This window comes from Neobacillus cucumis (assembly GCF_023715505.1).
Window position 1 is genome coordinate 1 of record NZ_JAMBOH010000009.1, and the last position, 57,671, is coordinate 57,671.

Annotated in this window: 53 protein-coding genes, 3 pseudogenes and 2 riboswitches (1 of these 58 running past the window's edge); of the genes and pseudogenes, 41 read left to right on the forward strand and 15 right to left on the reverse strand. The window is 40.0% G+C overall.

The window, feature by feature from the left end:
* Positions 1-284: 284 nt before the first annotated feature.
* Both corA and M3226_RS14385 read right to left on the reverse strand, forming a co-directional pair.
* Complete coding sequence (gene corA, locus M3226_RS14380; protein ID WP_251566417.1) at positions 285-1,235, reverse strand: magnesium/cobalt transporter CorA; 951 nt, start codon at positions 1,233-1,235, stop codon at positions 285-287.
* 77 nt (positions 1,236-1,312) lie between these two features.
* A complete protein-coding gene (locus M3226_RS14385) occupies positions 1,313-2,566 on the reverse strand; it encodes a hypothetical protein (protein WP_251566418.1) in 1,254 nt (417 codons plus the stop codon).
* A 352-nt stretch (positions 2,567-2,918) separates the two neighbouring features.
* On the opposite strand from M3226_RS14385, the gene M3226_RS14390 reads away from it, so the two are divergent.
* The 3 genes and pseudogenes from M3226_RS14390 to M3226_RS14400 all read left to right on the forward strand — a co-directional run bounded on the left by M3226_RS14390 (position 2,919) and on the right by M3226_RS14400 (position 4,258).
* Positions 2,919-3,161, forward strand: a complete 243-nt coding sequence (locus M3226_RS14390) for a hypothetical protein (RefSeq protein ID WP_251566419.1) — start codon at positions 2,919-2,921, stop codon at positions 3,159-3,161.
* Positions 3,158-3,373, forward strand: coding sequence for a hypothetical protein (locus M3226_RS14395; RefSeq protein WP_251566420.1), 216 nt, complete (start codon positions 3,158-3,160; stop codon positions 3,371-3,373). The genes M3226_RS14390 and M3226_RS14395 overlap by 4 nt, the downstream gene beginning before the upstream one ends.
* A 357-nt stretch (positions 3,374-3,730) precedes the next feature.
* Positions 3,731-4,258, forward strand: a pseudogene (locus M3226_RS14400) (Ger(x)C family spore germination C-terminal domain-containing protein).
* Positions 4,259-4,299: 41 nt separating this feature from the next.
* On the opposite strand, the gene M3226_RS14405 reads toward M3226_RS14400, so the two are convergent.
* Entirely contained in the window at positions 4,300-5,481 is a 1,182-nt protein-coding gene (locus M3226_RS14405; protein ID WP_251566620.1) for a TIGR04053 family radical SAM/SPASM domain-containing protein, read from the reverse strand.
* 363 nt (positions 5,482-5,844) lie between these two features.
* Here M3226_RS14405 and M3226_RS14410 point away from each other — a divergent pair, with 363 nt between their 5' ends.
* The 3 genes from M3226_RS14410 (at position 5,845) to M3226_RS14420 (ending at position 8,947) form a co-directional block, all read left to right on the forward strand.
* Positions 5,845-6,612 (forward strand): C40 family peptidase, encoded by a 768-nt coding sequence (locus M3226_RS14410; RefSeq protein WP_251566421.1) that lies wholly within the window; start codon positions 5,845-5,847, stop codon positions 6,610-6,612.
* Between the two features lie 188 nt (positions 6,613-6,800).
* Positions 6,801-8,246 carry a PAS domain S-box protein gene (locus tag M3226_RS14415; protein ID WP_251566422.1) on the forward strand — a complete coding sequence of 482 codons (1,446 nt, stop codon included), beginning with the start codon at positions 6,801-6,803 and terminating at the stop codon, positions 8,244-8,246.
* A 68-nt stretch (positions 8,247-8,314) separates the two neighbouring features.
* Positions 8,315-8,947, forward strand: a complete 633-nt coding sequence (locus tag M3226_RS14420) for a TVP38/TMEM64 family protein (protein ID WP_251566423.1) — start codon at positions 8,315-8,317, stop codon at positions 8,945-8,947.
* Here the strand turns inward: M3226_RS14420 and M3226_RS14425 are convergent.
* Complete coding sequence (locus M3226_RS14425) at positions 8,944-9,294, reverse strand: hypothetical protein (RefSeq protein WP_251566424.1); 351 nt, start codon at positions 9,292-9,294, stop codon at positions 8,944-8,946. The genes M3226_RS14420 and M3226_RS14425 overlap by 4 nt on opposite strands.
* A gap of 812 nt (positions 9,295-10,106) precedes the next feature.
* Between M3226_RS14425 and M3226_RS14435 the strand changes: the two genes are divergently transcribed.
* The 5 genes from M3226_RS14435 to M3226_RS14455 all read left to right on the forward strand — a co-directional run bounded on the left by M3226_RS14435 (position 10,107) and on the right by M3226_RS14455 (position 15,503).
* A complete protein-coding gene (locus M3226_RS14435) occupies positions 10,107-10,469 on the forward strand; it encodes a hypothetical protein (protein ID WP_251566425.1) in 363 nt (120 codons plus the stop codon).
* Positions 10,470-10,835: 366 nt separating this feature from the next.
* Positions 10,836-11,852, forward strand: coding sequence for an XdhC family protein (locus M3226_RS14440; RefSeq protein ID WP_251566426.1), 1,017 nt, complete (start codon positions 10,836-10,838; stop codon positions 11,850-11,852).
* A 22-nt stretch (positions 11,853-11,874) separates the two neighbouring features.
* The gene (locus tag M3226_RS14445) at positions 11,875-14,205 is read left to right on the forward strand and encodes a xanthine dehydrogenase family protein molybdopterin-binding subunit (protein WP_251566427.1); all 2,331 of its coding nucleotides are present in this window, start codon (positions 11,875-11,877) and stop codon (positions 14,203-14,205) included.
* Positions 14,192-15,028, forward strand: coding sequence for an FAD binding domain-containing protein (locus M3226_RS14450; protein WP_251566428.1), 837 nt, complete (start codon positions 14,192-14,194; stop codon positions 15,026-15,028). The genes M3226_RS14445 and M3226_RS14450 overlap by 14 nt, the downstream gene beginning before the upstream one ends.
* Before the next feature lie 19 nt (positions 15,029-15,047).
* Complete coding sequence (locus M3226_RS14455) at positions 15,048-15,503, forward strand: (2Fe-2S)-binding protein (RefSeq protein WP_144562062.1); 456 nt, start codon at positions 15,048-15,050, stop codon at positions 15,501-15,503.
* A 61-nt stretch (positions 15,504-15,564) separates the two neighbouring features.
* On the opposite strand, the gene M3226_RS14460 is transcribed toward M3226_RS14455, so the two are convergent.
* The gene (locus M3226_RS14460) at positions 15,565-17,634 is read right to left on the reverse strand and encodes a peptidoglycan D,D-transpeptidase FtsI family protein (RefSeq protein WP_251566429.1); all 2,070 of its coding nucleotides are present in this window, start codon (positions 17,632-17,634) and stop codon (positions 15,565-15,567) included.
* A gap of 171 nt (positions 17,635-17,805) precedes the next feature.
* On the opposite strand from M3226_RS14460, the gene M3226_RS14465 reads away from it, so the two are divergent.
* The 3 genes from M3226_RS14465 (at position 17,806) to pssA (ending at position 21,312) form a co-directional block, all read left to right on the forward strand.
* Entirely contained in the window at positions 17,806-19,341 is a 1,536-nt protein-coding gene (locus tag M3226_RS14465; protein ID WP_251566430.1) for a carboxypeptidase M32, read from the forward strand.
* A 266-nt stretch (positions 19,342-19,607) separates the two neighbouring features.
* Positions 19,608-20,381: a TerC family protein gene (locus M3226_RS14470; RefSeq protein WP_251566431.1), complete on the forward strand. Its 774-nt coding sequence runs from the start codon at positions 19,608-19,610 to the stop codon at positions 20,379-20,381.
* A 304-nt stretch (positions 20,382-20,685) separates the two neighbouring features.
* Positions 20,686-21,312 carry a CDP-diacylglycerol--serine O-phosphatidyltransferase gene (gene pssA / locus M3226_RS14475; protein WP_251566432.1) on the forward strand — a complete coding sequence of 209 codons (627 nt, stop codon included), beginning with the start codon at positions 20,686-20,688 and terminating at the stop codon, positions 21,310-21,312.
* A 75-nt stretch (positions 21,313-21,387) separates the two neighbouring features.
* On the opposite strand, the gene qoxD is transcribed toward pssA, so the two are convergent.
* From qoxD to qoxA, 4 genes are read right to left on the reverse strand one after another with little or no spacing between them, the layout of a single operon-like run.
* Entirely contained in the window at positions 21,388-21,681 is a 294-nt protein-coding gene (gene qoxD / locus M3226_RS14480) for a cytochrome aa3 quinol oxidase subunit IV (RefSeq protein WP_251566433.1), read from the reverse strand.
* 1 nt (position 21,682) lies between these two features.
* Positions 21,683-22,288 carry a cytochrome aa3 quinol oxidase subunit III gene (gene qoxC, locus M3226_RS14485; protein WP_251566434.1) on the reverse strand — a complete coding sequence of 202 codons (606 nt, stop codon included), beginning with the start codon at positions 22,286-22,288 and terminating at the stop codon, positions 21,683-21,685.
* On the reverse strand, positions 22,278-24,254 hold the full coding sequence (gene qoxB, locus M3226_RS14490) for a cytochrome aa3 quinol oxidase subunit I (RefSeq protein WP_251566435.1): 1,977 nt from the start codon (positions 24,252-24,254) through the stop codon (positions 22,278-22,280). Before qoxB ends, qoxC begins: the two co-directional genes overlap by 11 nt.
* A complete protein-coding gene (gene qoxA / locus M3226_RS14495; protein ID WP_251566436.1) occupies positions 24,254-25,222 on the reverse strand; it encodes a cytochrome aa3 quinol oxidase subunit II in 969 nt (322 codons plus the stop codon). Before qoxA ends, qoxB begins: the two co-directional genes overlap by 1 nt.
* Positions 25,223-25,600: 378 nt before the next feature.
* Here qoxA and M3226_RS14500 point away from each other — a divergent pair, with 378 nt between their 5' ends.
* The 13 genes and pseudogenes from M3226_RS14500 (at position 25,601) to M3226_RS14560 (ending at position 38,137) form a co-directional block, all read left to right on the forward strand.
* Complete coding sequence (locus tag M3226_RS14500) at positions 25,601-25,906, forward strand: iron-sulfur cluster assembly accessory protein (RefSeq protein WP_251566437.1); 306 nt, start codon at positions 25,601-25,603, stop codon at positions 25,904-25,906.
* A 145-nt stretch (positions 25,907-26,051) separates the two neighbouring features.
* A complete protein-coding gene (locus M3226_RS14505) occupies positions 26,052-26,807 on the forward strand; it encodes a Cof-type HAD-IIB family hydrolase (RefSeq protein ID WP_251566621.1) in 756 nt (251 codons plus the stop codon).
* Positions 26,808-26,910: 103 nt separating this feature from the next.
* Entirely contained in the window at positions 26,911-27,111 is a 201-nt protein-coding gene (locus M3226_RS14510; protein ID WP_098531632.1) for a cold-shock protein, read from the forward strand.
* A gap of 270 nt (positions 27,112-27,381) precedes the next feature.
* A complete protein-coding gene (gene katA, locus M3226_RS14515) occupies positions 27,382-28,842 on the forward strand; it encodes a catalase KatA (RefSeq protein WP_251566438.1) in 1,461 nt (486 codons plus the stop codon).
* A 204-nt stretch (positions 28,843-29,046) separates the two neighbouring features.
* Positions 29,047-29,517 (forward strand): GyrI-like domain-containing protein, encoded by a 471-nt coding sequence (locus tag M3226_RS14520; protein WP_251566439.1) that lies wholly within the window; start codon positions 29,047-29,049, stop codon positions 29,515-29,517.
* Positions 29,518-29,638: 121 nt separating this feature from the next.
* A riboswitch (FMN riboswitch) is annotated at positions 29,639-29,786 on the forward strand.
* 180 nt (positions 29,787-29,966) lie between these two features.
* A complete protein-coding gene (ribE, locus tag M3226_RS14525; protein ID WP_251566440.1) occupies positions 29,967-30,626 on the forward strand; it encodes a riboflavin synthase in 660 nt (219 codons plus the stop codon).
* 30 nt (positions 30,627-30,656) lie between these two features.
* Positions 30,657-31,283: pseudogene (ribB, locus tag M3226_RS14530) on the forward strand (3,4-dihydroxy-2-butanone-4-phosphate synthase); the annotation flags it as partial.
* A 26-nt stretch (positions 31,284-31,309) separates the two neighbouring features.
* Positions 31,310-31,780: a 6,7-dimethyl-8-ribityllumazine synthase gene (gene ribH / locus M3226_RS14535; RefSeq protein ID WP_098531626.1), complete on the forward strand. Its 471-nt coding sequence runs from the start codon at positions 31,310-31,312 to the stop codon at positions 31,778-31,780.
* A gap of 130 nt (positions 31,781-31,910) precedes the next feature.
* Positions 31,911-32,098: riboswitch (cobalamin riboswitch) on the forward strand.
* A 131-nt stretch (positions 32,099-32,229) separates the two neighbouring features.
* A complete protein-coding gene (locus M3226_RS14540) occupies positions 32,230-34,056 on the forward strand; it encodes a DUF4430 domain-containing protein (protein WP_251566441.1) in 1,827 nt (608 codons plus the stop codon).
* Between the two features lie 51 nt (positions 34,057-34,107).
* On the forward strand, positions 34,108-34,944 hold the full coding sequence (locus tag M3226_RS14545) for a DUF4430 domain-containing protein (protein ID WP_251566442.1): 837 nt from the start codon (positions 34,108-34,110) through the stop codon (positions 34,942-34,944).
* A gap of 18 nt (positions 34,945-34,962) precedes the next feature.
* Entirely contained in the window at positions 34,963-35,841 is an 879-nt protein-coding gene (locus tag M3226_RS14550) for an energy-coupling factor transporter transmembrane component T (protein WP_251566443.1), read from the forward strand.
* Positions 35,823-37,445 (forward strand): ABC transporter ATP-binding protein, encoded by a 1,623-nt coding sequence (locus M3226_RS14555; RefSeq protein ID WP_251566444.1) that lies wholly within the window; start codon positions 35,823-35,825, stop codon positions 37,443-37,445. The genes M3226_RS14550 and M3226_RS14555 overlap by 19 nt, the downstream gene beginning before the upstream one ends.
* The gene (locus tag M3226_RS14560; RefSeq protein ID WP_251566445.1) at positions 37,445-38,137 is read left to right on the forward strand and encodes an ECF transporter S component; all 693 of its coding nucleotides are present in this window, start codon (positions 37,445-37,447) and stop codon (positions 38,135-38,137) included. Before M3226_RS14555 ends, M3226_RS14560 begins: the two co-directional genes overlap by 1 nt.
* Positions 38,138-38,170: 33 nt before the next feature.
* Here the strand turns inward: M3226_RS14560 and M3226_RS14565 are convergent, their stop codons facing one another.
* A complete protein-coding gene (locus tag M3226_RS14565) occupies positions 38,171-40,273 on the reverse strand; it encodes a transglycosylase domain-containing protein (protein WP_251566446.1) in 2,103 nt (700 codons plus the stop codon).
* Positions 40,274-40,431: 158 nt separating this feature from the next.
* Between M3226_RS14565 and M3226_RS14570 the strand changes: the two genes are divergently transcribed.
* Complete coding sequence (locus tag M3226_RS14570; protein WP_251566447.1) at positions 40,432-40,707, forward strand: phage holin; 276 nt, start codon at positions 40,432-40,434, stop codon at positions 40,705-40,707.
* 137 nt (positions 40,708-40,844) lie between these two features.
* The gene (locus tag M3226_RS14575) at positions 40,845-41,057 is read left to right on the forward strand and encodes a hypothetical protein (RefSeq protein ID WP_251566448.1); all 213 of its coding nucleotides are present in this window, start codon (positions 40,845-40,847) and stop codon (positions 41,055-41,057) included.
* A 48-nt stretch (positions 41,058-41,105) separates the two neighbouring features.
* Here the strand turns inward: M3226_RS14575 and M3226_RS14580 are convergent, their stop codons facing one another.
* A complete protein-coding gene (locus tag M3226_RS14580; RefSeq protein ID WP_251566449.1) occupies positions 41,106-41,345 on the reverse strand; it encodes a hypothetical protein in 240 nt (79 codons plus the stop codon).
* A gap of 156 nt (positions 41,346-41,501) precedes the next feature.
* Between M3226_RS14580 and M3226_RS14585 the strand changes: the two genes are divergently transcribed.
* Genes M3226_RS14585 through M3226_RS14595 form a run of 3 tightly spaced genes read left to right on the forward strand, consistent with a single transcriptional unit; the run spans position 41,502 to position 45,437 of the window.
* Positions 41,502-43,103 carry a spore germination protein gene (locus M3226_RS14585; protein WP_374110609.1) on the forward strand — a complete coding sequence of 534 codons (1,602 nt, stop codon included), beginning with the start codon at positions 41,502-41,504 and terminating at the stop codon, positions 43,101-43,103.
* Positions 43,100-44,308: a Ger(x)C family spore germination protein gene (locus M3226_RS14590; RefSeq protein ID WP_251566451.1), complete on the forward strand. Its 1,209-nt coding sequence runs from the start codon at positions 43,100-43,102 to the stop codon at positions 44,306-44,308. The genes M3226_RS14585 and M3226_RS14590 overlap by 4 nt, the downstream gene beginning before the upstream one ends.
* Before the next feature lie 22 nt (positions 44,309-44,330).
* Entirely contained in the window at positions 44,331-45,437 is a 1,107-nt protein-coding gene (locus M3226_RS14595; protein WP_251566452.1) for a GerAB/ArcD/ProY family transporter, read from the forward strand.
* Positions 45,438-45,482: 45 nt separating this feature from the next.
* Here M3226_RS14595 and M3226_RS14600 read toward each other — a convergent pair whose 3' ends face one another.
* From M3226_RS14600 to M3226_RS14615, 4 genes are all read right to left on the reverse strand, one after another.
* On the reverse strand, positions 45,483-47,141 hold the full coding sequence (locus M3226_RS14600) for a PAS domain-containing sensor histidine kinase (protein WP_251566453.1): 1,659 nt from the start codon (positions 47,139-47,141) through the stop codon (positions 45,483-45,485).
* Positions 47,142-47,265: 124 nt separating this feature from the next.
* Positions 47,266-47,523, reverse strand: a complete 258-nt coding sequence (locus M3226_RS14605; protein ID WP_251566454.1) for a YpbS family protein — start codon at positions 47,521-47,523, stop codon at positions 47,266-47,268.
* Positions 47,524-47,550: 27 nt separating this feature from the next.
* Positions 47,551-48,054 carry a GNAT family N-acetyltransferase gene (locus tag M3226_RS14610; protein WP_251566455.1) on the reverse strand — a complete coding sequence of 168 codons (504 nt, stop codon included), beginning with the start codon at positions 48,052-48,054 and terminating at the stop codon, positions 47,551-47,553.
* A 192-nt stretch (positions 48,055-48,246) separates the two neighbouring features.
* The gene (locus M3226_RS14615; RefSeq protein WP_098531610.1) at positions 48,247-48,399 is read right to left on the reverse strand and encodes a YpzG family protein; all 153 of its coding nucleotides are present in this window, start codon (positions 48,397-48,399) and stop codon (positions 48,247-48,249) included.
* 166 nt (positions 48,400-48,565) lie between these two features.
* On the opposite strand from M3226_RS14615, the gene M3226_RS14620 reads away from it, so the two are divergent.
* From M3226_RS14620 to M3226_RS14660, 9 genes and pseudogenes are all read left to right on the forward strand, one after another.
* Positions 48,566-49,333, forward strand: coding sequence for an SDR family oxidoreductase (locus M3226_RS14620; RefSeq protein WP_251566456.1), 768 nt, complete (start codon positions 48,566-48,568; stop codon positions 49,331-49,333).
* 314 nt (positions 49,334-49,647) lie between these two features.
* Positions 49,648-50,826 (forward strand): acyl-CoA dehydrogenase family protein, encoded by a 1,179-nt coding sequence (locus tag M3226_RS14625; protein WP_251566457.1) that lies wholly within the window; start codon positions 49,648-49,650, stop codon positions 50,824-50,826.
* A gap of 235 nt (positions 50,827-51,061) precedes the next feature.
* Entirely contained in the window at positions 51,062-51,826 is a 765-nt protein-coding gene (locus M3226_RS14630) for a beta-ketoacyl-ACP reductase (RefSeq protein WP_251566458.1), read from the forward strand.
* Positions 51,827-51,846: 20 nt separating this feature from the next.
* Entirely contained in the window at positions 51,847-52,296 is a 450-nt protein-coding gene (locus M3226_RS14635) for a MaoC family dehydratase N-terminal domain-containing protein (RefSeq protein ID WP_251566459.1), read from the forward strand.
* Positions 52,293-52,694 carry a MaoC family dehydratase gene (locus M3226_RS14640; RefSeq protein WP_251566460.1) on the forward strand — a complete coding sequence of 134 codons (402 nt, stop codon included), beginning with the start codon at positions 52,293-52,295 and terminating at the stop codon, positions 52,692-52,694. The genes M3226_RS14635 and M3226_RS14640 overlap by 4 nt, the downstream gene beginning before the upstream one ends.
* A 222-nt stretch (positions 52,695-52,916) precedes the next feature.
* Positions 52,917-54,122 carry an acyl-CoA dehydrogenase family protein gene (locus M3226_RS14645; protein WP_251566461.1) on the forward strand — a complete coding sequence of 402 codons (1,206 nt, stop codon included), beginning with the start codon at positions 52,917-52,919 and terminating at the stop codon, positions 54,120-54,122.
* A gap of 14 nt (positions 54,123-54,136) precedes the next feature.
* Positions 54,137-54,910: an SDR family oxidoreductase gene (locus M3226_RS14650; protein ID WP_251566462.1), complete on the forward strand. Its 774-nt coding sequence runs from the start codon at positions 54,137-54,139 to the stop codon at positions 54,908-54,910.
* A 191-nt stretch (positions 54,911-55,101) separates the two neighbouring features.
* Positions 55,102-56,279 (forward strand): annotated as a pseudogene (locus M3226_RS14655) (thiolase family protein).
* A 153-nt stretch (positions 56,280-56,432) separates the two neighbouring features.
* A protein-coding gene (locus M3226_RS14660) for a long-chain fatty acid--CoA ligase (RefSeq protein ID WP_251566463.1) crosses the window boundary here: on the forward strand, positions 56,433-57,671 show its 5' portion. Its footprint extends 429 nt past the window's final position; only the first 1,239 of its 1,668 coding nucleotides appear in the window; the start codon lies at positions 56,433-56,435; its stop codon lies off the right edge, out of view.

Consider the following 57,671-nt stretch of genomic DNA (forward strand, 5'->3'; position numbering starts at 1 on the left):
ATGCCCGCAGAGGCTCCATGTCAAGCAACTTGGCCTTCTGAAAAAACAACGAAAGAAATCAAAAAATAAAAAACTACGAAAATGATAGATTAAGAGAGTAATTGTCCAAAATTCGGGGGTTAATCCGTACACATATGATAATTTTGTCGTTCAAAAGGATGGAAAGACTTATTATAAAGGGGAACGGAATACCATTGATTTAACGGGTGGGAAGGTTTCATATGAAGATTGGAAGTAAGTTGAATAACAAGAGCGCAAGTGTTTAAGGACACTTGCGCTCTATTTTATTTGAACCAGCCTTTCTTTTTAAACCATAATGACATCCCAATTGTAATAAGTGCCATGATAATTAGCGCCCAGGGATAACCGTATTTCCAAGTCAGCTCCGGCATATAGCGGAAATTCATCCCATATAAGCCTGCGATAAAGGTGATTGGCATGAAAATCGTGGTGATGACGGTTAACACCTTCATCACGTGATTGGTTTGATGGGAATTTAATGAAATATAGCTGTCACGTATATCGGTGGTTAATTCCCGATTAGCTTCAATCATTTCTGTTAATTTAAGTAAATGGTCATGAATGTCTGAAAAGTATTCTGTTTTTCCTTTTATGTATGTTTCTCTTTGAGAGTTAAGAATCCTATATAAAAGATCTCGCATCGGTGTAACGGTATGCCTTAAGGACAAAAGACTGTGCCGCGTTTCAAATAAGTCCTCAAGCAATTCTTCCATTGATCTTCTTTTCGAATTATCATCAATTTCATTTAGCATATCCTCAATTTGGTAAACAAGCGGAAAATAATTATCAACCATATTATCCAAGACAGAGTAAAATACATGGGATGCATCCCATTTCTCGAAGTTTTCACTAAGAACTAATCGCTTCCATACTTCATCAATTTCCGAACTAGGCTGATGGTGAAAGGTAATGATAAAGTTCTTACCTAGAAAAAAGTCTACTTCTTCTTTCCTTGTTGGTATGGAATTCAAGGTCTGGGTGACGAAAAAAGTATAGCCGTCATAGTAGTCGAGTTTGGGACGCTGCAGGTGATGCATACAATCCTCAATTGCTAAAGGATGAAAAGAAAAGGGAGTTCGCAAATAATTGCTCTCTTCTTCGGTAGGCTGGTGAAAATCAACCCAGTACCAGCGATACTCTCCGTTTACTAGTTTTTCAATTTCTATATCTTTGATCAGTTGGTTTTGCTGATCAATCGCCATTGTTCTTAACATAAGATCAGTGTATCTCCTTTTAAACATCAATACCTTCACTATATAGGATTGCCAAAAAAAGAAAAGGCCATTTTTTCCTAATTCTTCTTTTTCGAGGACCAAACCGTATTCCGGACCCATTTTTTTCGATTCGTAATGTTTTGATACCATTGAATGATTCCTTTAATGGCTAGTGTACCTACCACGACTATTCCGCTAAAGACGATAAAAACCGCAAAATATTCGAAGGGATTATAGGTTTTAAAATGATCCCACTTTAAATTTCCTTGTAAATCATGGGTGAACAGATTCATACTAAAAATTCCGCAAATAACCGTATATAAAGTTAACACTAACAATAACATACTGTCATTTTTCGCGACATTATTATCTTCATACTTAACCAAGCTAAATAAAATGTCCTTGGTATTTGCATACAATTGATCAATACGAAAGCTTTTTCTTATTAGTTTAAAAATTTCTTGTCCTTCGGAAGTAAGCGGGTAAACCGTATAAATGTAATTAGACGTAAAGGAGTTTAATTGATAAAGCAGGCTCTCTATCTTTTGTTTATCCTGCTCAATATGGATGGCGGAATAGCTATTTGCTATTTTTAATAACACCAATTTATGAAAAAGGCTAAGCAGCAACGCATAATAATAAAATCCGTGAAAACGTTGGGTCTGAAAACATGAATGAGCCGTTATTTCTGATGTTGTCAAACCAATTAGACAGTTTTGTTGAAAAAGATAATTTGATGTTGGTGCAAATCGGTCGTACGTATATCCGTGAAGACAGTGGGAGATAAACTCTAAGTTATTGGCATTTACATAAGGTTTCCCAGTTGAATCATAGCTGCAAAATGTGCCAAATCGATAAAGATCAACTAGGTCAATTGATGCTGTGCTTTCAATTTTCAACAAGGATTGAACAAACATTTTTTCTTTTTCCAAGAAAAGGACATCGTCATTGTTAATAAAGTTAGGAAGCTGTGGGCATAAACGACTAACTATGAAATTGATGATAGTCGGATATGTACATCCATCAATATCAATCTCAAAATTATTAGTCTCATCCTTAATTTTTCTCAGACATTCGGCGAATTCAATTGATTGTGTGAAAGAATTAGTTTGTATTTCCATACGTAAAGTTAAAAAACCCAGGCCAAATGGGCAAGTAATGATGTCGATTGAATGGATTTTAAAAGGAATAGTGGAGTGTTCAGTATTTAACTGACCATCAACATTAAATTTTTTAGAATATCGTTGAAAGCCCTTCTCCAGTTGTGTAATGGGAAAGAGAATATTAGCTGTTAAAGGGAGAAAATAATTCTCAATTTCTTTATGGTTCAAACGGAATCCTCCATAATAGGCATTTTCCGAGTCCAGATCATCTAAGCGAAAAGGGGTAAAATTTAATTCCTGTAAATAATCTATTACTGGGCGGGAAGCGTTGGCTTTCAAAGAAAAAGGGAAAATAAATTGAAAAAGACCTTTAGAAACATGTTTTTCTTTCAAATTGATGGGCTGCATCTAGTAAATTTCCCTTCCTATAATATTTCTAAAAACAACATTCCCCAAATCGAGGAAACTTAACCAAGGATTATGGGATTATAGCTGCCAAATGATGAGGGGGTTGTTTTTTGGAATAAAATAGCAATAACGGTGGGGAATTATGAAGAAAGAAGCCCGGTGAGGTAGAAAAATGCCATCTAGTAAATCCATCAAAGAAAGCCTTAAGCAAAGCTTGTTATTTTCAGAGGATGTAATTCAAAAAGAACTTCATTCAAAGAAAAAAAGGATTGAAGTACTATATATTAAAACCATTTGTGATGAAAAAGTCTTTCAGCAAAAGTTAATAATCCCATTTTATGAAATAGAAGATTCTATCTTAGAAATACTGGTCGTAATTACTTTCTTTATTTGGGCTAGGAGGAGAATAGCGTGAAAACCCAAACCAAATGGAGAAACGCAATCCTTTTTCTGCTGATGAGCTTCGTTTTAGGTGGTTGTGGGTTCAAGGACATTGATAAGCGATTTTTTGTTGTTAGTATTGGGGTGGATGCAGCAAAGGCTAGTTCGAAAAAGTATTTAGTCAGCTTAAAGTTTGCCGTTCCTGGTGCCTCAAAAGAGAGTCCAAGTCAATATCAAATTGTTTAGCAAAATGCTAATTCCAAGTCTGAAGCAGTACGAATTATTAAAACAAAGGTGGATAAAGAAATTGATTTCAGCCATGCCTAAGTGATCGTGTTCAGTGAGGAAATAGTAAAAAAGAGAGAAAATGCTGGCATGTATTATTGGTTTACGCGGCGCAGGGACATACAAAAAATTGCTTGGGTTACTATTGCTAAGCCTACAGCATTGGATGTATGAAAAGTAAAACCAAAATCAGAGCATATCCCTTCCAATGCCCTATTTCTAGCATTAGGGAAGGAGGGGTCTGAGACTCCCTATATAGCCTCAGAATATTTATTTGATTTTAAGTTCAGGTTAATTGAAAGAGGAATAGACCCCATCATGCCAATTGTGAAGGCGAAAAATGACTTCTTCCAAATAAATAGTGTTGGGCTATTTAATAAAAGCACATTGAAACTGACCCTTAAACCAGAGGAAACCAAAATGTTTAATTTTCTAAGGAATCGTGAACAAAAGAGTGCCATTAAAGTCAAGAAGGGGGATACAACCATTGTTATCGATACACATAAAGTGAAAACAAACTATAAGCTCTTAACACCAAAAGATAGAACTCCCTATGTGAAAATAAATGTGTCGATGGAGGGCAATTTGGAAGAAGCATCAAATCGGGTACCTATTGGGAATTTATCAGACTTTGAAAAAGCCGCACAAAAGTTTATAAATAAGCGGATTGAAAATCTTCTTGTCTAGATGCAAAAGTCTAATATCGATCCGATTGGATTCGGGCTGCGCTATCGTTCACGGCATTTTAATGATAATGATTGGGAACAATGGAAAGGCTTATATCCAAACGTTGTATTTAAGGTTAAATCAAAAGTAAAAATTGAGGATACGGGACTAATTGAATAGAAAAGGCATTCCGCAATGCCGGAATGCCTTTTCTATTCAAATTAGACAGTAGGTGCTGTTTCTTTATTTCGTAATGCTTCCGGAATGTAAACGCAGAATGGTTCGCTTTCTAAATAATTACCAGTTACCGCATAGGTCCTTGAGCGGGAGCCGCCGCAAATTTTGTTGTATTCACAAACGCCGCATTTTCCCTTGTAGTTATCTGGCTGACGAAGTTCCTTAAATACTTTTGATTCACGATAAATCTCAGCAAGTGGAGTCTCACGTATATTACCTGCAACAATTGGCAGCAAGCCACTAGGTACAACATCACCAATATGTGTTACAAATGCAAAGCCATTGCCATCATTAACGCCTTTTGGTGCACGCTTTAAGCCATCATGCATGGAAGCAAAGTCTGTTGTAATTGAATCTTCGTAGTGGATTTCACCTTTTTCAATTAGGTGATCTCGAGTTTTTTGCTGCAGTACAACACGGCGGTAATGCTGTGCCGCCGTAGTTTTAATATCGTATGGTGCTGTTTTGCTTAATTCATAAAGCCAACGGAATACTTTTTCATGTTCAGCTGGAGAGATACATGCTTCTATTTGGCCTCTTCCTGTAGGAACAAGCAGGAAAATATACCACATTACTGCCCCTAGCTCGGCCACTAATTTTGACATTTCTTCAAGAGAATCATAATTATAGCGAGAGATGACCGTGTTTATTTGTAACGGCATCCCGAGTTCATTTAAGTATTTAATTTTCTCAACGGTTAAATCAAATGATCCAGGTGTTCCACGAAAATGGTCATGGATTTTCGGTGTAGGTCCGTCTAAGCTAAATCCCCACCGTGATAGACCAACCTCCTTAAACTGTTTCATTTTTTTCTTTGTGACATTACTTGTCGCACTAGGTGTCATTGAGACACGCATTCCTTTTTTGATTGCATAATCAGCAATCTCATATAGATCTTCTCTTAACATGCAATCCCCGCCCGTGAAAACCAGCATAGGATTATCCATTTCGTAGATTTGATCAATTAAATTGATTCCTTCTTCATGTGAAAGTTCTCGAGGATCTTTAGTTAGCAGAGCATCGGCCCGACAGTGAACACATTTAAGTTCACAAGCTCTTGTTACTTCCCAAATGACAATAAATGGGTTAAGATCATAATCTAATTTCTTTCCTGCTCCATGTGGATGTCCTATTGTATGAGGATGTCCTTTACCAATGCCTTGCATCTTCATCACCAAAATTCATTTATTTTTTTACCATTAATGGTGTTTCTATAGGTTAATTATAAATAAGCGATTCTGACATGGATGAAGGATTTGTTACAATATTTCTACATTCATATAATGACCGCAAAAATGTTACAAGAATGTTACATTTTGATGAAGAAAAAATAATAGATTTTAAGAGATTGAGGTTATAATCCTTACTATATTAGGATTTGGCTATAATAGTGGCTGTCACATAATGTGCAGTTTTTTTCATTTCTGGGAATATATCCATTGAAAACCATATCTTTGGTATTTTAACCATATCCAGCTCTCGCTTAGTATAAAAGTAACAATAAACGAAATAAAGGAGAGCTAACATCTATGAAAAAACAGCTTTTGACAGCTGCCGCAACTGCAGGCATTTTATTTGCATCATTTACTGGTACCGCAAGTGCCCATGAACTTATTTACACTGTACAATCAGGAGACACCCTCTGGAAAATCTCCCAGGCTAACAAAATATCAATAGCGGATTTAAAAACTTGGAATAACCTAATAAGCGATACCCTCTATGTAAATCAAAAACTATCATTATTAGCACCGCATAGCCATGATACCACCTATACTGTTCAAAGCGGTGACACACTTTGGAAAATTAGTTCTCGCTTTAACATTTCCGTTACGCAGCTTAAAACTATGAATAACTTAGCAACAGATACAATTCAAGTAGGACAAGTCTTGATGGTATCTGCCACTACTTCTAGTACAACAGCACCTGAAACCACGGTTTCAAAGGTGCAAATGGTCATTAATGAGGCAAATAAATATATTGGCACTCCATACTTATGGGGAGGAAACACGCCTGCAGGATTTGATTGCAGCGGCTATACGAGCTATGTATTTGCTAAAGTAGGAATTACCATTCCAAGGACAGCAGCAACACAATGGTCTGGATTAACACCGGTAAGTAACCCAAATCCAGGAGATCTTGTTTTTTTTGAAACCTACGCCCCAGGTCCTACACATGTAGGTATTTATTTAGGCAATAATAAATTTATACAAGCTGGATCTTCTGGCGTTTCGATTGCAGATTTGACTAACATTTACTGGAAACCTAGATATTTGGGTGCTAGAACGGTTATAAATTAATAATTTAAAAAAGGATGTCTTAAAGCGTTATTACCGCCGGCGACATCCTTTTTAGTTTTCTAAAAATTAAAAAATTAGTACTTTATGAATTTCCCGTTTCGCTATATACTTATAAAGTGTCTTTTTTTTCTAAATGACAGATACCTCAAAATATTGAAAAAAATGGAATGGAATGGTTGGAGGTTTAGATGTTTAATTTAACATTGTTTCGAGCGGTTTTTTATCAATCCCGGATTCCGCAATTAATAAGTTCAATAGATTTAACCATGGTTCAATTTAATCCAGCTTTTTGCGAGTTTGTTGGTTATTCGCCCGATGAGCTGGAAAAATTGTCAATGGAGGCGATTTCTCACCCTGATGATATGGCAGCCGACGCACAATTATTTAAAGAATTATTAGAGCGAAAAAGGGATGAATATCAGCTGGAAAAGAGGTATATCCACAAGTCCGGTGAAATTAAAACAGGAGTATTAACAGTATCGAAAATACATGAACAATTGACGGGTGAAGAATATTTACTTGGTCAAGTTCTCGACATTACAGAAAAAAAGCATATGGAGAACGCATTAAAATATAGAGAGAAGAAATACCGACTCCTTGCCGAGCATTCTTCTGATATCATCATGTTACATAAAGTTGATTTTTCCTGCCTTTATATTTCTCCTTCAGTTAAAACCGTACTGGGTTATCAACCAGAAGAAATGATTGAAAAAAGTCCTCTAGAATTGATCCATCCTGATGACCTAATCGAATTAAGAAAACAGCAAATTTGTGACCATATTGAAGAAACGAAACTTATTACGTACCGTTGCCGCAAGAAGGACGGTTCTTTTATTTGGATTGAATCAACGGTAAAGGCGCTAGTGTGTACAGAAACAGGAGAAGTGAAGGAGATTGTTACGGTTTCACGGGATATTGAACAGCGGATGGCAACGCAGAATCGATTGCGAAAGTCCGAAAAATTAGCAGTGGTTGGACAGATGGCCGCCGCTGTTGCCCATGAGATTCGTAATCCGCTTACACCGATTAAGGGATTTATGCAGCTCTTAAATACGGAACAAGAAATGAATCCAGTTTATTTAAAAATTGTTTTGGATGAATTACAGCGAGTGGAGGCAATTATTTCTGAATTTTTAACAATGGCTAAACCACATACAAAAAAATTAAGAATTGTTTTTGTTGACCAGTTAGTTAAACAAGTTATACAACTATTACAGCCAGAAGCAAAACTCGAGCAAAAAGGCTTGTATTTAGTAGTTGACCAACCCATCCTTTCGATCATGGGTGATTCGAATTCCTTAACACAGGTTTTCCTTAATATCATCCAAAATGCCCTTGAGTCACTTTCTAAATGGGGACAGGTTCAAATAAGGGTCTCAGCTGACAGCACGGGTGTAACAGTGGAAATTGAAGACAACGGCTGTGGCATCCCCAAAGATCGATTATCGAAGCTGGGGGAGCCGTTTTACTCGACAAAGGAGAGAGGGACTGGCCTTGGTTTAATGACCTGCTATAGGATTATAGAAGCCCATCAAGGACGAATCGATATTGATAGTGAAGAAGGGGATGGGACAACTGTGACCATATGGCTTCCTTATAAGACGGAAAAAGTGAATAACCCCACTTGTTTGTGAAATCCCTCTTAGGGGTGCGATTATTGAGATTAAATGATGGGTAATAATGTGAACTTGGAGGGGAATCCTTGCAAAAAAGAATTATCAGCATTTGTATTTTGCTCGTAATTATCGCGATTGGTTTCTTTCAGAAAGATGTGTTATTAGAAGTTGTTAAGCATGGTGGCAGCTGGTCGATTATCGTCAGCATGATATTAGTTGCTATTTGTGTTTTCTTTCCTATTGTCCCTTTTCCTGTTTTGGCAGGTATTATTGGTGCAGTATTTGGGATTACGCAAGGTGTATTTATATCTTTAACAGGGGCTATGGCCGGCACAATGGGTTTCTTTTATTTGAGCCGTTATGGTTTCAGAGATTGGGCTGAAAGAAAGCTGGCTTATCATTCAAAAATAAAAGAATATGAAGAGTTGCTAAACCGAAATTCGTTTATAGCGATTCTTACCTGTCGTCTTATCCCTGTTATTCCCGCACCAATAGTAAATATAATCTGCGGATTAAGTAGAGTAAAAACGATTATTTTCTTTACAGCTTCACTAGTGGGAAAAATTCCAAATATTCTGATATTGTCCTATGCCGGCGCGCTTTTTAACAATAACAAGCTTTATTCCTTTGGCATTTATGGCTGTTATGTATTAATCATATTTTTTATAAATTTTGCGATTTTTTATCTCCGGTCTGCCAAAAAATCTTCTCTTGATTAAATCGCTTGTTGCCGATTCAAGTCATTTTGTTTATCAATCATGATGAATTCGTTAAAATAGCTTTTTAATATAAGCCATTTTGCTGGATAGGTATAAATAAAATCTTCAACAGCCTGCAAGGAATAATAGATAAAATAGTCGAACGAAATATTCTCTTTGCGCAAATCGTACAGCAGGGCATGGGGAACGGAGTAATACTCCTTTAACTGATAAGGGTTGAGAGTAACCGCCTGGATATTTTGATCCGAAAGATATTTTTTTATGGATTGTTCTTGTAAACTAATGCTTTCTTCCCTGGTTCGACCATCGATGCTTATGCGATCATTTATAAAATAAATACCATTCATACTAGCCACCCTCTCAAAATTCATTGGTATTGTTATTGACAGGGATAGATAGAAGTATACGTAATAGATAGAAAATCATTGAGGAGATCAGGATAAGTGCTGCAGGACTCCCTTAGTCGTCCAAAATGTGTTTGTATTTAATAAGGGAGCATTAACAAACTAGCCTGGGTCCGGGCACTTCCACCGGTCCTAACGGCGTCTATTTGTGATATACCCTGTTGATTTCCTTAGCTGTTCGGTGTTTCTGCTATTGTGTTTAAGTGACTTGGATCAGGTCAGCACTCCTTGTGGCAGGGGTGCTTCTTTTAGTTTATATGGGGTATGCCACATGGCAAAGCAAGCCTAATCGAAATGAGCATCTGCGGTTTCATTTACGCCTAGGAAGCAGATTGCATTTGCTGCATCCGTGTCATTATTAAATCCACATGCGTCATGGATACGATTGGTATGATTGGAGCAAGTTCGTAATCTTATACTGGTACTGCGAAAATAATCATTATGCTTTCCTATATTCTTGTATTGTGGTTTGGTTTTTTAGTTTGGCATTAGGAGGTATAATGATCGGTAAGCTTGACTCCTCTGGGCAATTCCTTCTTATGTTAAATAAGGTGTCCGCCATCATTAATGTGGGGTACAGCTATTTTTCTTATTTTTTCACCAAAATATCATGCTAACTCTACACATTTATTGGCAGTTTCGTTAAGAATGAAAATCTCTAAAAGTGCGAAATATAATCTTGGGTTGAAGGTTCAACCCGTTGATTCGAAAGGGTTTGTATTGCATCTGATATCCAAAAAATTGGAGGTAAATACATGAACACTCAACATACGATTACACACGTTAATCAATGCCGTCAACTCTCTCAGCAGCTTATCCAGCAAACGCAGTTAAGTAATCAGCAATACCAGCAAATGCTGCAAAATGAGCAGCAAAATGTTCGTATGCTCGAGCAAATGCTGCAAAAAGAAAGAATGGCGGTTCAAACGATCCAACAAAGCTTACAAGGGCATGAGATGGCGATTCAACGCTGCCATGAAGTTATTGCACAGTGTAATCAATTGGAGAGAGAATTAGCGGGACAAGTGGGGACGTTTGGATATCAATCCGGTACAAATGTAAATCCTGCTTTCCAAACCCAATCGTTCCAACAATACCAGCCCCAATCGTTCCGATAATTACAACGAAGGCTAAAAGTGCTTATAAAGCGCTGCAGCTAGATGTCAAAAGCGTGCACATATGTGCACGCTTTTTCTACGGAAAAAAAATAACCCGGCAAATGCCGGGCAGGTTAACACCTAATCTATATTAAGGGGGGCGGAGGTTATAAGGTTCATTAAGAGAACCTATTTATATCTTAATAGATAAATATGAACAAATTATGAAGGATTAATTAATAGTTTAAGAAGGTTATTAATAGAAAATTTAAAGGCCTATTCCGGAGTATTTCCTCATTAATAAATAAAGATTTCATTCTAGGAATAGCTCACTGCTTAATATAAATTACAATAGGGAATTTATAAATCTAAAAGTGGGGGGAACGTGTGGACGACTTTTATCAAATTTTAGATGTTCTTGATTACCCTAAGGAAAAAGTCATAGCAACAATCATCGGTGTCGAAGGTTCTGCATACAAAAAGGAAGGCTCCTCAATGCTATTTTTTTCAGATGGAACACAATTAGGAATGTTAACAGCCGGCTGCTTGGAAGAGGACCTAGCCTTAAAAGTGAGGGAGGTTTTTAAGAAACAAGAGGCGATCATTCTCCAATACGATATGTATATGGAGGATGATTTGGATTGGGGGCAAGGAGCTGGCTGCAATGGCACGATTGATATATTAATCGAACCGGTCACCGAGCAATTAACAGAGGATCTTCTTATGGTTAAAGAACTTCTAAGCCAGCATAAGCCTGTTATTGCTTTAAAAAAGCTGGATGACCTCGGGGAATATGTATTTATCGAGGAGGATGGGGAGCCATTTGGAAACTGGTCGGGTCCGCTCCCGACAATCGAGTTTACTTCTAAAAGCGGCAGCATCACACGGGATGGCTCGCCAGTCTTTCAACAAACGTTTTATCCTAAGCCGCGCTTAATTATCTTCGGTGCAGGACCAGATGCAAGACCACTTGCCTCATTAGCGGCTGAAACCGGTTTTTCAGTAGTGGTTTGTGATTGGCGGGAAACATTTTGTCAGAAAGAACATTTTCCTTCGGCAGACAAAATTCTGCAAGGGTTTCCGATCGATCTGCTTCAACAGATTTCTTTTTCACCCTATGATTTTGTGGTCATAATGACCCATCAATTCAAAAGAGACCAAGAATTGTTGACGAATATTCTCAATAAAAATATTCGATACTTAGGTGTTTTGGGACCAAAAGAACGAACAAGGAGATTGCTAAATAACGAGGGAATTCCGAGTGGAATATTTTCACCAATGGGTGTGGCAATAGGGGCTAAGGGTCCTGCTGAAATAGCGGTCAGTGTCATGGCTCAAATGATTGAAGTGTGGAGAAAACCGTTGCACGAACGAATAGAATTGCTTTGGACCATTCCAGATTAGCAAAGTGTTAGGAGGTTGAACTGTGGAGGTTATTGGGAAAAGTGTCATCCGCAAAGATGCACTTGAAAAGGTGACGGGTCGAGCAAAGTATACGAACGATTATTATACAAATCCAATGCTGTCCGGAAAAATGGTCATCAGTCCCTATGGTCATGCAAAAATCGTCGATATTAACACAAAAGAGGCATCCCAAGTCCCCGGTGTCAGAGCGATCCTTGCTGGCCAGCATTTCCCATTAACAGGTGAGGCTATCAGGGATCGACCGCCAATAGCCGTTGATAAGGTTCGGTACCATGGTGAACCTGTGGCACTTGTTGTCGCAGATACCCCTGCCCAGGCAAAAAAGGCCGCAGACTTGATAAAGGTTCAATATGAACTACTTCCGGTCGTCAATTCGCCAACCCAGGCATTTAAAGAAGGGGCACCGCTGGTCCATGAAGGGCTTGGAAACTATGAGAAGGATGAAGATTCCCACCCTGTTCCGGGGACAAATATCGCCACCCTTATTAAAATACGTAAAGGGAATATCGAAGCCGGATGGGCAGCGAGTGAAATCGTAGTCCAAGAAAGCTTTTCCTTTGCACCTTCCGATCATGCCGCCATGGAAACAAGATGTGCAACCGCCGAAATCAAGCCGGATGGAACAATCATGATTATGACCTCATCACAGGCTCCATTTATGGTCAAACAGCTTATCGCCAATTACTTTAAGGAGGATATTGGCAAGATTGTAGTCCATACACCATTGGTTGGCGGAGCCTATGGGGGGAAAGCGGCTGTACAGCTTGAGGTCCTTGCATACCTTGCTTCTAAGGCGGTCGGAGGAAAGCCAGTCAAAATATTAAATGATCGGGAACAAGATATCATCACTTCTCCGTGTCATATCGGACTAGATGCCACTATTAAACTAGGGGCAGACAGGAAGGGGAAAATAACAGCAGCTGAAATTCAATATTTATGGGATGGCGGTGCTTATTCAGATAAGGCAATCGATGTAACGCGGTCAGGAGCCGCGGATTGCACAGGGCCTTATAATATTGAAAATGTGTGGTGTAATTCCTACTGCATGTATACCAATCATCCGTATGCCTCTCCATTTCGGGGATTCAGCCATTCGGAGTTGTCATTTTGCATTGAACGGACAATGGATATCCTTGCTCAAAGATTAAATATGGACCCGTATGATCTTAGATATATCAATGCGATCATGCCAGGCCATACCACCCCCACTAGGGTTAAGCTGAATAAAAGCAATGTTGGTAACCTGCAAAAATGCATTCAGAAGGCCCGAGAGTTAATTAAATGGGATGAAGGAGCCATAAAGGAAATAGATGAACGATTTGTTCGAGTAAAGGGAGTAAGCTGCAGCTGGAAAACCACAACCATAGATCCTAACGCTCCATCAGGGGCAATCATTACCTTCAACCGCGATGGAAGTTTAAATTTAATGTCTGGCGTTATTGAGATAGGGACAGGGACAAAGACTATCCTTGCTCAAATCCTCGCCGAAAGGCTAAAAATGGACATAGATAAAATCCATGTCCGAATGGAGGTAGATACGCAAACCACACCAGAACACTGGAAGACCGTTGCCAGCCGCGGGACTTACATGGGTGGAAGAGCGGTCCTAAATGCAGCGGAGGATGTGATTAATCAGTTAAAAGAGGTCGCCTCTTGTGTCCTTCGAGCCCCAAAAGAGGATATTGAAGTTGCTAACAGCCGTGTCTTTTTGCGGGATGACCCTACCATCGGTCTCGATTTTAAAGATGTCGGCTACGGTTATCAATATCCAAACGGAAATGCTATCGGAGGGCAGATCATTGGCAGAGGAAAATTTATTTTACGACACCTGACACATTTGGACCCCGAAACAGGAGAAGGAAAGCCCGGTCCAGAATGGACTGTTGCGGCATATGGGGTTGAAATTGAATTAGATAAAAGGGACTATACGTACCGGCTGTTGAAAGCATGTACCGTGGTGGATCTTGGCAGAGTAATGAACGAAAAAGCCGCCCTTGGTCAGGTAATGGGGGCGATGAGCATGGGATTGGCCTTTGCCGGCCGTGAAACCTTTTATTTTGATGAGTTAGGAAGGGTCTTGAATCCTCAGCTCAGAACCTATAGGCCGCTAAGATACGGAGAGCATCCTGAATACCTTGTCGGTTTTGTTGAAACTCCACAGCTAGACGGCCCATATGGAGCCCGCGGTGTCGGAGAGCATGGACTACTGGGGATGCCAGGGGCGCTGGGGAACGCATTATCACTCGCTGCAGGTGTATCGCTTCGGAATCTTCCGCTCCTTCCGGAATTAATCTGGAGGGCAAAGGAGGCATCCCATCATGCTCCCCTTTGATTTTGAATATTATCGTCCAGAAACATTAAAGGAGGCTGTTGATTTATATCAAAAATTAGATCAACAGGGGAAGCAGCCGTTTTATTTTTCTGGAGGGACTGAATTAATAACACTTGGAAGAATTGACTTAGCATACACGGAGGCTGTTATTGATATCAAAGGAATTCCTGAATGTAATATTATGCAGGTTTCTGGAGACCATTTATTGCTCGGCAGTTCACTCACTTTAACGGGTTTAGAAGAAGCAGGTCTCTTCCCGCTATTAACAAAGACATCCAGTGAAATCGCAGATCATTCAGCTCGCGGGAAAATTACTTTGGGCGGCAATATTTGCGCGCGGATTTTTTACCGGGAAGCGGTTCTACCCTTTTTATTAGCCGAAAGCATGGTCTTGATAATTGGAACTGAGGGAAAAAAAATGGTGCCAATTAATGATGTGTTTCAAGGTCATTTACGTTTGAATAAGGGAGAAATTTTAGTTCAAACGGCTACGGAAAATCGTTATATACAGGCCCCGTACTTTACGGTTAAACGAAGGCAGCAATGGGAAACTGGTTACCCGTTGATTACGCTAGCAGCCTTAAAAATCAATCAAAAAATTCGGGTAGCGGTCAGCGGTTTATGCCCATTTCCGTTCCGGTCGCCCGCTGTGGAGGAATCGATCAATGCACGGGGGAATTCGATTGAAACAAGGGTAGAAGGAGCCCTTAATGCATTGCCTCAGCCTATTTTAGATGATATAGAGGGTTCCAGTGAATATCGTTTATTTGTCCTGCGGAATTTGCTGTTGGATGCGTTAGCAAACCTAGATAGGGAACAGTAATAATAGGGAGGAGAGGGCCCTGAGATCCTATTCCATAACATTAGATGTGAATGGTGAAAGTCATACTTTGTTGGTGAGTCCAGCTGATACTCTTTTGTATGCCCTACGAAGCTATCTCGGCCTGACTGGTGCAAAGCCAGGCTGTTTAAATGGGGACTGCGGTGCCTGTACAATTAATATTGACGGATGGCCGATGAAGTCCTGCTTGATGCTGGCTGTCGAAGCGGCTGGGAAAAAAGTGACGACAATTGAAGGGCTTCATGAAACAGCAATACAAAAAGCGTTTATTGAAAATTTTGCGTTTCAATGCGGCTATTGTACGCCAGGCTTTATAATGAATTGTCACTCGTTAATCGAGCAGCATCCCGATGCTGATGATGAAACGATAAAGGAATGGCTGGAATCAAATATTTGCCGATGCACAAGCTACGCTGAGATAGAAAAAGCTGTCAAAACAGTGTTGCGGAAGAGGTAAGCATTGGTTAGTTTGTCTAACCGATTGGTGCTTTTCCAAAATAGGGTGCGATGAATGCACCCTATTTGCCTTTCATTCGAAAATACGTATCCAATACACGACGGCCTATTTTAAGATTTGCTCGATTATCCTCTTTGCCGTCATATGCCCATGGAACTAAAACGGCCATCGCCACCTCTGGATTAGAACTTGGAGCATAACTCACAAGGCTTAAATTCATAACAGGCGGTGGTTCTTTGCCAAAACGACTACGCATTGGCCCATCATAAAAGGCCTGAGCGGTTCCTGTTTTTCCGGCAGGAGAGTATCGGGCACCTTCGAAAAACTTGTAAGCAGTTCCGCCAGGTTCTTGCATTACTTTTTTAAAGCCTATTTGCACGCGTCTAAGCCATTCTTTTTTTACATCAATCGTATTAAGGACGGTAGGGTTAATATCTTTCCATACAGGCCCCAGCGTCTCTCCATCACGCGCAGGTTCTCTGATTTGTTTAACGATATGCGGCTGCATTCGGCAGCCCCCATTGGCAATCGTTGAAACATATTGGGCTAGCTGCATGGCTGAATAGGTATCATATTGTCCAATTACGAGGTCAAGTAAATATCCCGGCAGCTTACTTTCACCCTTAAAACCTGTCTGCTCATTCGGTAAATCAATTCCAGTCCTTGTTCCTAAACCGAATGAGGCAAAAGAACTCCTTATCGTTTCAAAAGCCCTTTTATTGGTAAAATTCAGGGGTTTGTCATATTCATAATGCCCTTTGCCAATCCTTATAGCGGTATGGAACATATATACGTTAGACGACTTTTTTAAGGCATTAATTTCATTTAACCGACCTAAATAAGTATAGGATTTTTTAATAGGCGTACCTTTGATTTTGATCCCTCTATCATCAAAATAAGTATTAGGTGAAATGGCTCCTGTCTTATAGCCGGTTAATATGGTAGCTCCTTTTACAGCTGACCCTACGCTATAGGTTGTCGTAAAGGTTCCCAGGGCATCATCCATCATTTCGGTTCTTCCAGTTTTTGAGTCTTTTACGATTTTCCTTCCTGACATTGCCAGTACATCACCAGTTTTAGGATCCATTAATACCACATAAGCTCGGTCGGTTAAACGTGTACCAGGCCATCTTTTCGCTGCCCAAAGCTCTTCGTCAATAATTTTATTAACGGCTATCTGCAAATCCATATCGATGGACAAAACAAGGTCTTTTCCTTTATTACCCGGTAACACTGTTTCGGTTTCAATCACATTGCCCTCTTTATCGGTAATGTTTTTCACCTTTGATTTATTACCTTGCAGGACATCCTCATATTGCGCCTCTAACTGGCTTTTCCCAACCCTGTCATTACGGCTATAACCTCTAGCAAGAAAATAATCTAATTGGTCAGCGGGGAGTCCATCCCCTGATTTGGTCACGTTACCTAAAACAGACCTTAACGTATTTTCAAAGGCATAGGAACGGTCCCAATCAGTTGTAGTTTCAACACCTGGGAGGGATTGGAGATTCTCACTTACAACGGCAAATTCCTTCTCAGAGACGCCTTCGTTTTTAACTATTACTGGTATAAATTTAACGCCTTTGCTGAATTCCCTATAAATCGCTAACATCTCCAGATCTTTTTCTGTTAGTCGATTTAATTCTGCCGCAGTGATCCTGTCTAGTTTTAATTGATAGAGGTCACTATCTGTAAGTTTCTTGGCACGATACAAAGCTTTTTCTTGCTCGGTAATTTTTGCGTTAACCTGGTCGGGGTATTTCATCATCCAATAGTCCCGTTTATCTCTTTCGGTAACCATATCTGTTTTTTTCTCGATGAGATGCGCTAATTTTTTAGCTGTTTGCATCATTTCTAACTGACTAAAACCTATATTAGTAAAGGTAATCGCACTTTTTGGAATATTATCAACAACGACCCGGTAATCCCGGTCATAAATTTTCCCCCTTGGGACAGGATTACTTACAGTTATGTCTTCCTTTCTCTCCAAATCTCTTTTGAAGTTTTCTCCGTAAACAATTTGGACAAAACCAAGTCTTAGTATCAAGATGGAAAATAGAAAAAACACACTAAAAAAAAGCATATTTAAACGAAAAGGAAAATGAGATTTTTTCTTTTTCTGATTTTCCAAGTTGGCAGCACATCCTTTTTTCCAAATAGTTTCTTTTCCTTATTATGCCTATTAGAAATAATAGGTAAAACCAAAAGTAAAGAAAGTAAGAATTTCAAAACTTTACCATTATTTGAATTTTTACTTTATAATAAATGAGATGCTTTAGTTATCAGGTAAGGGGGTCTAAAAATGGCGGAGAAAGTGATTCAACCATCATCATTGCAAAAGGCAATGGAACAATTTAAACTTCTAGATGAGAAAATAACGCATTACTCAAGTATCTTAGGTTTAGCAGATTGGGATCAAAAGGTGATGGCACCGAAAAAAGGCCGGAACGTTTTTGCCAAAGCGACTGGAACATTACGAACCGAAATCTTTCAACTGTCGGTTTCACCTGAAATGGGCCATTTGTTAAAAACGCTGACTTTAGAAAAACATTATTCTAAATTGGATCAAGTGACTCGGGCAAAGGTGCGGGAATATAAGACGTATTATCAAAAATCTAAAGCCATACCCGCTGATCTTTTCAAGGAATATAGTATTTTAACTGCTCAGGCAAATGATGCTTGGGAGGATGCAAGAGAAAACAATGATTTTGCCGGCTATCTGCCCTTTTTAGAAAAAATAATTGACTACAAACGCCAATTTTCGAAAATATATGGTTATAATGAACACCCATATGATGCTCTGCTCGATGAGTTTGAGCCAGGATTAACGGTGAAAAGATTGGATCCGTTATTTGCAAAATTACGGGAATCTAGTGTGCAATTATTAGAACGAATCAGAAAAAATGGCCAGCCTACAAAAGTGAAAGTGTTCGATCAATCATTTGATATTGAAAAACAAAAAGCCTTTAATCGGTTTATTTTACCACTGATTGGTTTTGATATGCAGGCAGGCCGTCTTGATGAAACCGTCCACCCGTTTGCGCAGACCGTAAATATTGGGGATGTCCGATTAACAACACGATACTTAGAAAAAAATGTCCGTTCGGCATTGTTTGGGACGATCCATGAAGCAGGACATGGTATATATGAACAGCAAGTCAATCCTATTTATGAAGAAACCGTGCTGCAAAGCGGGGCATCCTTTGGAATTCACGAATCACAATCAAGGTTTTTAGAAAATATGATAGGGCGCAGCCGGGAATTTTGGCATTTCTTTTTTCCAAAGCTTAATGAGTATTTTCCAGAGCAATTGAAAGATGTGACTGTTGAGGAATTTTATCGTGCGGTTAATACCGTTCAGCCATCCATGATTCGTGTGGAGGCAGATGAATTAACCTATAACTTGCATATCATGCTGCGCTATGAAATTGAAAAAGCCTTAATCGGCGGAGAGATTGAAGCAAAGGATTTACCGGCAATTTGGAATCAGAAAATGATGGAATACCTAGGGATATCGCCTAGGACTGATACTGAAGGAGTCTTACAGGATGTGCATTGGTCATTCGGTGGAATTGGCTATTTCCCTTCATATTCATTAGGAAATTTATATGCAGCTCAAATTCTTCGCACAATTCAAAAGGACATTCCGGATCTTTACAGAAATATTGAAAAGGGCAGGTTTCAGAATATCCAAGACTGGTTGAAGGAGAATATCCATCAGTATGGAAAACTCTATACACCAAATGAGTTAATCGTTAAGGTAACAGGTGAGGAATTAAATGCAGATTACCTGATCGATTATCTGGAGAAAAAATATACAGAGGTATATTGCCTATAAAAAACGTTGACATTTTTATTACAGTTTAGTATATTAGTAGTAATTAAATATTTCCTTTTAAAGGGGAGTAGCTGCTACAATAAAGTCGTCATTTCGAGAATGTATTTCTCCGGCTTTATTGGCAACATGAACGTTGTTAGCAAGACCTTTACTTTACTGTAAAGGTCTTTTCTGTGTTTTTTTAGGCCTTTACTGTTACAGTAGAGGCCTATTTTTATGGCGTGAGGGAGTATTTGAAAAAATTCTACTACTTAGGAGGAATTATTTTGGATTTTACTTTATTACTGGAATATGGTTGGGTTTTACTCATTTTGGTGGCTTTAGAAGGACTATTAGCAGCAGACAATGCCCTCGTCCTCGCGATTATGGTGAAACATCTGCCGGAAGAAGACCGAAAAAAAGCCTTATTCTATGGTTTGGCCGGGGCGTTAGTGTTTCGTTTTGCATCTTTATTTGTGATATCGTTCCTTGTAGACGTGTGGCAGGTTCAAGCCATTGGAGCACTGTATTTAATCTTTATGGCTGCTAACCATATTCTCCGGAAAGTTATAAAAGGAAAAGCAGAAGATAAGAATGAAATGGATCTTAAGAAGAGCAGTGGATTTTGGACAACCGTTTTGAAAGTGGAATTGGCGGATATTGCGTTTGCTGTTGATTCAATCTTGGCCGCTGTAGCGATGGCGGTTGTTCTTCCAGACACGCCGCTGCCAAATATCGGTGGGCTCGATGGTGGTAAATTCCTTGTCATATTTGCAGGAGGAATTATTGGCTTAGTGATCATGCGTTTTGCTGCAAATCAATTTGTAAAACTTTTGGCAAAGAGACCTGGTCTTGAAATCGCTGCTTTTACGATTGTTGGCTGGGTAGGAGTGAAGCTTGCGGTTTACACACTTTCACATCCATCATTGGCAATATTAAATGAAGACTTTGCTCACTCAACCGAATGGAAAGTAAGCTTCTATCTAGTTTTAGTTGGAATTGCAGCTGCAGGATGGTTCTTGTCAAAAGAGCAGCGGGAAACAAAAAAAGTAAATGTTTGATAAAAGAGAACTCGCCAATTGGCGGGTTTTTCCTTTATTCTCTAAGCAATGGTTAATTTCTGTTTCACATACTATTCAAAGTAAAAGAGATATTATAGATAGGATTAACATTTATCTTGTCAGTGGCGATAGGTAAGGACTACCATTTTGTTTATCCACTTTTACAAAGAAAAGCGTTATAATAAGAAGTATTAAAGGCAAAGCTGCCTAATTTTTTAATTTTTTTGGAGTGATACATATTATCAGAAACAGTATTCCTAACTTATTTACGCTTGCAAATTTATTTTTTGGTTTTTTATCTGTAATGAACTCTGCAGAAGGGGATTACAAGAATGCTGCCATTTTAATCTTGATTGGCATGATGCTTGACAGCATGGATGGGCGAATTGCAAGAATGTTACGGGCTGATAGTGAATTAGGCAAGGAACTGGACTCCTTGGCTGACATAGTCACCTTTGGAGTTGCACCTGCAATGATGGCCTATTATTCGTACTTTTCCTCCTTTGGTATTCTTGGGATGGCAGTTGCCGGACTATTTCCGTTATTTGGCGCCTATCGGTTAGCTCGGTTTAATATCAACGCTGTTAAATCTTCGCTAAAACATTTTACAGGTGTTCCGATTACAGCAGCAGGCGGGCTGTTAACACTTTTAACGTTATTTCAATTAAAAATGCCAGGTTTCATTTTTGTAATTGCCTTTTTCGTATTATGCATTTTGATGGTGAGTACCATTAAAATCCCTAGCTTGAAGGAAATACCTCTGCCGAAATACGGAATTATCATAACTCTTTTCTTGGGTTATGCACTCTATATAGTGTTTAAAAAAGAACAGCATCGATTCCCGTACTTCATCTATGTGGCAATACCGCTGTATATTGCCTTCATCGGATACCAATTAGTCCGAACAAAAAGAAAACACACTACAAAATAAAGAAAAGGTGCCTGTCACCATGTGATTTCTTCACATGGTGACAGGCACCTTTATTACTGTTTACACTATTTAAACTTACATCCCGAAAGACATTACCCAAATGGATCCGGCAACGGTTACGAATGCGATGAATACGCCGTAGGCGATGTTAATGACATTCGATTTGCCGTCTTCTCCTTCGTTCATGTGCATGAACATGAAGAGCTGCAGGGCCGCCTGGATGACGGCTAAGCTTCCGATTACCCAAATAATCGTTTTGAAGGGAAGGGATGTTTTTAAGGCTACGCCAAGGGCTGCAAAGGTAAGTACCAATGAAGCGATAAAGCCCAAGACATGAGTTACAGGAAATCCTTTTGTATTTTTAGCCAACTTACGCCACCATCCTTGCTAAATACACAAATGTGAAGATAAAGATCCAAACAACATCCAGGAAGTGCCAGTATAAACCGATAATAAAAGCTTTACGAGCCGTTACAGGTGTTAAACCTCTTTTAAAGATTTGGATAATAACCATTGTTGCCCAGCCAATACCCATACTGACGTGAAGTCCGTGCGTACCTAGCAAAACAAAGAAGCTTGATAGGAAAGCACTTGTTTGCATAGTTGCACCCTCATGAACATAATGAATAAATTCCGTTATTTCCATGAATACGAAGCCTGCACCAAGCAAGAGGGTAATCACGAACCATAGTAATAAACCATTGCGATTGCTGCGGCGCATTTCATAAATCGCAAGACCCATTGTAAAACTACTTGTTAATAGCAAAATGGTCTCAATCATGACATCTTTAATTTCAAATAAATCATGTGGTGTTGGACCGCCTGCATATCTTGCATTAAGAACAGAGAACGTTGCAAAAAGTGTACCGAAAAGGATAATCTCGGCTCCTAGGAAGATCCAGAAGCCAAGAATGTTCATTCGGTTTTGTTCTGTTTGATACTCAAGTGGTAAAGCAGTATTTACATTAGCTGACATGGTTGTTCACCCCTTTATCTTTACCGCGCCATGCCTTCTCAATTTGTTTAATTTCATCGACTTTCACATGGAAGCCATCATTATAATCAAAGGAACGAATAATTAAACCTGCAAGAATTCCGACTGTTGCTACAAGGGCAGCAATCTTCCATTCGAAAACAAGGAAGAAACCGGCAACACCGAACACAACACCCATATAGAATGGTAAACCAGAATTGCTTGGCATATGAATTTCTTCAATTTCTTCATCCTTCAAGGTAAGGCCTTCATTATGCTTTTTCATATACCAGAAAGCATCAATTGATTTTACTTCTGGTAGTTTAGCAAAGTTATAGAATGGGGCAGGTGATGAAGTAGCCCACTCAAGTGTTCTAGCATCCCATGGATCGTTAGAGATATTGCGATCTGCGTATCTAGCACTCCAGTAAATATTATAGCAAAGGACTGCAAAACCAGCTGCTAAAATAACCGCACCAATCGCTGATACCATAAACAATGGAGCAAATCCTGATTCAGCAGAGTAAGTGTAAGAACGACGTACCGCACCGTCTAGACCAAGGAAGAACATTGGCATAAAGGTTACGTTAAAACCAATGGTGAATAACCAGAAATGAATTTTACCAAGCTTTTCATTTAACATGAAACCGAACATTTTTGGCCACCAGTAATAAAGAGCCCCGAATACCGCAAATACAACGCCAGGGATTAATACATAGTGGAAGTGTGCCACTAGGAAGAGGGTGTTATGATACTGATAATCCGCTGCACCCATTGCCAGCATGACACCTGTTATACCGCCAATCAAAAAGCAAGGGACAAACGCAAGTGCCCAAAGCATTGCGGTCGTAAATTGGATTCGGCCTTTTCGCATCGTGAATAGCCAGTTAAACATTTTTACCCCTGTCGGGATAGCAATCATCATGGTTGTGATTGAGAATACTGAGTTAACCGCAGGGCCTGAGCCCATTGTAAAGAAGTGGTGAACCCAAACTAACATACTTAAGAAAGCAATTCCGACAACTGAAAATACCATTGATTTATAGCCAAATAGCATCTTACGGGAGAATGTTGAAATAATCTCTGAGAACATACCGAATGCTGGAAGTACAACGATGTATACCTCTGGGTGTCCCCATAACCAGAACAAGTTCGCCCACATCATATCCATACCGCCGGCGCTAAGCGTGAAGAAGTGTGTACCGAAAATACGGTCAAATGTCATCAACGCAAGAGCAACCGTTAAGATAGGGAAGGATGCAACAATAATAATAGAAGCTACAAAAGATGTCCATGTGAACATTGGCATTTTCATAAGACCCATGCCTTTAGTTCTCATTTTTAAAACTGTAACAATAAAGTTAATCCCGGTAGCCAAGGTACCAATACCGGCAATCTGTAAGGCAACCGCATAATAGTTATTCCCGATACCTGGAGTAAATTCTTTTCCGGCAAGAGGGAAGTAAGCAGTCCAGCCTGCATCTGGCGAACCGCCGATAACAAACGAGATGTTAAATAACATCGCACCTGCAAAGAATAACCAAAAACTTAGAGCATTCAATTGTGGGAATGCGACATCTCGTGCACCAATTTGCAATGGAATAACTACGTTCATGACTCCAATTAATAATGGCATCGCGGCAAAGAGAATCATAATAACGCCGTGAGTTGTAAAAATTTCATTATAGTGCTGTGCATCTAAAAATTTCAAATCAGGCTGTGACGTTTGGGCTTTCATTAAAAGTCCGTCCACACCACCGCGGAAAAACATTAAAACACCAGATAGGATATACATAATCCCAATGCGTTTATGGTCAACAGTGGTCAGCCATTCGCGCCATAACCACTTCCATTTTTTTAAATAAGTAACACCAGCTACAATACCAATCATTGTTAGTAATATAGCAATCTGGGAACCTAGGATGAGCGGGTTGCCGACGATAAAGAAATCATGCCAATTAATGCCCATCAATGTTCACCTCCATTTGATTTATCAGTCGTATTCGTTGAGTCTTTTGAAGTTTCTGTAGATGGTTCTTCATCTTTGAAGATTTGGCCTTTTACGCCATGAACTTCATATAATTTAGGATTTGTATAAGTCCCTGAATTCATTTTTCCATGATCAACCCATTGCAGATGTGTTCCTACGAAGGTTTCACGTCCTAAATGCGTTGGTTTAAGTAATTCATTGTACTTCTTCTCAGTCAATTTAGGAGCCTTTGACTTTACATCTTTTACCCATTTTTCAAAGTCTTTTGTGTTCTTCGCTTCTACGGTAAATTCCATATCCGCATAGCCTTTTCCGTTAAAGTTCGTATTTCTTCCTAAAAATTCTCCTGCTTCATCTGCAGTAAGATACAATTCTGTTTCCATTTTATTCATGGTGTACTTCTGACCGCCTAATTGTGGAACCCAGAAAGACTGCATGGTACCGGCAGAGGTCAATTTAAATTTGACTGGTGTGCCAACAGGAATGTTTACATAATTGACTGTTTCAATCCCTTGTTCAGGATAGCTAAAGATCCATTTCCAATCAGCAGATGTAACGTTGATGGTAATCGGCTTTTTATTTTCATAACCTGCAGGAACTTTTTCAAGCTTGTAAATAGTAGATACCGTAGGAATCGTGAGTGCAATGACAATTAGAATTGGTATAAAAGTCCAAATTAACTCTAATTTGGTACTGCCATGTTCCTCCGGCGGCTCGTAATCTTTATTCTCAGGTGTGGCACGGTATTTCCAAACGATATGGACAAATAACCATACGACTGCAATAACCACAATGGCCATAAAGACGAGCGACCAGTTAATTAAGTCGAGAATTTCTCGTGCTGCAGGACCTTTTGGATCAAAAACAAGCAATTTTGAATCACACCCACTCAAAAGCAGCACAGGCACTAAAGCCAAAAGTGGAACAAAAAAGTTCTTTCTAGACATTTTCACATTTCCCTCCAAAATATTTGTTCATTTGTTCACAATTTTAACGTGAATGTATTCACAAACTTCAATAGAATAATACATTTACCTCAAAATTACAAGCAATTGATTTTAAATTAATTATTAACTGATATTCATTAGCAACTCAATTTCGCTATCACAATATTAACAATTACGCCATGATGTTTATATAGGTTTTTTGAAAAAGTTGTGACAAATTTGTTAAGGATTTAAAATGCTAAAATGGTAATTAGCTGGAAGTTGTTAAGTGTATTTTCCAACTTACCTTTATTGAAAAGGGATTTAGCGTTTGAAACTGTCTATTTTAGTCTTATCGTGGGATAATAAAATAGAATACATAATAGAGGAGAGCGCAAAATGAAGGTAAAAATTAATCGCCATGCTGCAAAAGAATTGAAAAAGATGTTGGAAAGTGAAGAGGCAGAAGGCAAATTATTTCGTGTATATGTGACAAGCATGCACGGAGATCATGCCCATTATGACTTGATGCTTGACACACCAACTGAAAATGATGAGGTTGTCAAAACGGATAAGGGGATTGATTTTATCCTTGATAAAAGTGATGAGTACCTGGATGGTGTTTGGATTCAATTTTTCCATGTCCCAAAAGAGGAATGGCTCATTACCAACCCATCAAAAGGCGGTCACCATCACCATCATTAATAACCTTTTATGATCCTGTTGTTAAAACAGGATTTTTAATTTAACCATAAATATATTATGTAAACTAATATCCGTATTTTTGAAAAGTTACTAATAAAAATGTTATCTTATAAAGGAACTTGGGAGAAGGGAGTTTATGACAGGAATGGAAAACTTCAAGAATGATGTTGAAATCAAGTTAGTTGCCCTGGATATGGATGGGACTTTATTAAATAATAAAGGCCAAGTTTCAGAGGAAAATCGTAAAGCGATTAAAGCTGCAAAAGATAAAGGTATAATCGTTGTTCTCAGTACGGGGCGTTCTATACTTACTGTTCGAGAACATGCGGATGATTTAGAGCTCACCTCCTACTTAGTAACAGTAAATGGAAGTGAGATTTATGATGAAAAAAGGAATCTGGTCGAAAGAAACCTTGTCGATACAGCGCATATCGAGTGGATGTTGGAACTGTCAAAACTACATAAAACTAGATTTTGGGCGATTAACACAGAGAGGACCTGGCATAATGAAATGCCAGAAGATTTTCATAAACTGGACTGGTTGAAATTTGGCTTTACAATTGATGATGATGCAACTAGAGAACTGGTTTTTAACGAACTGACCGCAAGAGGTGAATTCGAATTAACGAATTCTACGTTAAAAAACATTGAAGTTAATGCAGCTGGAATTAATAAGGCGCGCGGGCTAGCGCTTGTCTGCTCCAGGTTAGGAATCGAAATGAAGAATGTTATGGCAGTTGGTGACAGTCGAAACGACTTAATGATGATCAAAGAGGCTGGACTGGGAGTTGCAATGGGAAATGCCCAAGATGTGGTCAAAGAAGCAGCAGACTGGATTACGTCTACAAATGAAGAGGATGGGGTAGCTAAAGCCATTCATAAATGGGTTCTTCCCGATTAAATTAAAAAGTATGGTATAAAGGTTTATCACATTGGTCAAACTAGATGTGCAAATAAATTTTGCAAAATTATGCAATGGCTACGTGCTAGGAGGCTACAAAGAAATGGAACATGGTAAAGTAAAATGGTTTAACAGCGAAAAAGGATTTGGATTCATTGAGCGCGAAGGCGGAGAGGATGTATTCGTTCATTTCTCAGCTATTCAAGGCGAAGGGTACAAGTCTTTGGATGAAGGTCAAGAGGTTACATTTGAAATCGAAAATGGCCAACGTGGACCGCAAGCGGTCAACGTTCAAAAACAATAGACCTACCAATAAAACAGACCCTTATTAAGGGGTCTGTTTTTTGATTTCTTCCTTTCATTTTTTATATATCCTTTAATAAGTAAAATTTTTGGACGTTATTTCTTAATTTAGGAATAACGTCCTTCTTTTTTTAATACGAATGTAATAGTGAGTACAGGTTATTGTTTAAATTTTTTATTAGATTATAATTATTATTATTTAGTATTGTTTTTCACTAAAAATATATTATAATCTAGTTAAGTAATAAAAAATAGATTACGAGGTGATTAAATGAGTAATACGAACAAACATTTAACAACTGGAACAGGTGCGCCTGTCGGCGATAATCAAAATTCTATGACGGCTGGTTTGCGCGGACCAACCTTAATACAAGACGTCCACTTACTGGAAAAATTAGCACATTTTAATCGTGAACGCGTACCAGAGCGTGTGGTTCATGCAAAGGGTGCCGGTGCACATGGATATTTTGAAGTAACAAATGATATGTCTAAATATACAAAAGCAAAATTATTTAATGGGGCTGGTAAACGTACGCCGATGTTCATTCGCTTCTCCACCGTCGCCGGTGAGTTGGGTTCCGCTGATACAGTCCGGGATCCTAGGGGTTTTGCGGTTAAGTTTTATTCAGAAGAAGGAAACTATGATTTGGTGGGTAATAATACACCAATCTTCTTCATTCGTGATGCGATTAAGTTTCCGGACTTCATCCATACACAAAAAAGAGACCCTAAAACCCATTTGAAAAACCCAAATGCGGTCTGGGATTTCTGGTCCTTATCACCTGAATCCTTACACCAAGTTACCTATTTAATGGGTGACCGTGGTCTACCAGCCACATTGCGCCATATGAATGGTTATGGGAGCCATACCTTTAAATGGGTAAATGCGAACGGAGAAGCAGTCTGGGTTAAATATCATTTCAAGAGTGAACAAGGCGTTAAAAATATGTCTGCAGATGTGGCGGCGAAATTAGCTGGTGAAAATCCAGATTATCATATAGAGGATTTATATAATGCGATTGAAAACGGAGACTTCCCGGCATGGAGGCTGCATGTTCAAATCATGCCATTGGAAGATGCCAATACGTATCGGTTCGATCCATTTGATGTCACAAAAGTGTGGTCACATAAAGATTATCCTTTAATCGAGGTTGGCAGAATGGTCTTAAACCGCAACCCTGAAAACTATTTTGCGGAGGTTGAACAGGCCACCTTCTCACCAGGTACAATGGTACCAGGAATCGAAGCATCACCTGATAAAATGCTTCAAGGACGTATATTTGCCTACTCGGATGCTCACCGTTATCGTGTGGGGCCAAACCATAACTTACTTCCAATCAACCGTCCGAAGGTAGAAGTGAATAACTATCAGCGTGATGGTGCGATGCGCTTTGATCATAACGGCGGCGGTTCCGTTTACTATGAGCCAAACAGCTTTGGCGGTCCAAAGGAAGTACCTGAACAACGCCAAACACCTTTTGAAGTTACTGGTGCCGCAGCTCAGGTTGCTTATGACCATGATGATCATTATACACAGGCTGGTGACCTATATCGTTTAATGTCGGAAGATGAACGAACTAGATTAGTTGATACCGTAGTAGGGGCTATGAAACCCGTAGAGAGAGAAGATATTAAATTACGTCAAATTCAGCACTTCTATAAAGCTGACCCAGAATATGGCGAGAGAGTGGCCAAAGGTTTAGGATTAGCGATTCCACAAGAAGTGAAATAAACCGGATGCAGGCTATTTTTTATGGAATAGCCTGTTTATTATTATTTTTAACAAAAATACAATCGCAGCAGAATGGAATCAATAAAATGGTTATAAAAAACTTTTTCAGAAAAATTTTTGTGTAACGTCGAATTTTTTCAGAAGGATTTTAATGATATTATCCGAATAATAAGAATAGTATGTAGTAAAAAAGGGGGCGTAAAATTGGGGATTAGGGTGATAGAGAAAGAAGAAATAAAAGTGGTTGGAATAGCTTGGACAGGTACATACTCTGAAGTGAAAACAATCCCAAATCTTTTTAACAAAATGGAGGATCGTTTGGAGGAAGTTTCATGCCTGACTAACGAGCCTGTTGTGATTGCACCATTTCATAGCCGTGAAACGGAGTTTACTTATTATGTTACAAAACCTGTTCGGAAAATCGAGAATGTACCAGAGGGAATGGTTGGTTTCTCAATTCCGAGAAAGAACTATGTCTGTACGACTCATAAAGGAAGTCTGGAAGAAGTAGAAAATACATATCAACAAATGTTCAATTGGATGAAAGAATATGGTTATGAACAGGATTACCACGCCTTAGGATTAGAAATTTTTAAAGAGGAGCATAAGCAGCAAAATATGTCTGGAGACTTGTATTTTGACATTTATTTACCGGTTAGAACCTATAAGGAATAGTTAAAAAGGAGTGTTTTATACTCCTTATCAAAATATATGTGCAAAAATGAACCTTTTTTGTCTTCAAGCATTTCCCTTTACTATTTCTTTTTAGTATAATAACATTATATTCAAAGCTAAATATTTCCTTCGGGGTCAGGTGAAATTCCTAACCGGCGGTGATGAAGCCAATGCTTCTTAGTCCGTGACCCGGTTAACATAATTGTTAAGCGGTGGATCTGGTGAAACTCCAGAGCCGACAGTTAAAGTCTGGATGGGAGAAGGAAAAATAGTGGGTTATGATTTGGGGAGAAATATACCCATTTATACCCTTTATTTCCTATTGTCATTTTTAAGACCCTGAAGAAATTCTATTCTTTAGGGTCTTTTTTATAGCCTCAAGGAATTTTGAGATCTAGTAAAAATAGGGTTAGAATCTTGCTCGAGCCAAAGTAAGGAGAAGAAGGATTATGTTTACCGGAATCATTGAGGAAATAGGTAAAGTAGCAAAGATTCAGCGGACGGCCAATTCGTATGTATTAACAATAGAGGCTGAAAAAATACTACAAGATATACATCTTGGTGACAGCATTGCTGTAAACGGGGTCTGCCTGACCGTTACTTCTATTTTAGGAAAGCAGTTTACAGTCGACGTCATGCCGGAAACAGTTAAAGCGACCAGCTTAAATAACATTAAGAGTGGGACAAAGATTAATTTGGAACGTGCAATGGCTGCAGGCGGCAGATTTGGCGGGCATTTTGTCTCCGGTCATGCTGATGGTACCGGGGTTATTAAAAGAAAACAAGCCTTAGAAAATGCAGTTTATTACGAAATTGAGGCAGATCCTGAAGTTTTAAGATTTGTTATTGTTAGAGGCTCTATTGCTGTCGACGGGACAAGTTTAACTGTTTTTGATGTTTCGGACAGTAGTTTTACACTCTCACTTATCCCTCATACCCTGTCAGAAACAGTAATAGGTTTAAAGGAGCCAGGTGATATCGTCAATCTGGAATGCGATATGATTGGCAAATATGTCAGCCATTTTATAAAAAATAGTGGGAATGATACTCCTCAAAAGAAAAAATCGGGAATCAGCCAAAGTTTTTTAGAAGAAAACGGCTTTTATTAAGCAATAAATAATGAAAAAAGGAGTGATCACATGTTTGATTCAATTGAGGAAGCCCTTCAGGATTTAAAAGCTGGCAAGGTTATTATAGCCTGTGATGATGAAGACAGGGAAAATGAAGGGGATTTTATCGCCTTAGCGGAAAAAGCAACACCTGAGGTCATTAACTTAATGGTTACGCATGGCAGAGGACTAGTTTGTGTTCCAATCGTGGAAGAATTAGCTAAGAAACTAGACTTAACGCCAATGGTCGCTGTCAACACAGATTATCATGGGACGGCTTTTACAGTAAGTATTGACCATAAGTTTTCGACGACAGGAATTTCTGCTTATGAACGGTCTGCAACTGTATTAAGTTTACTGGACCCAGAAGCAAAACCGGAAGATTTTAAACGTCCGGGGCATATGTTCCCACTTATCGCGAAAAAAGGCGGCGTATTACAGAGAAACGGGCACACAGAAGCTGCAGTAGATCTTGCCAAATTATGCGGTGCTAAACCGGCCGGGGTTATTTGTGAAATTATGAATGAAGATGGCACTATGGCCCGCGTACCACAGCTTAGAGAAATAGCTGATCATTTGAACATAAAAATGATTACCATCAAAGCATTGATTGAGTATATAAGCAAAAAAGAAAGTCCTTTAAAAACCAAGGTGGATTAAAACATTATATTGGAGGAATCATCATGTCAAATATTTTCGAAGGTAATTTAGTTGGTAGTGGGTTAAAAGTAGGGATTGTTGTAGGAAGATTTAATGAGTTTATTACAGGTAAATTATTAGACGGTGCAAAAGATGCCTTAAAACGTCATGGTGTAAGTGAATCTGACGTGGATATTGCCTGGGTTCCAGGTGCGTTTGAACTGCCGCTAATTGCCCAAAAAATGGCATTCAGTAAAAAATATGATGCTGTAATTACACTAGGAACCGTTATCCGCGGTGCAACACCACACTTTGATTATGTATGTAACGAAGCGGCTAAAGGAATTAATGCCACTGCATTAGCGAGTGGAATTCCAGTCATTTTTGGAGTTCTTACAACAGATTCAATCGAGCAGGCCATTGAGCGTGCTGGAACAAAGGCAGGTAATAAGGGCTGGGATTCAGCAACGTCTGCGATTGAAATGGCGAACTTGATCCGAAATATCGAACAATAAAACGTTTAACTGCAGGAACAGAGTAAAAACAGGTAAATCTAACGCCTGTTTTTATTCTGAAATATCATTGTTTTTCATATAAGGTATATACAAACCGAACCAATTATCTATATAATGGTCATATCATAAAAAAATAGCACGGTAAACAGGTGCTTAAGTCTTTACTAGACTCTAAGCTTAATAGGGAAGTTGGTTGAATGCCAACGCGGTCCCGCCACTGTAAATGGGAGCAACCTATAGAGGCCACTGTCGATAGATGGGAAGGCATAGGGAGCAATGACCATGAGCCAGGAAACCTGCCTGTTTTAAACACATACAGTCTACGCGGATAGGAGAGTGTTAAGAATAGGAACATTTTTCTTTGTTTCTGCTTAACGTACATACACTCCTCCTCCTTAATAGGGGGATTTTTTTATGTCTATTTTTATAATGAAAGGAATGCAAGTAGAATGCTAAAAAGAAAGAATCTCTGGATGTCTATGCTGTTAGTTTTGATGGTACTGACAAACGGCTTGCAAACATCAGTAATGGCGGCCGAGGCAAAACAAGGTACTGTTACAGTCCTTGGACTAGACTCTACACCGGTAGTTGCAGAAAAGACACTCCAACTGACTGAAAAAGAGACGGCTACCGAGGCATTGATCGATGCGGTTGGTAAAAATAATCTCGAATATACGGATACAACTTACGGACCGATGCTTACAGGAATTAATGGAGTAAAAGCAGGGGATAAGCAATATTGGGCCTATTTTATCAATGGAATCTCTGCACCGGTTGGCCCTGATACTTATATTGTTCAGAATGGTGATAAAATAACATTCCGGTTAACTGATACTAAGAATCCTGCACAATCAACTGTTTCTCTGAAAGTTGTTGATGACAAAAACAAAACAGTTGTGGACCTTTCATCCATTGAGGTAATCGGAAGTCCAAATGCCTTTCAGCTCTTACAAACAGCCTTAGGTACAGATCAGGTTGGGTTTGAAGAAACACAATATGGAAAGATGATTACCGCTCTTAAAGGAATTAAAGCGGAAGGGTCAAACTACTGGGCATTCTATGTGGATGGGAAAATGGCTACAGTTGGCGCAGAGGGCTATGAGCTGCAAAATGGTAACCAAATAAGTTTTCAACTTGAATCCTTTGAACCAGCACCAGGAGATGGCGGTAATGGAGAAACAACACCAACAACACCGTCAACTCCAACAACACCAACTACTGGAACAGTTACAGCTCAAGATTTGCAAACAGCTGTGAACACTTCAAGTGCATATGTACTAAAAAATGAAGTTGGAGAATGGCAGGTAATTGCCTTAAAACAAGCAGGAAAAGAAATTCCTAAAAACTACCTATCCGATGTAAAAGCCATTGTAAAAGAGAAACAAGGAAAGTTTTCAAGAATTACAGATACAGAACGATATTCATTAGGGATTTTAGCCGCAGGCGGCAATCCGACAAATGTAGAAGGCTATAATTTAATAGAAGCAATTTATAATGGCAATGTGACAAAACAAGGTTTAAATGGGGTTGCATATGCACTTGTAGCTCTAGACAGTGCCAATTTCACAGTACCAACTACGGCCCAATGGACAAAAGCCAAACTCATCAGCTATTTGACAGAGCGACAAAACAGTGATGGCGGCTGGGCATGGGATCAAAGCACCACAAGTGATATTGATACGACAGCCATGATTTTAACCGCACTTGCACCATTTAAGGATCAAGACGGTGTAAAGGAAAAGGTTGAGGCAGCCGTCGAGTATCTTTCTACTCAGTACAAGGCTTCCAAAATCGATAATAGCTCAACTGCAGCCCAAGTGATGATCGCATTATCAGCTCTTGGAATCGATGCAAACAGCGGTGATTTTTCAAAAGATAATAGCGGCCTTGTTCAGTATTTACTATCATTTCAAAATAAAGATGGCGGTTTTGACTGGCAGGGCGGAGATGAGAGTGATCCATTCACGACCTCTCAAGCGATTCAAGGATTAGTTGCCTATCAGTTATTTACAGCAGGTAAAGGCTCTTTATACCATTTCACTCTAACAGCGGAAACTCCTGCAGCCGAGACACCTGCTGTTAAAACGCCTCAGACAGAACAAGTTGCACCAACAGAACAAGCTGCTCCTACAGCTACTGTTTTGAAGACAACCAATCAGACTGGGCATGCACTGCCAAATACAGCCACAAATATCTACAATCTTGCAGCTCTTGGACTATTGCTTATGATTGCAGGTAGTTTCATTTATTTGAGACAAAGAAAACAGAACGTATAAAAAACCATTATCCCCTCTTGGCTTCCAAGAGGGGATTGATTGGAGGCAGACATGGATAAAATTTTTAAGATTACTTCCTTTATATCGATTCTATTTATAATCTTTAACTTAGTTGGCTGTAGTTCAACTGACGGTGCAGAGAAGGAATCCAAACAAGAAACAAAAACCGTTGAGGTAACGGCGAAAGCAGAGAATAATAAAGAGCAAGTTACAAAACAACAAACTTCTGCAGAACAAACGAAAACGACAGCTGCTTCACCTGAAACAAAGGAGGAACAGCCGGCTGAAGTGAAAACGGAGAGCGAACAAAGCTCACAGCCTGCTCAGCAAAATCCCGCTGAAAGTAAGACAACAGCCAACACGTCTTCCACAGCGAGTAAAAATACGGCAACAACAACAAAAACCACAGGTGCAACAACAACAAAAAGTACCGGAACGACAACAACAAAAACTACAGGGACGACAACCCAAAAAACTACCGGAACGACAACAAGTAAAACGACTAGCACGGCACCAAGCACTACGACCAATTCAACTCCAGCTCCTAAGCCGGCGGCAACTGCACCAAAGCCTGTTGCTGCCGTAACAATATCCATTACAGGTCCTAAAGACCGCGGGACAATCCTTTCAGCTTCAAAGATAATAATAGAAGATGGGTATACTATTTTTGATGTGGTGAAACAAGCAGCGAAAGCAAAAGGGATTGTAGTGGATTCCACAGGCAGCGGTGCAACAGCCTATATCGAAGGAATTGACAATATCTATGAATTTGATTATGGTGCAAAAAGCGGCTGGGTATTTAAACACAATGGTGCTAGTATTACCAAGAGCATCGGAGTCATAAAGGTTAAAGCTGGTGATCAGATTGCATGCTACTATACTGAATAATATTTGGAGGTACAGGAGATGAGGCTGCGGTTTGACCGCTTTCATCCGCTTGTTACTTTTCTATTTTATGCCGGGGCTGTTTCATTGCTTATTTTAATGCTGCATCCCCTTTTTTTAATCAGCTCTATCGCAGTTGTTATTTTGATTAATATACGCCATGATCGTTTAAACGGATTGCGGCGATGGTGGTTTTTCATTATTACTACATTCCTGCTAATGGTGATCTTAAACCCGCTATTCAATGAGAGAGGGAGGCATTTGTTAGTTGAAATAAACCAACATCGTGTCACATTGGAGGCAGTTGTTTATGGCGGAATGAATGCTCTTTCGATTATTGGGGTTATTGCTTTATTTGTTTCTTACAACATCATCATGACACCGAACAAGCTTTTATTTATTTTTGCAAAAGTGTTACCTCAATTTGCGGTCCTTCTCATGTTGACGCTCCGGTTTATTCCTTTAATGCGAAGAAGGCTTGAAGAAATTTCGGTCGTACAAAAGAGTAAAGGACTCTCGGTTAGTCATGGCAGCTGGAGGGTAAGAGCTAAGACAGGAATGCTTTATGTTCAAACATTGCTAACCTTTTCTTTAGAGGAGGCCATTCAAACGGCTGATTCTATGAAAGCTAGGGGATACGGACAAGGTCCGCGTTCATCCTACGAATATTTTAAAATAAACAAAGCAGATATCATCGCAATCCTTTATTTATTAAGTCTTTTCGGTTTTACCATAATAGAGCGTTTTTCAGGGTTTGGTGTATTAACGATTTACCCCATTATGGAATCATGGCATCTATCATTGATAGATAGAGCGGTTTTAATGTGTTATATCATGTTTTTAAGTTTCCCATTACTAGTTGAAGCAGGTGGAATGTTCCGATGGCGCTTATCGAATTAAATCATGTTACCTTTACCTATCCGGACTGTACAGAGCCTGCCATTCGGAATCTTTCTCTAAACATCTATAAAGGACAATTTGTTGTTCTCTTTGGTGCTTCAGGGTCCGGAAAAAGCACACTTTTACGATTACTAAAAAAAGAAATCCAGCCGCATGGGACGTTATCAGGAGGAATTTCAATAAATGGCCAGCTTGTTCAAGAGACACCAGGGCTTACTAGGGATGTTGGCTTCGTATTTCAAGATCCGGAAAATCAGATTGTCGCAGATGATGTCTTACATGAAATCGTGTTTGGATTAGAGAATATCGGTCTGAATACAAATGAAATGAGAAACAGAGTGGCAGAAATGGTCCACTTTTTTGGCGCAGAATCGATTCTGAACCGAAAAGCCGAGGAGCTTTCAGGCGGGAAAAAGCAGCAAATTAACCTGGCATCTGTTTTATTGATGCAGCCGAACATTTTATTGTTGGACGAACCGACCGCGCAGCTTGATCCCGTTAGTGCACGGGAGTTTATGGATATGTTAAAGAGATTGAACGAAGAATTTGGAATGACAATCATCATGGCGGAACACCGGCTTGAAGAAGTCTTTACCTTGGCTGATCAAATTATCATGATGGAAAATGGTCAGGTAAAAGTTTCTGGTGAACCCAAAGAAGTGCTTCGTGAGCTATGGGATACCTCTAATAAGGCCTACGTTCCGAAGATTCCTGCGTTATTTTTAAGTATGGAAGGTCATGGCAGTGTTCCTTTAACGGTGAAAGAGGGAAGGGACTGGGTGCAAAAGCAGAAGGTTGAGCCTGTTTTTTCAGGAGCCAAGAGAGTCTCTCCGAAAACAGGAGAACGGGTAAAAGTAAATAATCTCTCTTTTCATTATGATAAGAAAAGTGGTTATATTTTAGATGAACTTGAACTGAGCTTAAAGCAAGGAGAGTTTTATGCCTTGTTAGGAGGAAATGGTTCGGGGAAATCTACTTTGCTAAAGATTATGGCAGGTTTGTTAAAGCCTGATAGCGGGAAAGTCTCTTTTGATGATTTGCCCTTAAGGAAGTATAAACAGAATGAGTTAGCTGGTAAAATTGGTTATTTACCACAAAATCCGAAGCTTTTTTTTCTGCAGGATACCGTTCAAAAAGAACTTCAAATCACGATGGAGCAGTGGAAGTTAAAGGATGGTCATGAAGTAAAGCTACTGTTGGATAAATTAGGAATTGCCCATTTATTGTTAAGTCATCCGTATGACCTTAGTGGCGGGGAACTGCAGAAGGCGGCTTTAGCTTGTATCCTAATAAGAAAGCCTGAAGTGCTTTTATTGGATGAACCGACCAAAGGCTTGGACCCAATTTCAAAAGAGAACTTAGCTAAGATTCTCTTATCATGCCATTCAGCTGGGATGACGATTCTGATGTCCACACACGATGTCGAGTTTGCGGCACAATATGCAAGCAAATGCGGAATGATGTTTCAAGGCAAGATTACATCTGAGGACGTACCGGAGAAGTTTTTCAAAGGGAACTTCTTTTATACGACGATGATTCAAAGGGTATTTCGAGGGTTATCGGATAGCGAAATCCCAATGACGCTTGAGGAGGCCACTCGGTAATGCGCAAACACAAGGCCTTAGTAACCGGTTTTCTTTTCATTCTGATGCTAGTTTTACTAGGGCTGAATTATATTTGGGAAGATTCCTATTTAGGCTTTAGCTTTGGTCTAGTCCTTTTAGCACTGTCTCTCTTTTTGTTCCGGTTTGAAACTAGAAAGGTAGAACCTCGTGAATTGGTGCTTTTAGCCGTCCTAGCTTCGATTGCAGCCGTGGGCAGGATTCCATTTGCCAGTCTTCCGAGTGTCCAGCCGACGACCTTTGTGATTATGATGTCCGGTTATGTGTTTGGAGCTGAGAGCGGCTTTGTGATCGGAGCAGTTGCGGCTCTAGCTTCCAATATGATTATGGGGCAGGGGCCATGGACACCTTGGCAAATGGTGGCATGGGGCTTGGTTGGATTGACTGCTGGACTATTAAGAAATACCCTCTTTATGAAAAAAAGATGGGGTCAGATCGTGTTTGGGGTTATTTGGGGTTACCTGTTTGGCTGGATTATGAACCTATGGGGATTTATTGCGCTGATTCAGTCGGGCGGCTCGCAAACTTGGAAGGCGTTTATCGTTTATATGATAGGAAGTGCCACTTTTGATACCTTTCATGCCATTTCCAATGTTTTCTTCTTAGTAGTTTTTGGCGGGATTTGGATTAAGATTTTATTCAGGTTTAAGAGAAAATATGGATTACTAGAATAAAAAACTCCAGTTTTAGCTGGAGTTTTTTAGTGGTTATTGTCTAAGGACCTTTGCTTTATCGATTAATGCATTAATCCCTTCCCCAATCGTATATAAGGCTTTTTCAAGTCCACTTTTCAACTCAGGGGCATGCTCTTTAATCGTTGAGCCAATTTTCTTTGCATTATTATTCAGCTCTTGCCCAATGGCCTTTGCCTGATCATTGATGCTCTTATTAGTTGCCGCTTCACCTGCAAGCTGGGCGTTAATGGACGTGACTTCAAAACTTTCATTAGGGAGATGGCGGATAGATTCCCGCATAATCTCTTTAAAAATAGGAACCACATTGGAAGAACTCGCACTTGGTAAGTAGTGCTGCCTGTCAGTCTGGTCATAGCCAAGCCATATTGCACCGACAAGGTTAGGTGTATAACCTACCATCCACTGATCCTTTGTTCCGTTAACCCCGCTGAATGGCAGCTGGGTAGAGCCTGTTTTACCTGCTATTTGAACACCTTGGATATGAGCTTTTTTTCCAGTACCTGTCTCAACCACATTCAATAACATCGAGGTCATTTGATTCGCAACTGTTTTGGAAGTTACCTTAGTTGTTTTTTCTTCCCGCTCGGCAATTACATTCCCAGTCGGACCCACGATTTTGGTTATCAAATGACTATCCTCTCGGACCCCATCATTAGCAAAGGCAGAAAAGGCATTAGCCATCTGTAATGGTGAAACCCCTTTACTCATCCCGCCAAGCGCAATTGCAAGGTTTTCGTCTTCTTTTTCAACCGGAATACCGAACCGCTTTAATGAATCTAAACCCTTATTTAGGCCAATCTCATGTAACAGCCAGACAGCCGGAACATTTAACGATTCTTCAAGGGCTTTATACAGTGGTACTTCCCCTTGGAATGTTTTTGAAAAATTTTCCGGTGTGTAGTTCCCAATGGTGGTTGGCTTGTCTTCAAGCACAGAAGAATATTTATAGCCATTTTCTAAGGCAGGAGTATAGACTGCTAAAGGCTTAATGGAGGATCCCGGCTGGGCCTGTAATTGGGTGGCCCTGTTAAAGCCGCGGAAAACGTGCTCACCGCGGCCGCCGACGAGGGCTCGAACACCGCCTGATGCGGGGTCCATTAAAACCGATCCGCTTTGGACGATTTTTCCTCCCATTCCGCTAGGGAACAGATAATTTTTGCTATAGACCTTTTCAAGCCCAGCTTGTAAATTTTGATCCATTTCTGTATAAATCCTGTAGCCTCTAGTTAAAATCTCATCTTGTGTTAACCCGTATTTAGAAATGGCTTCATTTAAAACAGCATCGACATAATAGGGGTAATTACGCTCAATATTGCTTCCACCGCCATCTTTAAGTCGAATCTTTTCATTTTTCGCTGTATTGTATTGTGCTGCAGTAATCATACCTTGTTCCTTCATCTTAGCTAAGACAACATTTCGGCGCTTCATGGCTAAATCATAGTTATTATAAGGATTAAGATAGTTTGGCGCGTGTAAGAGGCCGGCCATCATGGCTGCTTCGCTGATGGTTACATCTTTAATATCCTTATTAAAATATTTTTTTGAGGCATTGCTGATCCCCCAAGCCCCGCCGCCAAAATAAACTTGATTTAAATACATTTGCAGAATCTCATCTTTTGTATAAACCTTTTCGATTTTTACAGCTAAAAATAGTTCTTCTGCTTTCCGTTTATAGGTCCTTTCAGGGGAAAGCAAGGCATTTTTGGCTAGCTGTTGTGTTAAGGTACTGCCACCGGCCGTAACTCTTCCAGCAAATATGTTCCCGAAAAGGGCACGGGCGATTCCTTTTATATCAAATCCGCCATGCTCATAGAAACGTTCATCCTCTATCGCCACGACTGCGTTAGGGACATACTTAGGTACTTCGTTAATTGATATGCCCTTCGTTCGATTGGTAGCTACATTGCTGGCGACCTCTCCATCTTTATCGTAAATAACCGTTGGCTGACTTAAGCCTTGTTTTAATTGGTCAACGTTTGCCCTTGATGCCAGCCAGCCAAAATAAGCAATCGTTACTAATACTACGACTAGAAGTAATAATAATAAAATTTGGGTTAGATGTCTTCTTTTCCAGAACCGGACGAGCATTCCCCAAATGGGCGGTAATTTTTCCATGCTATCTCCTAACTTTCAAAAGAAATTTTCGATTTCTTTATTATAGAATTTCTTGACGAAAAAGACCAATAATTAGCTAAAGGATGGGTATCTATGGCATACGTGGACAACCTTTCCATATCGTAAGCATATATTAATTGAAATAGTATAAGGAAAGGGTGGGGGGATTGATTAACTGGAAGGTCCGCTTTAAAAACCGAAATTGGGTGCTTGCCTTTCTTTCACAGATTATGATCGTTGCCGAACTGGTTTTATCTGGTTTACATTCAATGGGGCTGGTTCATTTTCAACTAACGGATTCAATTCAAAATTCGATTTTAACAGTAGTTAATGCAGTGTTTGTGTTGTTATCCATGTTAGGGATTATCCAAGATCCTACAACCAAAGGATATAAAGACAGCGACCAAGCGCTAAAATATAACGAGCCAAAGTAAGCTAAAAGGAAATATAATTTTTAGCAAATTATCTACAAATTTGGAAAAAATTTGGTAAGATAGATTAATAGGAAAAAAATGACAGGAAGGAAGTTTTTGAATAGGTTGAATGATACAAGCTGAAAAGGGGTATTAAAATGTCAATCTGGTTTATGATTTCAGGGGCTTTCTTGCTGATTGTCCTTTTAGAGGAATCTATTTACTATGGTTGGAATCGGTATGTATATGGTAAAAACAACCAGATGAGAAGTAAAAGGAAAAACCGCTTGTTTGTTGTATTAGAATTCTTTAAGCAAAAAAAGAAGTCAATCGATATCGAAACCAATCATCAAGAAAAGAGCTCAAGCTAAAGCTGGAGTTCTTTTCTTTTTTTGTCAATGTAAAAGATGAAACACAAGTCAGTTGGTTTGTGACTCATTCTGTTTTTTCTTCTTTTTAAAGTAAGACCTAAGCAATCGAATGCAAAAGAAGAGGGCAAATAAAAACACAATCACATATTCAGCCGGTTCCATTACTCGGAATGGGTCTAAGGCCTTCCAGATAAGCAAGTTTGGTGCGGTTCCCATGATGAAATCTAAGAGAATAATTAAACCGAACATCCCTCCGGCTAATATAAAAACAACCATTATTGCTTTCAATTTGTTCACCCTCATTCCACGTTAGGATTAGTATTCAGAGTTTTAAAAGTCCTTATACTCTGAACTCCGAAGTTTTTTGTTTAGATGGATATTGGTGTGTTTTTTGGGGAAAATACCCATAATCAATTTCTAGGAAATGGGTGGAGTCTTGTGTCAATCCTGTCACAAATTTTGAAAAAGAAACAGCAGAAGAGACAGAATGATAATTATCAGCAAAAGCAAGATCCACTTAAGCCAGAGGAATTGCCAATCCTTCGGGACTATAAAGAAAATCTAGAAAGGATCAAAGCTGAATTAGGTAATAGTACCGATGTTGCTATTCGAGAAATACAAGCAGGCAGTTATAAGACTGCGTTCGTCTATATAGATGGACTAGTCGATACCGTAAGCATTAGTGATTTTCTTTTAGAACCTTTTATGGAGAAGGATGTAATTCCTGAACAAAAAGATATCTTTCAATACCTCCTCGATAAGGCTGTCGCCTTAGGAAGTGTCCAGTCGATTAATAATTGGAATCAAGTATATGATTTACTTCTATCAGGAAACACAGTCATTTTTATCGAAGGCTGCAATAAAGCGATTAGTGCTGAAACAAAAGGATGGGAAAAGCGTTCCATAACAGAACCGACTACACAGCTATCAATCAGGGGGCCTAAGGATTCCTTTACGGAAACACTTAGAACAAATACGGCATTAATTAGAAGGCGGCTTAAAAGCCCTAATTTATGGGTAGAAGCAATGAAAATAGGGACGGTTACCCAAACAGATATTGCAATTATGTATATAAAAGGAATTGCCAACGATAAAATTGTTGAAGAAATCAAAAAAAGATTACAGCGAATTGATATAGATGGCATTATCGCATCAGGGTATATTGAACAATTAATTGAAGATCAAACATGGACAACATTTCCAACCACCTTTCATACAGAGCGGCCAGATGTCGTCTCATCACAGCTGCTTGAAGGAAGAATAGCGATTGTTGTGGATGGAACGCCATTCGTCCTAACAGCACCGGCTATATTTGTACAATTTTTCCAGGCACCAGATGACTACTATTCCCGTTTTGATATCTCAACAGGAATTAGGCTTCTTAGGATTATTGCATTTTTAATTGCCCTAATAGGTCCGGCCACCTATATTGCAGCTACAACGTTTCACCAAGAAATGATTCCGACAACAATGGCCATTGCGATTGCAGCACAACGAGAAAATGTTCCGTTTCCAGCGTTTGTCGAAGCGCTCATTATGGAAATTACCTTTGAAATTTTAAGGGAGGCGGGCTTAAGACTTCCACGTGCAGTTGGCCAGGCCGTTTCAATTGTTGGTGCTCTTGTAATTGGGCAGGCGGCCGTACAAGCGGGTTTTGTTTCACCTGTAATGGTAATCGTTGTTTCGGTTACAGCAATTGCTAACTTCTCTACACCGATTTTTGCGATGGCAATCGCAGCGAGATTAATTCGCTTTGTCTTGATGGGGTTAGCAACGATTTTGGGCTTTTATGGTATGATGCTTGGTCTTATGTTTATGGCGATTCATTTATGCTCACTTCGCTCGTTCGGTATCCCATACATGATGCCATTAGCACCATTTAACATTACTAATCAACAAGATGCCTTTGTGCGATTTCCAATTTGGTCATTTAAAAATAGACCTCCCTTTATTAGTAAAGGGAATATGATGAGGACTGGAGATAATCAAAAGCCTAGTCCCCCAAGGCCTGATGAGCAAACAAGTAATCAAGGTGATAAGTCATGAAAAAGGGTTTGATCATAGTAACGATATTATTTATGCTTACACCTTTGCTTAGTGCCTGCTGGAATCAAAAGGAATTAACGGATTTGGCCTTTGTAATGGCGTTAGGAATCGATAAAGGAAAGGATAAAAAGTTTAAGCTTTCCTTCCAACTGGTGAATCCGGGTAACGTATCTACAGGACAAGGCAGCGGTGGAGGTCAGGGCCTTCCAATAGCTGTTTATCGAAGTACTGGTGACACAATAACAGAGGCTGCTAGAAACGCAACCAAAAAGGTATCACGGCGCCTTTATTACGCTCACACTAATGTGGTTGTCATTAGTGAAAAAATCGCAAAAACAGATTTGCTATATATTTTGGATGCATTAGACCGGGATCCTGAATTTCGAACAACGACAGAAATGGTGATTGCCAGGGGCTGTACTGCAGAGGAAATTGTAACAACCCTTACAATTCTCGATAGGCTTCCCGTTAACAAAATTACGAAACAGTTAAAAGCTTCACAAGCGATGCTGGGTGAAAATATGTCGGTAACTATTGACGACTATCTTAGTGCCTTAGTAAGCAAGGGCAAACAGCCTTTTTTAAATGGTTATAGCTTAATTGGTATTAAATCAAAAGCAAAAAAAGCCGAGAATCTCCAAAAAACCACAACGGATGCCTTTCTTTCTTCTGATGGGTTAGCCATCTTTCATGATGGAAAATTACTGGGCTGGGTCGATAATAACAAAGCCCGGGGGATCGTCTGGATTCAAAATAAACTCAAAAGTACTGATATTGTGATTCCGTGGAAAGAAGAGAAAAGGGCTCTTGTTGTGGCACCCATCCGCTCCAAAACAAATATTTCTGTTCACTTTGTCAATCAAAAGCCGGTAATAAATATTGCTATTAATAGTGAAGGATGGATTAGTGAAGCCAATACTGTCATTGATTTAAACAATCCTGTGATTATCGGAAAAATTGATAAACTGGTCGAAAAGGAAATCAGCAGGCAAATTTTAGACTCGGTTCAAGCAGCACAAAAATTAAAAAGTGATATTTTTGGATTTGGAGATAAGGTGCATATTACTAACCCTGTCTTATGGAAGAAATTCCAAGGAAATTGGGATGAGGAATTTGCCTCATTAAAGGTCAATGTGACCACAGACTTTTATGTTCGCCGTGAAGGAATTCGGACACTGCCTTTTTGGTCTTCAATGGGAAAATAAGAACTGGCAAGGGGAGGCGTGTATGGAAAACGCAAAAATTAAGGCCTACCAGCTATTTGTGCTGGTTGTTCTTTTTGAGATGGGGAGCGCGATCCTCGTTGGCCTGGGAGCGCAGGCCAAGCAGGATGCCTGGCTGTCTATTCTATTAGGACTAGGAGGCGGGTTAGCGGTCTTTCTCATTTACTATCAATTATATAAATATTATCAGGACATCCCGCTAACCAGTTACGTTCAAAAAATCACAGGTAAATGGATTGGCCGTATTATTGGGGTTTCGTATATTATTTATTTCCTCTATTGTGCTGCTAGGGTACTGCGTGACTTTGGTGAATTATTAACTTCTACCATCTATACGACAACCCCTTTAATTGTGATTAATTGCCTAATGATCTTCACGATTATGTATGGTATACATAAAGGTTTTGAAGTGATTGCACGGGTAGGCGAACTGTTTTTTATTGTGATTTATATGATGGCTTTCGTAGGCTTCGGATTAATTATGTTTTCAGGATTAATTCACCCGGAAAATCTTCGCCCTGTGCTAGAGAATGGCTTTATGCCTGTGCTGAAAACCTTTCTAACGGAAACCATTAACTTTCCATTTGGAGAGATGATTGTCTTTACAATGGTACTCCCTTATTTAAATGATGCCAAAAAGGCAAAATGGGTTTGCCTGGGTGGCATGGTCCTCAGCGGCATTAATATCACGATCACAGCTGTTATTAATGTAGCTGCATTGGGGCCTGATTTATTTACTAGGGCCAATTTTCCGTTATTATCAACAATCAGCAAAATTCAATTAGCCAATTTTATTGAACGGCTAGATGTTCTATTTATGCTCTATCTTGTCATTGGCGGTTTCTTTAAAATATCGATTTTTTTTTACGCGGCAGTTGTAGGAACCGCAGATATTTTTGGATTTAAAACTCATAGTAAACTGAGCTTTCCTATGGGGGCACTTGTATTATTTTCATCCATCACGATTGCATCCAATTATTCGGAGCATATAAAAGAGGGACTAGAAGTTGTCCCAGTCTATTTACACTGGCCATTTCAAATTTTGATCCCCTCATTTTTATTAATCATTGCTATTTTCAAAAACAAAGGAAAAAAAAAGGAACAAACATAAAAAAACTGCCATTCAAATGTACACTGAAATGGCAGTTTTTTTGATTTATTTATTTGTAATGGCCTTCTTCGTGATTTCCTGCTTAATCGGCAAGGAGATGTCAACAGAAGTTCCTTGATTCTTTTGACTGTTAAAATGAATCATACCATTGTGAGCTTGAACAATTTTAAAGCTGACAGTTAATCCGAGACCCGTTCCTTTTTCTTTAGAAGAGTAGAATGGTTCACCAAGCTTGTCTAAGCGTTCCTTCGAAATCCCACAGCCATGATCTTTTGCCGTAATGATCACGTGTTCACCTTGAGGGGGATGAATGACAATTTCAACTGTTCCGCCTTTAATAGAAGCTTCAATCGCATTTTTAATAATATTAATAAATACTTGCTTCAATTGATTAGGTTCGCATTCAATGTAAACTTCCTCTTCTGGAAAAGTAGAGACAATTTGAACATTATAGTAAATGGCTTCAGAACTTAATAGCGAAATAACATCACTTAAAAGCTTTTGTATATCTGATCTGGAAAATTTAAGATGCTGCGGTTTGGCTAAAAGCAGCAGTTCCCCCACAATGTGATTAATCCGGTCTAATTCATCCATCATAATCCGATAGTAAAATTGATGTTTTTCATCTTCCATTTGTAAAAGCTGAACAAACCCTTTTAAAGAGGTCAGCGGATTACGAATCTCGTGTGCCACACTTGCGGAAAGTTCCCCAACAACAGACAGCTTTTCGGTTCTCCTTAGCCGTTCCTCGGCTTTTCTTAGGGCTGTTACATCTCGTCCGTAGCCAATAATTCCGGAGATAATCCCATTAACAATAATAGGCACAGAGGTACATTGAAGGGTAATGTCATTTCCATTCCGGTGAGGAATCTTAATTTCATACATAACCGGCTTCACTTCATCTGCCACTGATTGGATAAAATTTGGCAGAAATTTTTTATACTTTTTTGGTAATAACTGACTAACGTTGTGTCCAATCATATCCCCTCGTTTAAATCCAGTAATCACGTCAAACTGGGGATTTAAATTGGTTATGGTTCCTTCTAAATTAAGCATATAGACAATATCTGGACTATACTCAAATAGAGATTTGTATTGCTGCTGACTTTCTGCGAGCTGTTTTGCCATTTCCCTTCTTTCAGTAACATCACGTCCAATCACAACGAGCCCTTGACGGCTTTGGTCGGGGTTAAAGAGGGGAACTTTAATTGTATCAAATATCCTGAATGTCTTATCAGGCATCTCGAGTACCTCTTCCATTCGAGTTATGAGTCGATTTCTCCAAGTTTCTTCATCAGATATTTCACAATACCGAAGGGCATCCCCATGAAATTCCGAATACTCGGCTAACTCGGAATCCGTTTTCCCGCGATAATCCACATCCTCAAGCCCGAACAATTTCAATCCAAACTCATTGGCCTCAATCCATCGGCCATCTCCATCCTTAAAGTTGACAAAATCAACCATGGCATTAATTAGGGTGGACAGCCGATTTTGATCTTCAAGGGAATCTGTTAATTCCTGTTGTTTACTGTAGGAAAAATAAATAAATAAACCTGTAACCATAATATAAAGAATTTCCTTTGTTCTCTCTACAGCCCAGATAAAGGGTGAAGGAACAAATTCTTCAACGAGATAATTTGTTCCATAAATCCAAATAATACTACTAATTATATATAGGATAACTAGCTTTTTTTTATCCATACATTTCTCCATATTCTTTCTAGGAAGATAATTTCCTAGCATAATAGAAAACATTTCTACTATATAGTACTAGAAAATGTTCTTTTTTGGAATAATAAAAAGCTATGTACTATAAAATGGAAGATTATTCGTTTTTCAGCGCATATTCTCTGACCATGTCTACTGAGACTAATTTCCGAGTAGGAATGATTCCTTGTTTTGCAAGCTCATTAATCTGATTTGTAACCATATTTATTTTTTCGGTTGTAAATGGTTTTCCTTCTCTGCATAATGTCACTGCTTCTTCTATATACATTTCTCTTAATTGGTCAAGCGAAAGGAAATCGTTAATTTTCTTATTTTGTTTGTTAACGTGTTCTGTAATTGCCTTATGTACACTCATTTTTTCTGCCCCTTTGTTGTCATTAATTTAGTAGACTCTTTTTCCAAGGATGAGTAGATCCCTTTCTACTCCATCTAACTCTGCTACATTTGGCAGATGAGCCCATTTTTCAAACCCAAAGCTAGTAAACAGTTTGATACTTGGTTCATTATGGCCAAAAATAAACCCAAGTAATGTTTTGATCCCGAGTTCAGGGCAGGTATCGATTGCCTTTTGGATCAAGAACTTGCCTAGTTTTTTACCGCGAAAATGGTGATGAATATAAATACTTACCTCTGCGGTCGCGTTATAGGCAGGTCTGCCATAAAACGATTGAAAGCTGACCCAGGCGCAGATTTCCCCGTTTGTTTCTACAACCCATAAGGGACGAAACACAGGTGAGTGATCATAGAACCACTGCAGTCTGCTTTCAACTGAAACAGGTTCTAAATCAGCTGTAACCATCCGGCCAGGAATAGTGGAGTTGTAAATGTCAATAATGATTGGCATATCCTCTTTTTTTGCATCTCTTATTGTGAAATCTTCATACATGGGTATTGTCACTCCGTTGGTTAAGATGTAATTAGATTTTATGATATCGTTGAAACACTATCTTTTCAAGCCATTTAGAATAATAATTCCTACAAAAAGAAAGACCCTTATTCAAAAGTGAAAAGGGCCTTTCTCCATTTGGCTGCACGATTCATTGTACAGACCAAATTCGTTTCGATGCCAAGCACTTTATTACCAGCGGTGGGCCTTAGCATTGCTCCTTAAGATGATTTGGTTTTGCGACACTCTTGTCTGACCATTCACCTGTGCTTTCGTGTGCTTTGGTCTCGTAAAAGTGTAGTGAAAAAGCTCCGACTGTGAATCTAACTGGTCTCTGTAGCTCATCAACAATCACCTCATCATAGGATTTGAAACGGATATTCAGAAGAATATCATCCTTATCATTTGTAAAAAAGGGAGGAAATAGTCAATAATCTTAAATGAATCAAAAAAGTGCTGATCGTTTAACCTAAATAAAGCAGTTGATGACGATTAAAAAGGGGATTTTAAAATGAAGATGACAGGAAATACCATTTTAATTACGGGTGGGGCATCAGGCATTGGGTTTGCGTTTGCTGAGCGATTTTTAGAGAGCGGCAATGAGGTGATCATTGTCGGCCGCCGTGAAGATAAATTGCGTGAAGTAAAGGAAAGATTTCCGGCCATACATACAAAGGTTTGTGATGTTTCCAAACAGGACGAGAGAATCAGTTTATTTGAATGGACAACGAAAGAATTTCCTCAATTAAATGTACTTGTTAATAATGCCGGTATCCAACAGCGAGTTAATCTCTTAAATGCAAAAGAAGATTGGGATTACTACCGCAATGAAATTTCGATTAATGTAGACGGTCCAATTCATTTGACCATGCTTTTTACACCTCATCTTGAAAAACAAGCGAAGGCGGCGATACTAAATGTCACGTCCGGATTAGCGGTGATGACCGGTGTGTGGGTCCCTGTTTATAGTGCAACAAAAGCAGCGCTTCATTCTTTTACCACATCACTACGTCATCAGCTGGAAGAGACAAACATTGAGGTCATCGAAATCCTTCCTCCTGCAGTCAATACGGATTTAGGTGGAGCTGGTTTACATACCTTTGGTGCTCCGTTAACCGATTTTGCCGACACGATTTTTGCCGAGCTTGAAAAAGGAGAGGTTGAAATCGGCTATGGCGGCACAAAGGAACGGCTTCAAGCGACAAGAGAAGAAATTATGCACGGCATTAAAGGGGCATGGAAGAACTTTTTAAAAAATAACCCCAGCTTTCGCAGTTAAAAAATTGGAATACGTGAATTTGAGGGTGAAGAACGAGTGTGAAACCACTTCGAAAACAGTAATTAAGTGTTCACAAGATTATTCTTTGGAATGTTTTCAGGCGTTATGTTGAGTTCATCAAGCTTAATAAATCCTCGGTTGTATTGGAGCTGAGGATTTTTTACGAAAAAAGGAAGTAAATGCTTGTATTATCTGAAATTTCCGAATAAAATTAAAGTGCACATACTAACCGGTAGGTATGTGTTGGATGATTCATGCATACTCTTTTATGGAGGAAAAAACTAGATTTCAAGATTAAGAATGGAGTGAAAAACATGCATTTACGCCTAACCGATGAACAAAAAATGGTGCAAAAAACAATTAGAAGATTTGTAGAAAAAGAACTCATTCCACTTGAAAACGAAGTATTAAGAAACGAGCGTGAAGGAAGGCAAAGTCTCCCTCCAGGCAAATTAAAAGAGCTGCAATTAAAAGCAAAGGAAGCAGGATTTTGGGGAATCAATACACCGGAAGAATATGGCGGTGCCGATCTTGGGCAGATGATGATGGCCATTGTCCTGATGGAAGTGTCTAAGACCTTTGTGCCATTTTCATTTGGAGGTTCAGCAGATAATATTCTCTATTATGGCAATGAAGAACAAAAACAAAAGTATTTAATTCCAACAATAAATGGCGAAAAGAAATCCTGCTTTGCGATGACAGAGCCAGGGGCTGGCTCTGATACGAGAAATATCAAAATGACGGCGGTAAAAGACGGAAATGACTGGGTGCTAAATGGAGAGAAAACCTTTATAACCGGTGGAAACGAAGCCGATTTTGTGATGGTGATCGCGATTACCGATAAGGAGAGGCATCAAGCCACACAAGGCCGTGAAGGTGTGACTTGTTTCATTGCTGACCGAGATATGGGCTGGAAATCCGAGTATATACATACGATGGGTGAATGGGGACCAGCCGGCTTAGTATTCGATAATGTTCGTGTCCCTGAGGAAAATATTTTAGGTGAATTACACAAAGGATATAATCTTGGGTTGGAATGGATTGGCTTTGCCAGATGGATCGTCGGGGCCAGAGCAGTTGGGTCTGCCGAACGCTTATTACAAATGGCGATTGATTATTCCAAGGAACGAATTACCTTTGGTAAACCGATTGCCGAACGGCAAGCCATTCAATGGCAAATTGCCGATTCTGCGGTTGAAATTGAGGCTGCCAGATGGCTTGTCTTGAATGCTGCGTTTACTCTCGATGAAGGCGAAGATAACCGGCATCTTGCATCCATGGCTAAATTATATGGTTCTAATATGGGCAATCGAGTGGTCGACCGTGTTTTGCAAATTCATGGCGGGATGGGGTATACAAAGGAATTGCCAATTGAACGCTGGTACCGTGAAGCAAGATTATGGAGAATTTACGACGGAACCGATGAAATACAGCGCATGATCATTGCCCGAAATTTAATCAAAGGTCATGTCAAAGTGGGTCAATACGTATAGAAAAAATGTAAGCGTTATCTAAAAATCTGCTGTGTAAAAGGTTCTTGTGATTTTTAGCAAGTGTTGATTGGAGCGTAAGACGCGTAGACTCCTGCGGGAGTACGGGGCTGGGGAGACCCTACAGGCGCATAGCGCCGAGGAGGCTCCCCGGACCGCCCCCGAACCGCTCGCGCCTAGAGCGGAAATCAACACTCTAGTTAACACAGCCAACTTTATAAAAATAGGAGGAAGAGGGATGGCAGGAAGATTTTCAGGACGAGTCGCATTTGTAACAGGTGGAAGCAGGGGGATTGGCAAAGGAATTGTCGAACTTTTTGCTGAAGAGGGAGCAAAAGTTGCATTAATTGATTTAAATGAAGAAGCATTAAATGAAACAACCAGTGAATTAAGAGAAAAAGGGTATGAAGTGTATTCAAAAGTTGCCAATGTGGTGGATGCTGAACAAGTAGAGAATGCTTTTAAAGAGGTTTATGAAACGTTTGGATCGGTGGATATTTTAGTTAATAATGCCGGGGTTATCCGAGATAATTTGTTATTTAAAATGACAGATTCCGATTGGCAAACTGTCATGGATGTCCATTTAAAAGGGTCGTTTAATGCCGCACGTGCCGCGCAAAAATACATGGTTGAGCAAAAATATGGGCGGATTATCAATATTTCGTCGACTTCAGCCCTCGGCAATCGCGGCCAGGCCAATTATGCTGCTGCCAAGGCCGGATTGCAAGGGTTTACCAAAACACTGGCCATTGAGTTAGGAAGATACGGCATCACCGCTAATTCCGTAGCACCAGGCTTTATTGAGACAGAAATGACGAAAGAAACAGCCGCAAGAATTGGGATTACATTTGATCAATTAATTCAAGCGAGTGTCGCCCAGATTCCGGTGGGGAGAAGTGGAAAACCTGCCGATATTGCCAATGCTGTGGCCTTCTTTGCAGATGAGAAATCTTCGTTTGTCAATGGCCAGGTAATCTATGTTGCCGGCGGACCGAAATGCTAAAAAAGGTGAGGTGAAGACAATTGTTTAACGATCAAATCGGGAAACAATCAAACAAAGTAAAAAATCCCGTGGAAAGAGGCGCTGTAAAGAAATTTGCCGAAGCGATTGGAGATCTTCATCCGATTTATTTTGATGAGGATACAGGCCGGCTTTCTCGATACAAAAACAATATTGCACCGCCAACTTTCCCACGGGTATTTGATTATGGCACGATTGAAGGATTGAACCTGCCAAACAAAGGTTTAATTCACGGGGAACAGACCTTTCATTATAATCGTCCATTAGTAGTGGGCGAAGAAGTGTATTGCTATTCAAAAGTAAAAAATTATTTTGAGAAAAAAGGGAACTTTGGGCAAATGGGATTCTTGGTGTTGGAAGGCTTTGGGGAAGATGAAGCAGGGAATGTCATTTTCAGTTCTACCACAACTATAGTGATTACCGAAGCAGTTAGGAAGGTGTTGGTAAAATGAGTGCGCTGACACAATTACAAGTGGGTGAGTCGCTTCCTGAGGTACAGCTGGAACCAGTCTCACGGATGGACCTAATTAAATATTCGGGAGCATCTGGTGATTTTAACCCGATTCATACCATTGATGATGAGGCGAAAAAAGCAGGACTGCCAGGGATTATTGCCCACGGCATGTGGACAATGGGCAACTTGGCAAAGCTGTTTACTGCTTACTATGAAGAAGGATTTGTCCAAGATTACTCAATTCGGTTTAAAGGGATGGTATTTTTAAACGATGTGGTGACATTAAGGGCGACTCTGAAAGAGAAGCAGGACCAAAATCTCCGTTTTGACGTTCAAGCGGTGAACCAGCAGGGGAATGAAGTTTTAAAAGGTGAAGTAGTCTATCACCACTATTAATAGCCTCAGGTGAAATAAAACCCGGCATGCAGAATCTCCTTTTTTCATGCTGGGTTTGTTTCTATCACTTAAAGGATGAGTACATATCCTTCCAATCATCATGGTGATAAGCCAGATAAAGGAGAAAATTTTCGGAAGGTTGGCTGTTGAGTATTCGAAAAACTTCCATTATGATGTGAGTAACTACATACTGACTAGTAGGTATGTTGAGGAGGGAAAACCATGAACTTTAGTTATTCTGATAAGGTCCAAGAGCTTCAGGAAAAGCTTGCAGGCTTTATGGATGCATATATTTATCCCAATGAAGAGCTCTATAATGAACAAATTGATAAAAGTGACCCTTTTTCCAAAATACCTCCGATTATGGCGGAGCTTAAAGAAAAGGCGAAACAGAATGGATTATGGAATTTATTTTTACCAGAAAGTGAATATGGGGCAGGTTTGACAAACTTGGAATACGCGCCGCTCTGTGAAATTATGGGACGTTCCGCGATTGCTCCGGAAGTCTTCAATTGTGCAGCCCCTGACACGGGAAATATGGAGGTTCTTGTCCGATATGGGACTCAAACCCATAAAGAACAATGGCTTAAGCCGCTTCTAGACGGAGAAATCCGTTCCTGTTTTTCGATGACAGAACCAGACGTCGCATCATCAGATGCAACCAACATTCAAGCAAGTATTGTTCGCGATGGAGATGAATACGTCATTAACGGAACGAAATGGTGGTCATCCGGTGCCGGGGATCCCCGCTGTAAGATTGCAATTGTTATGGGGAAAAATGATCCATCTGCCCAGACCCATGAACAGCAATCTATGATTCTAGTACCTTTAGATACGCCAGGAGTAACAATAAAAAGAATTTTACCAGTGTTTGGCTATGATCACGCCCCACACGGTCATGCAGAAATTGAATATAAAAATGTTCGTGTTCCAGCTTCTAATATGCTTTGGGGAGAAGGCAAGGGCTTTGCGATCGCACAGGGAAGGTTAGGACCGGGAAGGATCCATCACTGTATGAGAACGATTGGTGCAGCGGAGCGTGCTCTTGAAGAATTGTGTAAGCGTATTCAAAGTCGAGTGGCTTTTGGAAAAAGACTTTCCGATCAAGGGGTGATCCAAGAATGGATTGCTGAGGCCAGGATTGATATTGAACAGGCCCGCTTGCTCACGCTGAAAGCAGCCTACATGATGGATACAGTTGGAAATAAGAAAGCAAAAGCAGAGATTGCCATGATAAAAGTGGTAGCTCCAAATATGGCATTGAAAATAATTGACCGTGCGATTCAAGCCTTTGGAGCAGCCGGAGTAAGTGAGGATACACCGCTTGCCGCCAGCTGGGCGAATATTCGTACACTAAGACTAGCGGATGGTCCCGATGAGGTTCACAAGCGGGCAATTGCCAGATACGAGCTGAAAAAATATCGATAAAGGTGGAATAGCTAGTGCATGTAAAACAACTTTTCGATTTAAGTGGTAAGGTGGCGATTGTAACAGGCGGCGGCAGGGGGCTTGGCCAGCAAATTGCCGAGGGGTTTGCAGAGGCAGGGGCCAATGTCGTGGTCTGTTCGCGTAAGGTGGAAGCTTGTGAGGAAGTTAGTAAAGAGCTAAAAAAGCTTGGTGTTGAAAGTCTCGCGTTAAAATGTGACGTTTCTAATCCAGAAGATGTTAGAAATGTGGTGGACAGGACCGTTGAAAAATTTGGCAGGATCGATATTCTTGTCAACAACAGCGGAGCATCCTGGGGGGCACCAGTTGAGGAGATGCCGCTCGAGGCCTGGCAAAAGGTGATAAATGTGAATGTGACAGGCACGTTCTTGATGTCACAGGCGGCAGGGAAAGTGATGCTAAAGCAGCAGTCTGGAAAAATTATTAATATTGCCTCAGTGGCCGGTTTAAAGGGAAGCAACCCTAAAGTGATGAATGCGATTGGCTATAATTCTAGTAAAGGGGCCGTTATTACTTTTACGAAGGATTTGGCGGTAAAGTGGGGACCAAAAGGAATTTACGTAAATGCTATTGCGCCCGGATTTTTCCCGACAAAGATGTCGAAGGGGCTCCTGGATATTGGCGGGGAAGCGATTCTTGAAGGGACGCCGCTGCGAAAGTTTGGCTCGGATACAGATATAAAGGGGGTAGCATTATTTTTAGCATCGCCAGCATCCGATTTTGTGACCGGTGATGTTCTTGTAGTGGATGGCGGAGCGCATGCGATGTAATTTACGGATAGGTAGAGGAAATTTGCGTACGGCTTAACTCAACTTGTATGAGATGATTCAATAAAAAAAAGAGAGACAAAATTGAGCGGAATATAGAGAAAAACGGTATTAGGAGGTCGCTTAGATACAGGTTTACTAAAACTTCTGGGCGGAGTTCAAAAACAACGTATTTAGAGGGGGAGATCAACTAAATGAAAAGAGACGCAGTCATCGTTTCGGCTGTCCGGACCGCAATTGGCAGACAGGGAGGCGCCTTAGCTGGTGTGCCTGCCCATGTGTTAGGAGCGGGAGCAATCAAGGAAGCCGTTAAAAGAGCAAATATAAACCCAGAAATTGTTGATGATGTCATTTTGGGCAACGTCCTCTCCGGAGGAGGAAATATTGCTAGATTAACAGCTTTACAAACAGGACTATCAATCGATTTACCGGGGTTTACGGTTGATAGGCAGTGTGGTTCTGGAATCAATGCCATCAATCTTGCTGTCCAAGCAATTCGTGCCGGGGACGGGGATGTATACATTGCTGGTGGAACTGAGAGCATGAGCAGGGCGCCGTATTTAATGGACCGCCCGGAAAAACCATATAGTCCGCTGCCGCCAAGCTTTCGTAAATCGCAGCTGTCACCAAAAGAAATAGGCGACCCGCCAATGGGAATCACTGCCGAAAACCTCGTCCAAAAATATGGAATTACCAGAAAAGAACAAGATGACTTCGCCTGCCAAAGCCAACAACGGATGGCGCGGGCCATGGCCGAGGGGCGCTTCGATGAACAGATTGTTCCGATCACCATTCCTGTCAAAAAGGGTGAGCAGATTGTTTTTAAAACAGATGAACACCCTAGACCGCACACAACCATAGATGCCTTAGCGAAATTGCGCCCGCATTTATAAAAGATGGAACCGTGACAGCGGGCAATAGCTCAGGCTTAAACGATGCAGCCTCTGCGCTTGTAATCATGTCTAGGGAAAAAGCGGAAAAATTAAAGCTTACACCACTGGCCCTGGTCCGTGACTACGCAGTAGCAGGTGTAAACCCAAACATTATGGGGATTGGTCCGGTACCTGCCGTGAAAAAAGTCATGAAAAAATCCGGTCTCACTTTAGCTGAGATGGATCTAATCGAAATCAATGAAGCCTTCGCCGCTCAGGTCTTGGCCTGCAACCGAGAACTAGAAATGGATCTAGAAAAGGTCAATGTGAACGGTGGTGCTATTGCCCACGGACACCCTCTCGGGGCTACAGGTGCCATCCTTGTTACAAAAGCGGTCTACGAGTTGCAGCGAACCGGAGGACGATTTGCTTTAATTACCGCTTGTATCGGCGGAGGGCAGGGTATCGCTACCATAATTGAACGAGAAAAGACAGTCTAATCATTTAGAAATAATCATCATAAGCACTCCGCAGCAGGACATGTGGGTTTTCCTAGGTGTCCGAAGATAAATTTTTCGATTACCGTCAATAAGATTCTTATTGGCATTTCTAATAATGACAGCATTTACAGCTAATAACAAGGAGCGGTGTTCATGGTAACTCTTCATTATCCATTTTGGCCGAAAATCAGTAAATCCTTAAATGTACCCTCTACTTCACTATACGATAACCTCAAAGTTAGTGCCAATCGTTATCCGGGTCAGGATGCGTGTTTTTACTATGGCAATAAAATCACCTATGAGCAGTTGGATAAAGAGGTCAATGCCCTCGCAGGATACCTAGAATATAAGCTAGGCGTCCAGGCAGGGGATAAAGTATTGCTTTTTATGCAAAACTCACCGCAATTTGTGATTGGTTTTTACGCTATCCTTAGAGCCAACGCTGTCGTGGTTCCGATTAATCCAATGCTGGTAACAGATGAGCTCGAATTTTATGTGCGAGATTGCGAAATTAAGACTGCGCTCACAGGCCAGGAATTATATGACCGGATCGCCCCACTTCTAGGTAAAACCTCTTTAAAAAATTTAGTCATCGCCGCCTATTCTGACTATACCGGTACAGGGTTTGAAGGATTACTGCCAAAGGAAGTGGAAGCGCCAAGGGTTAATTTCACTCAGACCGGACACTGTTTATGGAATCAGGCTATTGCTGCAGATTTAACCCCTTCAGAACATACAGCCAAAGGGGACGATCTTGCTTGTCTCCCGTATACATCCGGAACAACCGGTCTGCCAAAGGGATGCATGCATACGAACCGGACGGTCAATGCCAACACAGTTGGGGCCTACCACTGGTCTTCCTCTACATCAAATGCGGTTCATCTCATGACACTGCCGCTTTTCCATGTAACGGGCATGGTTCATAGTATGCACATGCCAATTTTCAGCGGAAGTACAATGGTCATTTTGACGAGATGGAACCGTGATGCTGCAATAGAGTTGATTAAAAATCTAGGCTGTACCCACTGGGTTACGATTGCGACCATGATTGTTGATTTCCTCGCGAATCCAAATTTGAAGAAGGAAGACATTGCTACTTTAACCTCAATTTCAGGAGGGGGAGCGGCTTTACCGGAGGCAGTTGGCGATAGATTATTTAAACTGTCAGGATTACGTTTTGTAGAAGGATATGGACTTTCCGAAACAATCGCTCAAACCCATTTCAACCCGCCAGATCGTCCAAAAATGCAATGCCTTGGCATCCCATCCTTTGACGTGGATGCTAGAGTGATTGAACCAGTTACAGGAAAAGAACTGAGTGTTGGCGAAATCGGTGAAATTATTGTCAACGGCCCTCAAGTAATGGTCGGCTATTATAATCGGGAAGATGAA

Excerpts from the sequence above, each read along its gene's own strand:
- corA (WP_251566417.1), bottom strand. The coding sequence starts at position 1,235 with ATGTTAAGAACAATGGCGATTGATCAGCAAAACCAACTGATCAAAGAT.
- M3226_RS14390 (WP_251566419.1), top strand. The coding sequence starts at position 2,919 with ATGCCATCTAGTAAATCCATCAAAGAAAGCCTTAAGCAAAGCTTGTTA.
- M3226_RS14405 (WP_251566620.1), bottom strand. The coding sequence starts at position 5,481 with ATGCAAGGCATTGGTAAAGGACATCCTCATACAATAGGACATCCACAT.
- M3226_RS14410 (WP_251566421.1), top strand. The coding sequence starts at position 5,845 with ATGAAAAAACAGCTTTTGACAGCTGCCGCAACTGCAGGCATTTTATTT.
- M3226_RS14415 (WP_251566422.1), top strand. The coding sequence starts at position 6,801 with ATGTTTAATTTAACATTGTTTCGAGCGGTTTTTTATCAATCCCGGATT.
- M3226_RS14425 (WP_251566424.1), bottom strand. The coding sequence starts at position 9,294 with ATGAATGGTATTTATTTTATAAATGATCGCATAAGCATCGATGGTCGA.
- M3226_RS14435 (WP_251566425.1), top strand. The coding sequence starts at position 10,107 with ATGAACACTCAACATACGATTACACACGTTAATCAATGCCGTCAACTC.
- M3226_RS14450 (WP_251566428.1), top strand. The coding sequence starts at position 14,192 with ATGCTCCCCTTTGATTTTGAATATTATCGTCCAGAAACATTAAAGGAG.
- M3226_RS14465 (WP_251566430.1), top strand. The coding sequence starts at position 17,806 with ATGGCGGAGAAAGTGATTCAACCATCATCATTGCAAAAGGCAATGGAA.
- pssA (WP_251566432.1), top strand. The coding sequence starts at position 20,686 with ATGAACTCTGCAGAAGGGGATTACAAGAATGCTGCCATTTTAATCTTG.
- qoxC (WP_251566434.1), bottom strand. The coding sequence starts at position 22,288 with ATGTCAGCTAATGTAAATACTGCTTTACCACTTGAGTATCAAACAGAA.
- qoxB (WP_251566435.1), bottom strand. The coding sequence starts at position 24,254 with ATGGGCATTAATTGGCATGATTTCTTTATCGTCGGCAACCCGCTCATC.
- qoxA (WP_251566436.1), bottom strand. The coding sequence starts at position 25,222 with ATGTCTAGAAAGAACTTTTTTGTTCCACTTTTGGCTTTAGTGCCTGTG.
- M3226_RS14500 (WP_251566437.1), top strand. The coding sequence starts at position 25,601 with ATGAAGGTAAAAATTAATCGCCATGCTGCAAAAGAATTGAAAAAGATG.
- M3226_RS14505 (WP_251566621.1), top strand. The coding sequence starts at position 26,052 with ATGGAAAACTTCAAGAATGATGTTGAAATCAAGTTAGTTGCCCTGGAT.
- M3226_RS14510 (WP_098531632.1), top strand. The coding sequence starts at position 26,911 with ATGGAACATGGTAAAGTAAAATGGTTTAACAGCGAAAAAGGATTTGGA.
- katA (WP_251566438.1), top strand. The coding sequence starts at position 27,382 with ATGAGTAATACGAACAAACATTTAACAACTGGAACAGGTGCGCCTGTC.
- ribE (WP_251566440.1), top strand. The coding sequence starts at position 29,967 with ATGTTTACCGGAATCATTGAGGAAATAGGTAAAGTAGCAAAGATTCAG.
- ribH (WP_098531626.1), top strand. The coding sequence starts at position 31,310 with ATGTCAAATATTTTCGAAGGTAATTTAGTTGGTAGTGGGTTAAAAGTA.
- M3226_RS14540 (WP_251566441.1), top strand. The coding sequence starts at position 32,230 with ATGCTAAAAAGAAAGAATCTCTGGATGTCTATGCTGTTAGTTTTGATG.
- M3226_RS14545 (WP_251566442.1), top strand. The coding sequence starts at position 34,108 with ATGGATAAAATTTTTAAGATTACTTCCTTTATATCGATTCTATTTATA.
- M3226_RS14550 (WP_251566443.1), top strand. The coding sequence starts at position 34,963 with ATGAGGCTGCGGTTTGACCGCTTTCATCCGCTTGTTACTTTTCTATTT.
- M3226_RS14555 (WP_251566444.1), top strand. The coding sequence starts at position 35,823 with ATGGCGCTTATCGAATTAAATCATGTTACCTTTACCTATCCGGACTGT.
- M3226_RS14560 (WP_251566445.1), top strand. The coding sequence starts at position 37,445 with ATGCGCAAACACAAGGCCTTAGTAACCGGTTTTCTTTTCATTCTGATG.
- M3226_RS14565 (WP_251566446.1), bottom strand. The coding sequence starts at position 40,273 with ATGGAAAAATTACCGCCCATTTGGGGAATGCTCGTCCGGTTCTGGAAA.
- M3226_RS14575 (WP_251566448.1), top strand. The coding sequence starts at position 40,845 with ATGTCAATCTGGTTTATGATTTCAGGGGCTTTCTTGCTGATTGTCCTT.
- M3226_RS14590 (WP_251566451.1), top strand. The coding sequence starts at position 43,100 with ATGAAAAAGGGTTTGATCATAGTAACGATATTATTTATGCTTACACCT.
- M3226_RS14595 (WP_251566452.1), top strand. The coding sequence starts at position 44,331 with ATGGAAAACGCAAAAATTAAGGCCTACCAGCTATTTGTGCTGGTTGTT.
- M3226_RS14600 (WP_251566453.1), bottom strand. The coding sequence starts at position 47,141 with ATGGATAAAAAAAAGCTAGTTATCCTATATATAATTAGTAGTATTATT.
- M3226_RS14605 (WP_251566454.1), bottom strand. The coding sequence starts at position 47,523 with ATGAGTGTACATAAGGCAATTACAGAACACGTTAACAAACAAAATAAG.
- M3226_RS14610 (WP_251566455.1), bottom strand. The coding sequence starts at position 48,054 with ATGTATGAAGATTTCACAATAAGAGATGCAAAAAAAGAGGATATGCCA.
- M3226_RS14615 (WP_098531610.1), bottom strand. The coding sequence starts at position 48,399 with ATGAGCTACAGAGACCAGTTAGATTCACAGTCGGAGCTTTTTCACTAC.
- M3226_RS14620 (WP_251566456.1), top strand. The coding sequence starts at position 48,566 with ATGAAGATGACAGGAAATACCATTTTAATTACGGGTGGGGCATCAGGC.
- M3226_RS14625 (WP_251566457.1), top strand. The coding sequence starts at position 49,648 with ATGCATTTACGCCTAACCGATGAACAAAAAATGGTGCAAAAAACAATT.
- M3226_RS14630 (WP_251566458.1), top strand. The coding sequence starts at position 51,062 with ATGGCAGGAAGATTTTCAGGACGAGTCGCATTTGTAACAGGTGGAAGC.
- M3226_RS14640 (WP_251566460.1), top strand. The coding sequence starts at position 52,293 with ATGAGTGCGCTGACACAATTACAAGTGGGTGAGTCGCTTCCTGAGGTA.
- M3226_RS14645 (WP_251566461.1), top strand. The coding sequence starts at position 52,917 with ATGAACTTTAGTTATTCTGATAAGGTCCAAGAGCTTCAGGAAAAGCTT.